Origin of the sequence: Cytobacillus sp. T106 (assembly GCF_040492155.1) — a bacterium.
GTDB classification, from domain to species: Bacteria; Bacillota; Bacilli; order Bacillales; family Cytobacillaceae; genus Bacillus_AB; species Bacillus_AB infantis.
Genome location: NZ_JBEUMK010000006.1, coordinates 114,917 through 171,654 on the forward strand (window position 1 = coordinate 114,917; position 56,738 = coordinate 171,654).

The 56,738-nt window shown below is 44.8% G+C and carries 62 protein-coding genes and 1 pseudogene (2 of these 63 running past the window's edge); 44 read left to right on the forward strand and 19 right to left on the reverse strand.

Features of this window, described 5'->3' with window-relative positions; genetic code table 11:
- From ABU165_RS13150 to ABU165_RS13170, 5 genes are all read left to right on the forward strand, one after another.
- A protein-coding gene (locus ABU165_RS13150) for a DMT family transporter (protein WP_318060377.1) crosses the window boundary here: on the forward strand, positions 1-217 show its 3' portion. It extends 155 nt beyond the left edge of the window; 217 of the gene's 372 nt are visible here — the last part of the coding sequence; the start codon falls outside the window, past its left edge; its stop codon occupies positions 215-217.
- Between the two features lie 283 nt (positions 218-500).
- Positions 501-1,028 (forward strand): competence protein ComK, encoded by a 528-nt coding sequence (locus ABU165_RS13155; protein ID WP_318060376.1) that lies wholly within the window; start codon positions 501-503, stop codon positions 1,026-1,028.
- A 90-nt stretch (positions 1,029-1,118) separates the two neighbouring features.
- Positions 1,119-2,012, forward strand: coding sequence for an SAM hydrolase/SAM-dependent halogenase family protein (locus tag ABU165_RS13160; protein ID WP_396349977.1), 894 nt, complete (start codon positions 1,119-1,121; stop codon positions 2,010-2,012).
- Between the two features lie 1,153 nt (positions 2,013-3,165).
- Complete coding sequence (locus ABU165_RS13165; RefSeq protein WP_318060374.1) at positions 3,166-4,467, forward strand: coiled-coil domain-containing protein; 1,302 nt, start codon at positions 3,166-3,168, stop codon at positions 4,465-4,467.
- 576 nt (positions 4,468-5,043) lie between these two features.
- The gene (locus ABU165_RS13170) at positions 5,044-6,741 is read left to right on the forward strand and encodes a methyl-accepting chemotaxis protein (protein WP_318060373.1); all 1,698 of its coding nucleotides are present in this window, start codon (positions 5,044-5,046) and stop codon (positions 6,739-6,741) included.
- 133 nt (positions 6,742-6,874) lie between these two features.
- On the opposite strand, the gene ABU165_RS13175 is transcribed toward ABU165_RS13170, so the two are convergent.
- Positions 6,875-7,192: a hypothetical protein gene (locus ABU165_RS13175; protein ID WP_009793185.1), complete on the reverse strand. Its 318-nt coding sequence runs from the start codon at positions 7,190-7,192 to the stop codon at positions 6,875-6,877.
- Between the two features lie 160 nt (positions 7,193-7,352).
- Here ABU165_RS13175 and ABU165_RS13180 point away from each other — a divergent pair, with 160 nt between their 5' ends.
- From ABU165_RS13180 to ABU165_RS13215, 8 genes are all read left to right on the forward strand, one after another.
- Complete coding sequence (locus tag ABU165_RS13180; protein ID WP_101548313.1) at positions 7,353-8,588, forward strand: hemolysin family protein; 1,236 nt, start codon at positions 7,353-7,355, stop codon at positions 8,586-8,588.
- A 168-nt stretch (positions 8,589-8,756) separates the two neighbouring features.
- Positions 8,757-9,539: a helix-turn-helix domain-containing protein gene (locus ABU165_RS13185; RefSeq protein WP_094768911.1), complete on the forward strand. Its 783-nt coding sequence runs from the start codon at positions 8,757-8,759 to the stop codon at positions 9,537-9,539.
- A 54-nt stretch (positions 9,540-9,593) separates the two neighbouring features.
- Complete coding sequence (locus ABU165_RS13190) at positions 9,594-10,055, forward strand: SRPBCC family protein (RefSeq protein ID WP_009793188.1); 462 nt, start codon at positions 9,594-9,596, stop codon at positions 10,053-10,055.
- A gap of 16 nt (positions 10,056-10,071) precedes the next feature.
- Positions 10,072-10,431 carry a VOC family protein gene (locus ABU165_RS13195; RefSeq protein WP_318060372.1) on the forward strand — a complete coding sequence of 120 codons (360 nt, stop codon included), beginning with the start codon at positions 10,072-10,074 and terminating at the stop codon, positions 10,429-10,431.
- Between the two features lie 83 nt (positions 10,432-10,514).
- A complete protein-coding gene (locus ABU165_RS13200; RefSeq protein ID WP_318060371.1) occupies positions 10,515-11,978 on the forward strand; it encodes an esterase/lipase family protein in 1,464 nt (487 codons plus the stop codon).
- 178 nt (positions 11,979-12,156) lie between these two features.
- Positions 12,157-13,206, forward strand: a complete 1,050-nt coding sequence (locus ABU165_RS13205; protein ID WP_318060370.1) for an ArsR/SmtB family transcription factor — start codon at positions 12,157-12,159, stop codon at positions 13,204-13,206.
- Entirely contained in the window at positions 13,203-14,426 is a 1,224-nt protein-coding gene (locus tag ABU165_RS13210) for an MFS transporter (RefSeq protein ID WP_318060369.1), read from the forward strand. Before ABU165_RS13205 ends, ABU165_RS13210 begins: the two co-directional genes overlap by 4 nt.
- 149 nt (positions 14,427-14,575) lie before the next feature.
- Positions 14,576-15,151 (forward strand): ribonuclease FAU-1 family protein, encoded by a 576-nt coding sequence (locus ABU165_RS13215; RefSeq protein ID WP_148949259.1) that lies wholly within the window; start codon positions 14,576-14,578, stop codon positions 15,149-15,151.
- A 9-nt stretch (positions 15,152-15,160) separates the two neighbouring features.
- Here ABU165_RS13215 and ABU165_RS13220 read toward each other — a convergent pair whose 3' ends face one another.
- Together ABU165_RS13220 and ABU165_RS13225 are read right to left on the reverse strand one after the other, a co-directional pair.
- Complete coding sequence (locus tag ABU165_RS13220; protein WP_318060368.1) at positions 15,161-15,832, reverse strand: hypothetical protein; 672 nt, start codon at positions 15,830-15,832, stop codon at positions 15,161-15,163.
- A 29-nt stretch (positions 15,833-15,861) separates the two neighbouring features.
- Entirely contained in the window at positions 15,862-16,341 is a 480-nt protein-coding gene (locus ABU165_RS13225; RefSeq protein ID WP_009793195.1) for an Hsp20/alpha crystallin family protein, read from the reverse strand.
- A gap of 187 nt (positions 16,342-16,528) precedes the next feature.
- Between ABU165_RS13225 and ABU165_RS13230 the strand changes: the two genes are divergently transcribed.
- Both ABU165_RS13230 and ABU165_RS13235 read left to right on the forward strand, forming a co-directional pair.
- Entirely contained in the window at positions 16,529-17,029 is a 501-nt protein-coding gene (locus tag ABU165_RS13230; RefSeq protein ID WP_148949260.1) for a GNAT family N-acetyltransferase, read from the forward strand.
- 113 nt (positions 17,030-17,142) lie between these two features.
- Entirely contained in the window at positions 17,143-18,210 is a 1,068-nt protein-coding gene (locus tag ABU165_RS13235) for a hypothetical protein (protein WP_318060367.1), read from the forward strand.
- Positions 18,211-18,237: 27 nt separating this feature from the next.
- Here ABU165_RS13235 and ABU165_RS13240 read toward each other — a convergent pair whose 3' ends face one another.
- On the reverse strand, positions 18,238-18,471 hold the full coding sequence (locus tag ABU165_RS13240) for a hypothetical protein (RefSeq protein ID WP_022544026.1): 234 nt from the start codon (positions 18,469-18,471) through the stop codon (positions 18,238-18,240).
- A 12-nt stretch (positions 18,472-18,483) separates the two neighbouring features.
- Positions 18,484-18,735: a hypothetical protein gene (locus tag ABU165_RS13245; RefSeq protein ID WP_009793199.1), complete on the reverse strand. Its 252-nt coding sequence runs from the start codon at positions 18,733-18,735 to the stop codon at positions 18,484-18,486.
- Between the two features lie 88 nt (positions 18,736-18,823).
- On the opposite strand from ABU165_RS13245, the gene ABU165_RS13250 reads away from it, so the two are divergent.
- The 6 genes from ABU165_RS13250 (at position 18,824) to sigH (ending at position 24,118) form a co-directional block, all read left to right on the forward strand.
- The gene (locus ABU165_RS13250) at positions 18,824-19,054 is read left to right on the forward strand and encodes a hypothetical protein (RefSeq protein ID WP_318060366.1); all 231 of its coding nucleotides are present in this window, start codon (positions 18,824-18,826) and stop codon (positions 19,052-19,054) included.
- Between the two features lie 195 nt (positions 19,055-19,249).
- Positions 19,250-19,735 (forward strand): nitroreductase family protein, encoded by a 486-nt coding sequence (locus ABU165_RS13255; protein WP_311225739.1) that lies wholly within the window; start codon positions 19,250-19,252, stop codon positions 19,733-19,735.
- 208 nt (positions 19,736-19,943) lie between these two features.
- Entirely contained in the window at positions 19,944-20,600 is a 657-nt protein-coding gene (gene modB, locus ABU165_RS13260; protein ID WP_224950730.1) for a molybdate ABC transporter permease subunit, read from the forward strand.
- A gap of 96 nt (positions 20,601-20,696) precedes the next feature.
- Positions 20,697-22,286 carry a M2 family metallopeptidase gene (locus ABU165_RS13265; RefSeq protein ID WP_318060365.1) on the forward strand — a complete coding sequence of 530 codons (1,590 nt, stop codon included), beginning with the start codon at positions 20,697-20,699 and terminating at the stop codon, positions 22,284-22,286.
- Positions 22,287-22,350: 64 nt separating this feature from the next.
- A complete protein-coding gene (locus ABU165_RS13270) occupies positions 22,351-23,217 on the forward strand; it encodes a PhzF family phenazine biosynthesis protein (protein WP_318060364.1) in 867 nt (288 codons plus the stop codon).
- Positions 23,218-23,467: 250 nt separating this feature from the next.
- Positions 23,468-24,118, forward strand: a complete 651-nt coding sequence (gene sigH, locus ABU165_RS13275) for an RNA polymerase sporulation sigma factor SigH (RefSeq protein WP_009793205.1) — start codon at positions 23,468-23,470, stop codon at positions 24,116-24,118.
- A gap of 120 nt (positions 24,119-24,238) precedes the next feature.
- On the opposite strand, the gene ABU165_RS13280 is transcribed toward sigH, so the two are convergent.
- Positions 24,239-24,694 carry a general stress protein gene (locus ABU165_RS13280; protein WP_318060363.1) on the reverse strand — a complete coding sequence of 152 codons (456 nt, stop codon included), beginning with the start codon at positions 24,692-24,694 and terminating at the stop codon, positions 24,239-24,241.
- 232 nt (positions 24,695-24,926) lie between these two features.
- Here ABU165_RS13280 and ABU165_RS13285 point away from each other — a divergent pair, with 232 nt between their 5' ends.
- Positions 24,927-25,748 carry an STAS domain-containing protein gene (locus ABU165_RS13285; protein WP_318060362.1) on the forward strand — a complete coding sequence of 274 codons (822 nt, stop codon included), beginning with the start codon at positions 24,927-24,929 and terminating at the stop codon, positions 25,746-25,748.
- Positions 25,749-25,795: 47 nt separating this feature from the next.
- On the opposite strand, the gene ABU165_RS13290 is transcribed toward ABU165_RS13285, so the two are convergent.
- Entirely contained in the window at positions 25,796-26,374 is a 579-nt protein-coding gene (locus ABU165_RS13290) for a helix-turn-helix domain-containing protein (protein WP_101548290.1), read from the reverse strand.
- Between the two features lie 205 nt (positions 26,375-26,579).
- Between ABU165_RS13290 and ABU165_RS13295 the strand changes: the two genes are divergently transcribed.
- The 3 genes from ABU165_RS13295 (at position 26,580) to ABU165_RS13305 (ending at position 28,899) form a co-directional block, all read left to right on the forward strand.
- The gene (locus ABU165_RS13295) at positions 26,580-27,689 is read left to right on the forward strand and encodes an AI-2E family transporter (RefSeq protein WP_009793210.1); all 1,110 of its coding nucleotides are present in this window, start codon (positions 26,580-26,582) and stop codon (positions 27,687-27,689) included.
- 64 nt (positions 27,690-27,753) lie between these two features.
- Complete coding sequence (locus ABU165_RS13300; protein WP_022544023.1) at positions 27,754-27,915, forward strand: hypothetical protein; 162 nt, start codon at positions 27,754-27,756, stop codon at positions 27,913-27,915.
- A gap of 108 nt (positions 27,916-28,023) precedes the next feature.
- Positions 28,024-28,899 (forward strand): DUF2785 domain-containing protein, encoded by an 876-nt coding sequence (locus ABU165_RS13305; protein ID WP_318060361.1) that lies wholly within the window; start codon positions 28,024-28,026, stop codon positions 28,897-28,899.
- Between the two features lie 39 nt (positions 28,900-28,938).
- Here the strand turns inward: ABU165_RS13305 and ABU165_RS13310 are convergent, their stop codons facing one another.
- Positions 28,939-30,072, reverse strand: coding sequence for a sensor histidine kinase (locus ABU165_RS13310; RefSeq protein ID WP_101548465.1), 1,134 nt, complete (start codon positions 30,070-30,072; stop codon positions 28,939-28,941).
- Between the two features lie 415 nt (positions 30,073-30,487).
- On the opposite strand from ABU165_RS13310, the gene ABU165_RS13315 reads away from it, so the two are divergent.
- The 7 genes from ABU165_RS13315 to ABU165_RS13345 all read left to right on the forward strand — a co-directional run bounded on the left by ABU165_RS13315 (position 30,488) and on the right by ABU165_RS13345 (position 37,992).
- Positions 30,488-31,414 carry an ABC transporter ATP-binding protein gene (locus ABU165_RS13315; RefSeq protein ID WP_374703142.1) on the forward strand — a complete coding sequence of 309 codons (927 nt, stop codon included), beginning with the start codon at positions 30,488-30,490 and terminating at the stop codon, positions 31,412-31,414.
- The gene (locus tag ABU165_RS13320; RefSeq protein ID WP_318060360.1) at positions 31,407-32,360 is read left to right on the forward strand and encodes an ABC transporter permease; all 954 of its coding nucleotides are present in this window, start codon (positions 31,407-31,409) and stop codon (positions 32,358-32,360) included. Before ABU165_RS13315 ends, ABU165_RS13320 begins: the two co-directional genes overlap by 8 nt.
- 765 nt (positions 32,361-33,125) lie before the next feature.
- Positions 33,126-33,578, forward strand: a complete 453-nt coding sequence (locus tag ABU165_RS13325; RefSeq protein WP_318060359.1) for an HIT family protein — start codon at positions 33,126-33,128, stop codon at positions 33,576-33,578.
- Positions 33,571-34,380: a PP2C family serine/threonine-protein phosphatase gene (locus tag ABU165_RS13330; RefSeq protein WP_318060358.1), complete on the forward strand. Its 810-nt coding sequence runs from the start codon at positions 33,571-33,573 to the stop codon at positions 34,378-34,380. Before ABU165_RS13325 ends, ABU165_RS13330 begins: the two co-directional genes overlap by 8 nt.
- Positions 34,381-34,420: 40 nt before the next feature.
- Positions 34,421-34,828 (forward strand): hypothetical protein, encoded by a 408-nt coding sequence (locus tag ABU165_RS13335; RefSeq protein WP_009793219.1) that lies wholly within the window; start codon positions 34,421-34,423, stop codon positions 34,826-34,828.
- Between the two features lie 148 nt (positions 34,829-34,976).
- On the forward strand, positions 34,977-37,157 hold the full coding sequence (locus ABU165_RS13340) for a malate synthase G (protein ID WP_306009249.1): 2,181 nt from the start codon (positions 34,977-34,979) through the stop codon (positions 37,155-37,157).
- A 217-nt stretch (positions 37,158-37,374) separates the two neighbouring features.
- On the forward strand, positions 37,375-37,992 hold the full coding sequence (locus ABU165_RS13345) for a hypothetical protein (protein ID WP_318060357.1): 618 nt from the start codon (positions 37,375-37,377) through the stop codon (positions 37,990-37,992).
- Between the two features lie 42 nt (positions 37,993-38,034).
- On the opposite strand, the gene ABU165_RS13350 is transcribed toward ABU165_RS13345, so the two are convergent.
- The gene (locus tag ABU165_RS13350; RefSeq protein ID WP_009793222.1) at positions 38,035-38,409 is read right to left on the reverse strand and encodes a nucleotide excision repair endonuclease; all 375 of its coding nucleotides are present in this window, start codon (positions 38,407-38,409) and stop codon (positions 38,035-38,037) included.
- A 187-nt stretch (positions 38,410-38,596) separates the two neighbouring features.
- On the opposite strand from ABU165_RS13350, the gene ABU165_RS13355 reads away from it, so the two are divergent.
- Entirely contained in the window at positions 38,597-39,130 is a 534-nt protein-coding gene (locus ABU165_RS13355) for an RNA polymerase sigma factor (protein WP_318060356.1), read from the forward strand.
- Entirely contained in the window at positions 39,114-40,025 is a 912-nt protein-coding gene (locus ABU165_RS13360; RefSeq protein ID WP_318060355.1) for a hypothetical protein, read from the forward strand. The genes ABU165_RS13355 and ABU165_RS13360 overlap by 17 nt, the downstream gene beginning before the upstream one ends.
- 409 nt (positions 40,026-40,434) lie before the next feature.
- Here the strand turns inward: ABU165_RS13360 and ABU165_RS13365 are convergent, their stop codons facing one another.
- Both ABU165_RS13365 and ABU165_RS13370 read right to left on the reverse strand, forming a co-directional pair.
- Positions 40,435-40,926 carry a GNAT family N-acetyltransferase gene (locus ABU165_RS13365; protein ID WP_009793226.1) on the reverse strand — a complete coding sequence of 164 codons (492 nt, stop codon included), beginning with the start codon at positions 40,924-40,926 and terminating at the stop codon, positions 40,435-40,437.
- Between the two features lie 155 nt (positions 40,927-41,081).
- Positions 41,082-41,255: pseudogene (locus tag ABU165_RS13370) on the reverse strand (YozQ family protein); the annotation flags it as partial.
- Between the two features lie 112 nt (positions 41,256-41,367).
- Here ABU165_RS13370 and ABU165_RS13375 point away from each other — a divergent pair.
- Positions 41,368-41,508, forward strand: coding sequence for a hypothetical protein (locus tag ABU165_RS13375; protein ID WP_022544018.1), 141 nt, complete (start codon positions 41,368-41,370; stop codon positions 41,506-41,508).
- 501 nt (positions 41,509-42,009) lie between these two features.
- Here the strand turns inward: ABU165_RS13375 and ABU165_RS13380 are convergent.
- The 4 genes from ABU165_RS13380 to ABU165_RS13395 form a co-directional block, all read right to left on the reverse strand.
- Positions 42,010-42,120 carry a hypothetical protein gene (locus tag ABU165_RS13380; protein WP_022544017.1) on the reverse strand — a complete coding sequence of 37 codons (111 nt, stop codon included), beginning with the start codon at positions 42,118-42,120 and terminating at the stop codon, positions 42,010-42,012.
- A gap of 57 nt (positions 42,121-42,177) precedes the next feature.
- Entirely contained in the window at positions 42,178-43,062 is an 885-nt protein-coding gene (locus ABU165_RS13385; protein ID WP_318060354.1) for a PIG-L deacetylase family protein, read from the reverse strand.
- 149 nt (positions 43,063-43,211) lie between these two features.
- Positions 43,212-43,391, reverse strand: a complete 180-nt coding sequence (locus ABU165_RS13390; protein ID WP_094767750.1) for a DUF8096 family protein — start codon at positions 43,389-43,391, stop codon at positions 43,212-43,214.
- Between the two features lie 122 nt (positions 43,392-43,513).
- On the reverse strand, positions 43,514-43,888 hold the full coding sequence (locus tag ABU165_RS13395) for a hypothetical protein (protein ID WP_101548274.1): 375 nt from the start codon (positions 43,886-43,888) through the stop codon (positions 43,514-43,516).
- A 146-nt stretch (positions 43,889-44,034) separates the two neighbouring features.
- On the opposite strand from ABU165_RS13395, the gene ABU165_RS13400 reads away from it, so the two are divergent.
- Positions 44,035-44,850: a metallophosphoesterase gene (locus ABU165_RS13400; protein WP_094767748.1), complete on the forward strand. Its 816-nt coding sequence runs from the start codon at positions 44,035-44,037 to the stop codon at positions 44,848-44,850.
- 719 nt (positions 44,851-45,569) lie between these two features.
- On the opposite strand, the gene ABU165_RS13405 is transcribed toward ABU165_RS13400, so the two are convergent.
- The gene (locus tag ABU165_RS13405) at positions 45,570-46,385 is read right to left on the reverse strand and encodes a helix-turn-helix domain-containing protein (RefSeq protein ID WP_022544016.1); all 816 of its coding nucleotides are present in this window, start codon (positions 46,383-46,385) and stop codon (positions 45,570-45,572) included.
- Between the two features lie 135 nt (positions 46,386-46,520).
- Here ABU165_RS13405 and ABU165_RS13410 point away from each other — a divergent pair, with 135 nt between their 5' ends.
- From ABU165_RS13410 to ABU165_RS13425, 4 genes are all read left to right on the forward strand, one after another.
- A complete protein-coding gene (locus ABU165_RS13410) occupies positions 46,521-47,288 on the forward strand; it encodes a sugar phosphate isomerase/epimerase family protein (protein ID WP_318060353.1) in 768 nt (255 codons plus the stop codon).
- A 5-nt stretch (positions 47,289-47,293) separates the two neighbouring features.
- Positions 47,294-48,337 (forward strand): Gfo/Idh/MocA family protein, encoded by a 1,044-nt coding sequence (locus ABU165_RS13415; protein ID WP_022544015.1) that lies wholly within the window; start codon positions 47,294-47,296, stop codon positions 48,335-48,337.
- Positions 48,334-49,302, forward strand: a complete 969-nt coding sequence (locus tag ABU165_RS13420; protein ID WP_129612608.1) for a sugar phosphate isomerase/epimerase family protein — start codon at positions 48,334-48,336, stop codon at positions 49,300-49,302. The genes ABU165_RS13415 and ABU165_RS13420 overlap by 4 nt, the downstream gene beginning before the upstream one ends.
- A 442-nt stretch (positions 49,303-49,744) precedes the next feature.
- Complete coding sequence (locus ABU165_RS13425) at positions 49,745-49,978, forward strand: hypothetical protein (RefSeq protein WP_318060352.1); 234 nt, start codon at positions 49,745-49,747, stop codon at positions 49,976-49,978.
- 23 nt (positions 49,979-50,001) lie between these two features.
- Here ABU165_RS13425 and ABU165_RS13430 read toward each other — a convergent pair whose 3' ends face one another.
- Positions 50,002-50,178 (reverse strand): hypothetical protein, encoded by a 177-nt coding sequence (locus ABU165_RS13430; RefSeq protein WP_224950839.1) that lies wholly within the window; start codon positions 50,176-50,178, stop codon positions 50,002-50,004.
- Here ABU165_RS13430 and ABU165_RS13435 point away from each other — a divergent pair.
- Positions 50,158-50,397, forward strand: a complete 240-nt coding sequence (locus tag ABU165_RS13435; protein WP_224950833.1) for a BlaI/MecI/CopY family transcriptional regulator — start codon at positions 50,158-50,160, stop codon at positions 50,395-50,397. The genes ABU165_RS13430 and ABU165_RS13435 overlap by 21 nt on opposite strands.
- Positions 50,398-50,864: 467 nt before the next feature.
- Positions 50,865-51,770 (forward strand): ROK family protein, encoded by a 906-nt coding sequence (locus ABU165_RS13440; RefSeq protein WP_318060351.1) that lies wholly within the window; start codon positions 50,865-50,867, stop codon positions 51,768-51,770.
- Between the two features lie 500 nt (positions 51,771-52,270).
- Here the strand turns inward: ABU165_RS13440 and ABU165_RS13445 are convergent, their stop codons facing one another.
- Both ABU165_RS13445 and ABU165_RS13450 read right to left on the reverse strand, forming a co-directional pair.
- On the reverse strand, positions 52,271-52,486 hold the full coding sequence (locus tag ABU165_RS13445) for a hypothetical protein (protein ID WP_022544013.1): 216 nt from the start codon (positions 52,484-52,486) through the stop codon (positions 52,271-52,273).
- A 157-nt stretch (positions 52,487-52,643) separates the two neighbouring features.
- Entirely contained in the window at positions 52,644-54,344 is a 1,701-nt protein-coding gene (locus tag ABU165_RS13450; RefSeq protein ID WP_224950690.1) for a transglutaminase domain-containing protein, read from the reverse strand.
- A 231-nt stretch (positions 54,345-54,575) separates the two neighbouring features.
- On the opposite strand from ABU165_RS13450, the gene ABU165_RS13455 reads away from it, so the two are divergent.
- Positions 54,576-56,042: an aldehyde dehydrogenase family protein gene (locus tag ABU165_RS13455; protein ID WP_224950689.1), complete on the forward strand. Its 1,467-nt coding sequence runs from the start codon at positions 54,576-54,578 to the stop codon at positions 56,040-56,042.
- 108 nt (positions 56,043-56,150) lie between these two features.
- Positions 56,151-56,738, forward strand: the 5' end (the start) of a protein-coding gene (locus ABU165_RS13460) for an MFS transporter (protein ID WP_318060414.1). 600 nt of this gene lie beyond the right edge of the window; the window shows 588 of its 1,188 coding nt (coding positions 1-588); its start codon is at positions 56,151-56,153; its stop codon lies beyond the right edge, outside the window.

The following is a 56,738-nucleotide window of genomic DNA, read 5'->3' on the forward strand; positions in this document are numbered from 1 at the left end:
AACAATCCCATTGAGCATCGCATATGCTATCTGGTCCGGAATCGGCACTGCTGCAACTGCAGTAATCGGCATATTGATTTGGAAAGAAAAGCTGAACATGCTCAGCGCTGCAGGAATCATCCTTATTATTCTTGGCGTTGTTCTCCTTAATATGGCTTCTCCATCGAGTCATGCCGGCGGGGAAGAGGCTTATACAGAAACAGTAAAAGGAAATTAATTTACAAAATATTCTATTAATTGTATAATTATCCTGATAGATAGATTGAAAGGCTTCTGGCAGCTAAACTGGAAGCCATTTTCTTCTGATAAAACTCCGCATTTTTCTCTTCTTCGAACCCATCACATAAACAAACACTTACACATATATTCCATAAACCTATTCCATTCTGGAGGTGTTTCTTATGTGAATTCACCACTGACATTATTATGAAAAAATCCAATATTATAGAAGAATTTGCACAAGCTTTTTTATTATGGATTAAACCAGGGGAGGGGAAACTTTGGATCAGCTATATATAGAAAAATTCCTTATAAGGAGAGAAACGCTTTGCATCATGCCATTCAGTAATCTGTTTGGGGAGCGGCATGCTGAAATTGTAGGTCTGGAAGATGAATCTGCTTTGGTTAAAGGCCCCCCGCATGAGGTGATGAATGATTCCCTTCAGCAGCTGGGAAGCAATTTAAAGGGCGCTATGAAGGGCACTAAGAAAGTTTTAGGCAAAGTCAGCATGCCGCCGGTACGGCTCTGCGGCCTGCAGGATATGTTTTGGTTTCCTCACAAAGCTCCCTTTCATGAAGACACCGTATGGTTTTCGCTTCACGGGATAGAAGATGTGGCAGCCATTGGGGTGAATAAATGTGCTGTCCTGCTTATAAACGGAAAAACAGTACATCTTGATATTTCGGAAAAACTTTTCAAAAATAGGATGGCCAGGGCTGAGAGCTATAAATACCGGATTGAAAAGGCAACAGGCAGAACACTGACATATCTTTATAACCCGCCGGCTGGCTTCAAAATAAGTGAGTGAGCCAAACATATTCATGCAGAGAAAAAAATGAGAATCTTTGAGTCTTTCCCGGCATAACTCTTTTTATACACAAATTTTGAAAGGGTGAAAGTGATGGGAAAAGCTTTAGTATTTCAATCGGATTTCGGATTAGCAGATGGGGCGGTCAGTGCGATGCACGGTGTTGCTTTTTCCGTCAGCCCTGCCATTCCAATTTTCAACTTGACGCATAACATCCCTGCTTTTTCCGTATGGGAGGCATCCTGCAGGCTTAATCAGACTCTTCCATATTGGCCTGAGGGGACAGTCTTTGTTTCTGTGGTCGATCCTGGTGTCGGTTCTGAGAGGAGGAGCCTCGCAGTCAAAACAGCAACAGGACAGGTGGTCATCACGCCGGATAACGGCACATTGACACATGTCAGCATGAATGCAGGGATTGCTGAAGCAAGGTTCATTAATGAGACGATGAACAGGCTTCCAGGATCCCTGGAATCTCACACATTCCACGGCAGGGATATTTACGCGTATACAGGAGCCAGGCTGGCCAGCGGCGCAGTCAGCTTTGAAGAACTGGGGGAACATGTAGATCCCGGCGTTATTTGTGTTTTGCAGGCTCCATGCGCTTCACTCAATAACGGCAAATCTGCAGGGTGTATTGAAATCATGGATGTCCGCTTCGGGAATCTGTGGACGAATATTGGGAGAACTCTGCTGATAGAGATGGGAGTGGCACACGGAGACAGACTGATAGCGGAAATTAGGGCAGGCCAATCACTTGCCTTTAGAGGGCTGGTCACTTTTGGTAAATCTTTTGCAGATGTACCTGGGGGAGAACCTGTTGCCTATATAAACTCACTTGGGAATCTCGGGCTGGCTGTGAACCAAGGTTCTTTTGCCGAAATATTTTCGATAGGGGCAGGGCAAGATTGGACCATATCAGTTGAAAAGTCAGAATTCCGGGAGATGCTGCAGAAAAACCTTGCAAGTGGGATTGCTGCTACATGAGAGAGGATAAGGGAGTGCGGGAAAGCAGCTTGCTCTTTTTGACGGCCTTTGGCACGCCAAGGTGATAACAGCCAATTCCATAAGCAATGAGAAAGACCTGGAAGGGTCTTTTTTCTTTTGGGCAGGTTTTATTTGAAAACCGAATGAATAGGAGAAACCTTTGGAGGAGAAGAGGCAGCCAGGAAGGTTAACGCTGGTCTGAGTGCTTGAAGCGGAATGAGGTACTCAAAAGTTTGATGCGCCGATCAGAATTCCCCATGCAGGACAAATGAGGTACTCAAGAGAGTGGATGCACCGACCGGAGTACCTCATACAGCACATATGAGGTACTCAAGAAAGCAGATATGCCGATCAGAGTGCCCCATACAGGACAAGTGAGGTACTCAAGAGAGTGGATGCACCGATCTGAGTTCCTCAAGCGGGCAAAGGGGCAGATGGCTTACTGGAGAAAGGGGCAACATTGTTCTGACTCCCCTATACGAGCACAATCTGCACGCCCATGCTGATGTTAACATGTATATATAGGACTAAAAAATATCATATTCACTTTATATCTCCGTTCAATCCCACAAACGTGAAATCAGCCTTCCTAACCATAATAACGGGTTTAATAATTGGCTGAGTCCCTCTGATAGAATTTCCTTCAAAATCGAGTCTTTTTGTTTTCCGGCCGCCTGCTTGCCTTTTTTCCTTCTTTTTCTATTCGCCATAGTTTCACCAGCCTTAGTGTGGTTGTCGCAAATTGGAATAATGAGTTACTGTAACCAATATTATACAAAAGAAAACTTCCTGCTTACTATATGCTATTTTACCCGGATGAATGTATGGAGAAAAAAATGTCTAAATGGCACGTTTAGATAGATTTTCGCTGTTTTTCTGTAAAATAAAGGTATATAAAGCATAAAAACTAGGAGAAAAGTGGTTTAATGTCATGATTGAAATATAACTGTAATATAATTATTACCTGTTTGAAAGATTTGGGTGTTATACTTCTAATTGTGAAAAAAAGGTTTAAATTGGTTAATTTAATAGAATTTTGTCACAGAACAATCGAATTTAAAATTTAAAATACATATAGTTTGCCGTTGGCTTTTGCAATTAGATAAAGAGAGAGTCTTATAGCTTGGCAAAGGGAAGCAGGGGGAAGAGAGCGATGAAAAAGAAATTAGTAGTGCTGAACACGACAATTATGCTTGGCCTGGGAAGTGCATTTTCCATCCCGGCAGTTAATGCGGATACATTACACAGCAAAAAAGCTCAAATCCAGGAACAGCGTTCTGGAATCCAGGCCAATATTTCAAAGGCAGCTCAAGAGATTGCAAAAGCTCAGAATGAATTGGAAAAATTGAATGCACAAATTGCACGCGTCAATCAGGCAATCAAGGATAATAACAGCAAGATTGCGACAACAAAAGAACAAATTGCTGCTACAAATGCTGAGATTGAAGAACTGAAGAAAGAAGTAGCTGTCATTCAGGAACGCATTGAGAAGAGGAACGAAGTCCTGAAGGAAAGGGCCAAGTCATTCCAGGAAAGCGGTGCTTCAGTAGGCTATCTTGAAGTGCTGATGGGTTCCACAAGCTTCAGTGATTTCATTGACCGCGTAGGAGCGGTAGCTAAGATCGTCGAGGCTGACAGAGGTTTGATGGAAGAGCATGAAGCGGATAAGAAGGAGCTCGAAGAAAAGAAGGCTTCTGTTGAGCAAAAACTGGCAGGCCTCAATGAAATGAAGACAGAACTTGAAGGCATGCAGGCTCAGATTCTTGAACAGAAGGCCCAGATTGATGTACTGAAGGCTGAGGTCCAGCAAAAGGAAAGGCAGGCTACTGCCCTGAAAGCGGACTTGCTTCAAAAAGATGCTTCACTGGCATCGGAACTGACTTCAATTGACAACGCGATTGCGCAGGAAAGAAAGCGCCAGGCTGCCGAAGCTGCAAAAGCAGTGCAAAGGAGCTACAGCTCTAATACAGCAGCATCTTCTAATAGCGGATCAAGCAGCAATAGTGGAACAAGCAATAATGGCGGAAGCAGCAGTACTCAGTCGTTCGCGCCTGCTCCGAAGGCAAACGGCAATATCAATACTGCCATCACCGCAGGTTATAAATATATCGGAAACTCTGTCTATGTTTTCGGTGGAGGAAGAACTGCATCTGATGTTGCCAACGGCCGTTTTGACTGCTCAGGCTTCGTACACTGGGCTTTCGCACAGGCTGGCATTAGTGTCGGTTCAAGCACTGATTCTCTTAAAAACTCAGGCACCCGCGTTTCCACAAGCGAAATGCAGCCAGGAGACCTTGTATTCTTCAACACTTATAAAACAGATGGACATGTTGGAATATATATTGGCGGCGGTAAATTCATCGGATCACAAAGCTCGACAGGCGTAGCAATTGCCAATATGTCAAGCGGCTATTGGGCACAGAAATTCAACGGGCGTGTAGTAAGGGTCCGTTAATAAAATATTCTTGAAAAAAGGAGAGGGCATTCAAGCCCTCTCCTTTTTTGTTGTTCAGGATATTATAAATTGTATGTCTTGTGGATTATTTTCGATTTTTGATCAACTTTCAGCAGCTGCGCCGAGATCACAAGTCTAACCTCCCAATAAGGCAAAGAACGCCTTTCTGGGAGGTTCGTCTTAAGGTCCCCAGGATGTGGGTCTCAAGACGTTTCCGCAGGATGTGTGTTCTTAGTCTGCGTTCCTTAAGGTGCAAGGTGCTTGCGCTATGTTCAGTTAAGATTTTTTTTGAGATTTTGGTTACCGGCCAGCAGCTGCTCTCAGAGGCCATAAATCACGTATAAACTTTCAGGCGGCTTTTTTTGCATAGTATATAGATGCATTAGTGGGCAGAGTTGGTTTAATGGCAGCTTCTAACTGGTAAACTGGTAAACTACCTTGTTACCCCCTGCTCTCCATATGATAGTTCTATTTACCTATTATTATTTTTGAAAAATGAATATTTTCTGTTTATTCTATTGAATATCTTTTATTCTCTGCCGATAATAGTAAAAAAGGATGATTCAGGGGGCTATAATGATTACTATTTTAAGAAATTGGAATTTGGGAAAGAAATACATAGCTGTCTTCGCTGTTACTATTTGCTTTTTCATTTTATCAGCAGCAGTCGTTTTCAATCAGTTTTCTTTGATTAAGAGTGATGTTGCTTCCATTGATGAGAACAGCATGCGCGCTGTTCAGCTGACAGAGATGGGCTCCATTTACCGCTCAAAGACGATCATGGTGCTGGATTATGTTCAGGTACGCTCACAGAGAATCGTTGAAAACTATGATAAGCAGTCGGGCGAATTCCTTCAGCTGCATGAGGCATTGAAAGAAAGCATGAGAACGAAGGAGGAGCAGGAGCTCTATGCTAAGTTCATTGAAAGCGATGAGAGGCTTAATGAACAGTTTAAAAAACAGCTTATACCAAATATCGAAAGCAATGCCAAGGTTTTGACCGTCCTGAATGATATCCGCACCAAGAGGGATACTGTTATCGCACGCTTGAATGAATTAAGAGAAAGTGTGGAGGCCGGGAAAAACCAGTCAATTGCCAGTACTGAAGAAAGGCTTCAGGCAAGCATCATCATTTTAATTGCTTCTATCCTTGTTTCTTCTGCTTCTGGTTTTGCATTCATCATTCTAATTAACAGGACAGTCAAGAAAAATCTCAGGGCAGTAGTGGATAGTGCCAGGCGGGTGTCATCAGGTAATCTTTCAGGAACCCCGCTCGCTTGGAAGGGTAAAGATGAAATCGGTATCCTGGCGAGTGCCATGGACAATATGAAAGAAAATCTCCTCCAGATGGTAGGCTCCATTCAGGAAGCTGCAGGTTCGGTACAGACCCAAAGCAGTATCCTGACAAAGTCTGCCAACGAGGTAGCCGCAGGAGGCCGGCAAATATCGGCAACAATGGAGGAACTGGCTTCCGGGACTGACCAGCAGGCACTGGCCGCATCTGATCTTTCTGAAACAATGGCCAGATTCTCACAGAGCATCAAGGCTGCACATAATTTTGGAATATCTATGTCGGATACTGCCGGGAATGTATTAAAGGAAGCTTCCATTGGCATGGAGAGAATGGAGCAGGCGGGAAAGGATATGACACAGATTCATGACACCGTCGAGGCCTCTGTTTCCAAAGTTGGCGATCTTGAAAAGCAGTCAGGGGAGATTGCTTCCCTTGTTGAAGTGATCCAGGGTATTGCAGACCAGACGAATCTGCTGGCGCTGAACGCTGCAATTGAGGCGGCGAGAGCAGGAGACAGCGGAAAAGGGTTTGCCGTCGTTGCCAGGGAAGTGAAAGTACTTGCCCAGCAGGTAACCTCATCACTGGTTCATATTACAGATATCGTAGCCAGCATTCAGAGAGAATCAAAGCAAATTGCCGTTGCTTTGAAGAACAGCTACTTACAGGTTCAGCGGGGCACCGGAAGCCTGAAGGATACTGAAGAGACTTTCAGCACCCTGAAAGGATCCATCCTTTCTCTGGGAGAGACAATTTCCAAAATGAGCAGCACCCTTGAGGAGGCTAATACGAATACATCTGCCATCAGCCAGTCGGTTGAAACGATAGCATCGGTGTCCGAAGAAGCTGCAGCAGGTGTAGAAGAAACAGCTGCAACCATCATCCAATCCAATTCAGTGATGACCGATGTTGAACTAAATGCCAACAGTCTGGCAGACTTGGCAAAGCAGCTCAATCAGCTTGTCAGCCGATTTAAAATATAAGAAATGGCCCGCGGATCCAGCGGGCCATTTCTTAAATTTGCTCTGCAGCAGCGGCGGGGAAGCACCTGTCACATGTGCTCTGTTGCCGGATGAAAATCTTTTGCAGGCACACCTTGAACGGGCAAAGCTCCTTTTATGCTTTATTAGCTAATGAACGGAATATCTGTGTTCTAATGCTTCCCTGTACAATGTTTTGGATGAAAAAATCGCCTATCAGCTTAACATAGTCTTCATCGTCAAAAAGCCTTTTATTCTGAAGCTCCATTTCTGCCAGGCCTTCATAGGTGCACAGAAATGCATATGTATGGTCCGGCCCTGTGACAGGAGTCAGGATTTCTACTTTGTGATCGTACATTTCATTTCTGTGCTGCTGGATTGCTTTTATATTTTCAATAGCTTCTTCAAACTTGTCCTGCTTAAGTTCAAAGGTTTGGTAGACAAAGACAGACATTTCAAACACTCCTTATGCATTAAGGATGACAGCAATTATAGCTTTCACGGAAAAAGAATTTTTATACGGTGAAAAGGGAGAATAATGTTGAATAGGTTTATGCTTTGTATATTCTTCTAATATTGGGTATGATGGAAGAAAAAACTCTTGGAGGCAAACTGTGTTTATTGCAATAATTTTCTTTTTGTTTATGTCCTTTTTCTTGTCGGGGAGTGAAACGGCGCTGACTGCCGTTAATAAAATGAAGCTGAAGACAAGAGCTGAAAATGCTGATCATAAAGCCCAAAAGCTTCTTGATACTGTAGCAAAGCCGGATGAACTGATCACCGCTATCCTCATTGGCAATAATATAGCAAATATCATGCTTCCTACATTGGTCACCATCGTGGCAATCAATTATGGAATTAATGTAGGGATTGCGACCGGTATATTGACAGTCGTCCTGATCATTTTCGCAGAAGTGCTTCCTAAATCCATTGCTGCAACTTTTGCAGATAAAATTGCTTTCATCGTGTTCCCGGTTATCCGTTTTCTGATGATGATTCTGAAGCCATTAACATTTTTGCTGTCAAGATTTACAAGGGGAGTCATCCGTCTGCTTTCGAAGGACAGCGAAGCAGAAGTCAGCTTTTCCAAGGAAGAACTGATCACAATGGTGGATATTGCTACAACAGAAGGGACATTTAATAATGAAGAAACAACGAGGATCAAAGGAGTCATTGATTTCTTTGAACTTGATGTGCGAGATGCCCTGAAAACACCGCGGACTGAGATCATCGGCATTCCTGCTGACTCTTCATATGAAGAGGCGAGGGATATCGTATTGCACAGCCATTATACACGGTATCCTGTGTACAAAGAGAATATGGACAATATTGTCGGGGTTTTTCACAGCAAACAGCTCCTGTCCTGGTCCCTCGACCTTTCAAATGCACTGGATGAATATACAGATAATGACCCTTTATTCATATACGAATTCCATTCAATAGAAAGGGTCTTTAAGCTTATGATGAAAGAGCGCAAGCATATTGCTATCGTCCTTGATGAATACGGAGGTACACGCGGGATCATTACGCATGAAGACATCATTGAGGCAATGATCGGACAGGAAATCAATGACGAAACCGATGATGAAGAAGTGCTGATAGAGGAACTTACCGACTCTCATATTGTCTGCAGCGGAAAGCTGTCCCTCCATCGCCTTAACGAGGCCTTCAAAACGAAGATACCGGAAGAAGAGGATGTTTTGTCCGGTTTCCTGCTGAAGGAATTAGGCTATTTTCCTGAAGAAGGAGAAACTTATGACTACCATCATCTGCGCTTTACAGTAAAGGAAATAGAAGACAATAAAGTCAAGCAGATCGAGATAACAAAACAGGCTGGTACAGTTGAATAGATAAACGATCAGATTCTGCCGGGAAAATGGCAGAATCTTTTTTATTGGGAGCTGGAAAGCACACATTGTGATTTTGATAAAAAATCTCATTACTTTTTTCTCTGATAAAAAGGGTTTTGCAGGACAGAGAGCAAATAGAAACTAGAGCCAAAAGAAAAAGGTGAAAATATGAACCCAGAACAGATGAAGGCTGCAGATAAGGCGATTGATTATATGAAGCAGCATCTTGAGGAAGAGATCACCACAAAAGAGCTTGCCGAATTAACAGGCTACAGCCTTTTTCATTTCACGAGGATCTTTAAAAAGGCGACAGGAATCTCTCCGAGGCATTTCCTTAGTGCGTTGAGAATCGAGATGGGGAAGGAAGAACTGGCAAGGAAATCTTCACTGACTAAGGCAATGATTGCTTCAGGGTATCTTAGCCCGGGTACGTTTCAAACCCGCTTTAAAAATCATGTGGGAATCAGCCCTAAACGATACGAAGCCAGTATGGAAATGCTGCAGAAAATGATGGATGAGACGAAAACGCTGCTCCCTGAGAGAATGGAATCAGAGGCACCGGGAAGCCGGGCAAAAGTAAGCTGTCTTATCCAGGTTCCCCCGGGATTCAGGGGAATTATTTTTGCAGGACTGTTTCCTGAGCCGATTCCCGATCAGAGGCCTGTCAAAGGGACTGCTTTCAGCCATAACAGCCCTCAATGCATTTTCACAGACATCCCGGAAGGAACTTATTATCTGCTGGCAGCAGGGCTGGAGTGGAGCATGAATCCCCTCAGGTATTTTCAGCCGGAAACATTCCTTAGGGGGAAATGGGAAGGAACGGTGGAAATCAAGAAAAACACGGACTGCAAGGCCACCGTTCAGCTGAGGGAGCCGCTGCCCCATGATCCGCCAATCTTAATCAATCTTCCTCTCTTGCTGTTTGAAAAAATAACCAACAAAGCAAACTAGAAGAATTTTTAGGAAAAGTAAGGCAGTATAATCAGGAAAAAGGAGGAGAATGCCGTGCCTATTAAAACTGATATCATCATTCAGGCTGACAAAAGCTTAGTTTGGAGAGCGTGGACCGAATCAGATAGAATAACCGAGTGGTTTGCCCCGGAAGCAGTGATCGAACCGGCAGCAGGAGGGCGGTTCGAATTATATTTCAATCCCTCAGATAAGAGCAGCATGAATACGAAAGGATGCAAAATCCTCAGTATCTTAGAAGAAGAGAAGCTTATGTTTGAATGGAAAGGGCCTGATGCTTTTGCCGGTCTAATGAATAGTGATCATAATCTGACTAAAGTAACCGTAATTCTGGAGGATATTCCGGAAGGTGTACAAATCTCGCTGCAGCATGATGGCTGGGGAGAGAGCGGGCAGTGGGATCAGGCAAAACAATGGCATATAGCGGCCTGGGACCAAATGCTGGCGAGCCTGAAGCAGAGTATTGAATCCGGCAAAGGATTACTTTGCTGCCAATAAGGAAGGGGTAACAGTAATGGCTCAATTATGTGCAATAGGGATTTATGTACCAGACTTAACAAAAGCACTCCGGTTTTATACAGAAGTACTCGATTTCGAAGTAAACAAACAGTATGGCCCGAAAATAGTGTCGCTTGCACACGGGGAACTGCCAATTATCCTGGAAGAAAATGAAGGTGCTGATTATATAGATAGAAAGGCAGCGACAGGGCCGGTGCTAGTGCTTCAAACGGAAAACATTGAAAATGAAGTCAATCGCCTGAAATCCAAAGGTGCTGATTTACTGATGGAAGAGCCGGCAGCTTGTCCGCCGGGGAAATATATAAGTTTCAGAGATCCGTTCGGCAATATATTAGAATATTTGCAGTTTGATTGAGGAGAATCCAACTTTCTCCTCTTTTTTTGTTTGCCTGGAAAACTTACACTGGAGCTGAAAAATTTGAAAGGAGGAGGGGTTTTATGAAATCGCTTCCAGTAATGCTGTTGCTCTTTTTCTTTACTGCTCCGCTGGTATCATCTGCCGGAGGGGGCGGAGGAAGCGGGGGGAGCCCGGGGCGATGGTATCCCGGAGAAAGTCCCAATATAGTAGATCCAGCTCTTCCGCCGCTCGTGTTTATCCACGGCTACAGCAATTCTGCGAATGTCTGGCTGGAGGAAAATGATATGCCTGAAATAGCAAGGGAATATGGATATCAGACCGCATATGCCGATCTTTATCCGGATCGGGATATGTGGGAAAACGGAATGATGCTGGCAAGCATGCTTGAAGAAATCTATTATCATTTCGGGCAGAAAAAACTGGCAGTCGTCGCCTACAGCAAGGGCGGTGTGGATAGTCAGACAGCCCTCGTCCATAATGAAGCATATCCTTATGTCTCCCGAGTAATCACCCTATCTACTCCCCACAGCGGCACACAGCTCGCAGACCTTGCCAATAGCAGTGCTGCCGGCTGGCTTTCCGAACTCCTCGGCACCCGCAATGATGCAACTGCCTCACTTCAGACAGGATATATGAGCTATTACCGCAGTTTGACAGACTCCCATTCGAACGCACAGCGGATTCCCTTTTACACAATCGGTGGGACCGGCTGGGGGAGCTTTGGATCGGCAACATATTGGGGAGGCTTGTATTTGAGCCAGTATGGCAGGAATGATGGCGTCGTCCCCCTAATCAGTTCGAGGCTTTCAGGCTCCCCTGTCATAGCTGAGCATTCCTGGAATCATTCAAGCATAAAGCAAGGGTCTGTCATATTTCCAGAGCTGAATCCCTTTTTAACTGCTACTTCTTTCCAAAAAGATCATTATTCCCCCTTGTTAACTGATACGGATTTTTCCCAGGCTGACAGCATGATCATCCACGGTGGAATGGGAGATGAGATGCTTGAAGATTCCTTTCTTATTGAAAATGAAGTAAAGGCAGCCTCAGTGTCTGTGTTGAGCAGCAAACGCCTTCCTGACCTGGTGATAGTGGATGAGCAGGGCAACAGTTATACAGCCGGCAGAACTTATAAAGATGCTTCAGGATTTTTTTCAGGGGCATATGTTACTGAATTTACTATAAAAAATCCTGTACCAGGCAGATGGACTGTGAGCAGCAAAACGGGACGCACCGGATTTCTGTATACGGTCAGCCTCGAGAGAGATAGTAGCATTCCAGGGATTAGCAAAGAGCTGAACAGCTGGAAAAGTGCGCAGGCAGGCAGGAAGTACAAAACAGAATGGATTCATACCAAAGGCAAGGGAGACGGCTATTCAACCTTCCGCGGCCTAAAAGCGGGGCTTCCTGATGCTTCAGATTTCAAAGAGGAAGGCATATACAGCCTCACCATCCAAATTACCGGCAAAACCGGCCAGGGTAAAGCATTTGAAAGGAGTATGGTTAAATCCATCTATGTAGATGGAACAGGCAAAATTTATAAGTAGGATAAAGTATCATAGCCTTCTTATTAAAAGATATGATTCAAGGCATCGGCATACGCTGGTGCCTTGATTTTTAACTATTCGATATTTTTGAAACTATCGGTTCTAAATATATTGAATAAAAGTTTCGGATAATTTAAAATATTTAATAATACGCCGTATCTTTGTAAGGGAGATGTCTATGGAACATATTAATCTATCCGGAAGAAAGAGAGAGAGCTACAAGCTGGAGTTCAGCCATTCCCTTTTATGGGAGTGCGCCCTTGGCATAGCAGCAGTGACCAACGGGGCGCTGATTGACACGCTTGAGCATTCAGCAAAACTTTCAGGAATCAGGTCGGGGGCCTCTCGCGGCCTTAAGGATCAGCTGGATCATATTGAAAAGAATAATACATGGAAGTCGCTGCTTCAGCTTCTGCATCATGTGGAAGCCCGCACCCTGCAGGAATTTATTTCAGCTGTAGAGAAAATGGATGGAAAAGAGCTGAAGCAGATCTGTCTGCCTTTTCTGGGCCAGGAAAAAGAAGAAGCGAGGAAGCGTGCAGCCTCCGGGCATGCTGAATCCCTTGAAGAATTAATCCGTCATGTGGAAGGGCATAAATTTTTCCCGGCATATACCGCCTATATCTTTAAGGAATCGCCAGGGAAACTGAAGAAGCATTTTATTGCCAGTATGGAAGGCTGGTACCTGGCAGCCATTGAACCGGATAAACACAGGCTTTCAGCAATACTGGAAAAAGATGTTCATGACAAAAAACTGCTGGCTGCCAGGACGTCCCCTGAAGACCTTGCTGAACAGGCAACAGGGGGAATTGCCTACCTTCCTGAGCCTGGTGTTTTTACTGTCAGGCTGATTCCGCAATATGTTTACCGTCCTTGGACCATTGAAGCAGATCTGGAAGGCACAAAGGTATTTTATTATCCGGTTTCAAACAGCAGCCTGCCGGCTGATGTGCCGGACAGTCCGGATTATTTCCTGGTTCAAAAGCAAAAGGCGCTCGGTGATGAATTCAGGCTACGAATTGTCAAGCTCCTTTTCAAGGAGGACCTGCCATTGCAGGATATTACCGAGGAGCTGAATATCGGGAAATCGACTGTACACCATCATCTTAAGATTCTCAGGGCAGCCAAGCTTGCAGAAGTGCACAATCATAAATACAGGCTGAAAAAAGAAGCGGTCCTTTCTTTGGGAAGAGAGCTCGAGAGGTATCTGAAGGGTGGATGTGAATGATCTGGAAACTGAAGCCGTTCCGTTATTTATGGGCAGGTGCAGCCGCTTCAGAAGCAGGGGGAGCACTCGGAACCTTCTGTAATTCGATCATGGTATATGAATTGACAGGATCAAAGCTGGCTCTTGGCAGCATGTGGCTGCTGTATTATCTGCCCTCCCTCATCCTTCAGCTTATTTCAGGGCCATTTATCGACAAATGGAGCCGCAAGTGGATCATGGTAGTCTCACAATGGACAAGAAGTCTTTTTTTTCTTCTTCCTTTTGTGATGATCAGTACCAGCCAGCTTGAAGTTTGGCATATTTACGGTGCCCAGATCGCTGTAGGGCTGGTGTCTCCATTTTATGTCCCGGCAAGCCAGGCCTTACTTCCTTCGCTGATAAAAGGAGATAGTCTGCAGTCTGCCAACGCTGTACTCGACGGTACAGTCAGACTGCTGTCCATGATCATCCCGATGACAGGCGGGGTTGTTATTGAGAGAGCAGGGACAGAGGTGAGTCTGCTGCTCGTGACAATTTTTCTGCTGATAAGCGGCAGCTTTCTTTTATTTATTGCAGAACCAGAAGAAGAAAGGACCATCAGAAAAACATGGCTTGAAGAATTCAAGGAGGGAATCTTCTATTATATTAGGAACCCTCTGCTGCTGTGGCTTGGGATTTTCCTTGCTTTCGTCCAGTTTGGGGTAGGAGCCGCCATGGTTCTTAATCTTCCGTACATAACTGACGAACTTTCAGAGAGCTACGGCAGCTACGGCCTCTTTATGGCGGGCTTTCCGGTGGGCTATCTTGCCGGCACGCTTCTTGTCGGGAAGGTGCGAATAAGCAATCGCCGCACTTCTATGCTTGGCGCGCTAATGGCAGGAGGATCGACTTATATCCTGCTGGCGTTTAACGCCAGTCTTGCAGCCGCGGTAGTGATTGAAGCAGCTGCCGGAATTTTTATGGCATTTTTCAATATACAAAGTACAGTCATCTATCAGCAGACGGTACCAGACTATTTGAGAGGAAAAGTTTTCTCGGCCAAGCTGTTCATCATCAGGGGGGCGATGCCCTTGGGAGTGCTTGCAGGAACCCTTTTGGGAAGCCTTTGGGGAGTCAGGCCCATGTTCCTCCTTATTGGGATATTGATCATCACAGCATCTGCAATAGGACTCTTTCATCCTTATTTTGCATTTCTAAATAATCAGACCGGTCATCAGGTACAACGAACTGAAACGGAATAACCTGGGTAGAGGGACGTATGTGCCTCCATAAGGATACTAGCTTTATGCTGAAAAGGGGAATGGATTGCTGGTCAAAAGAATAAAAAAAGTGAATATATTTATATAAAAATAGACTTAGTTTTTGCTGTATTTACAAGGAGGAAATTTTTATGCTTAAACGGGTAGACGGAAGGAGAGGCGCATGGAAGCGTGTAACCGACAGAGCTTATTCACAATGCTGGCTCGATGCTAAAGAATTCACGGGCCACTTAGCTCTCATTGAGTTGATCAAAGTTACGGAAAAACTGACAGTCAAATACGAAGAAAAAGAGATATGCATTGCTGCCGATGGCTACAGCTGGCTTCAGCATTTTCCGGAGGGAAAATTTTATACGGTAACGACCATGATGGATGAGAACGGAGAAATTCTCCAATGGTATATCGATATCTGTCATGAGATTGGACTCGAAGAAAATATTCCCTGGATGGATGATCTGTTCCTGGATATCGTTGTACTGCCAGCAGGAAATGTATATCTGCTGGATGAAGAAGAACTGGAGGATGCCCATAATACCGGCATAATAACTAGAGAAATGTATAATCTTGCAAGGAATCAGGCTAGTGAACTGATGGGTGCAATCCAGGCCGGCAGCTTCCCGCTATTAAATTTGGCAAAAGAGCATGCTGAAATCGTGAAAAGAGAAGGTTTTTCAGAGCCTGTTAGACCAGATAGCAAAAGACGGTGAACAGAACACTCACTCTGGAGAATGTTCTTCACCGCCTTCTTTTTCCTTTAATGAGTCAGAGCTTTCTTCTTCGCTGCCGGAAAAGTCCTGTGGACTGATGCCGCCTCCGTAGGTTGCGCCGATATTCATCTGGCCGCTGAGTTCCTTTACTCCCAGCTGATTGATATTATTGGTCAATTCGTATTTATCGACTATGAACCTGTCAATATGGAATTCCTGAAAAATGACAGGCGGAGAGCTATTGGGGTCAGTCTGGGCAGAAGGTATGTCCACATGGGGATTTTCTTTTGTGACAGCGTATAAAGCAGAGATTTCCCGCCTCAGTTCTGAATTCTCTTTCTCCAGGCGGGAAAGGGCATTTTCAGTATTCCGGAGACGCTGCTCCAGGTTTCCTATCTGTTGGAGACAGCGGCCGAGTGCTGCATCAATCATTTTTTCAACCTGATTATTTTCTAGAGCAGGACCGGGGGTTTGTTTTATGCCAGCGGCAGGTGTCCGGGCTGTGAATTTCTTTTTCAGGGCGACCAGGCTGCCCAATTCTTTCTCGATGGTTAGGAAACGCCTGATATGGACATCGCATGTCCTGATTTTTTTAGACTCTTCTTCAAGAGATTCAATCCTAGATTCAAGCCCGGCCAGACGGTCACCGTGATCCTTGCCAAGTAAATGTTTAAACGCCATATCTCACCACACCATTAAGTCCTTGTTTTTCATTCAATCGGTATCTGTTCCTCTGGCTGGGAGATCTTCCCGTAGCTGATCTCCAGGAGGCCGTTGATAAATTTTGCTGAAAGTTTATTATCATTGGGAATGGCAGGAAGTTTTACAGCTCTTTCAAAATTCCCATGGAATCTTTCTTTTTGAATATTCTTTATACCGCTGTATGGTACGTAAATAGTTCCCCTGATGATCAGCCTGTCACCCTGGAGGAACAGCTGGACATCCTCCCTTTGGATGCCTGGCAGACCTGCCAGCAGGATGATTTGTGTTTCTGTTTCGTATATATCCACTAGCGGAAATTCGGCTGACTTCCGGTAGCCGGCTTCCCCCGGCTCGCCGGCAAAGCTGTTGAAAGCCGCAGATTCCCCGAATTGGCCTCCTGGCCCCTGTTCAAATACCTGGTTCCAAAAATCCCCGCCCTGCACCTTCTGGGCAAGCTCCATCCATTGCTTCATTTTTTCGAGGTCCATCCTATCACCTGCTTTATAAGTTTCCAGGGATCATTGTTTATTATTTATCTTATTTTCAGATATGCTATTCATGCCAAAATGATTGGAAGTTTAGCTGTTTCAAAGAAAATCAGACACATTTTTTTAATAGCTATTGGTATTCTTCTTCCTGTGCCATAATTGAATCAGTTAAAGAGGAGGAGTAAATATGATAATCAGGAAGCTGCTGGCAGAAGACGCAGGAGAATACAAAAAGCTGCGGCTTGAAGCACTGCAAAATAAACCGGAAGCATTTGCTTCCAGTTATGAAGAAGAATGCGGAAACCCTGCCGATTTCTACGCCAAGCGTTTTGCCTCAGGTCTCTCTGCAGAGTTTGGCATATTTGAGAAAGGAGCTTTGGGCGGAACGGCAGCTTTGATCAAGGAGACTAAATTAAAGCTTAAGCATCGGGCCATAATTGCAGCCGTGTACGTAAAGCCTGAATATAGGGGCAGGGGAGCTGCAAGGAAGCTGATTGAAGCTGCTCTTTCTGAAGCCTCTGGTGACCATAATATAGAACAGGTCACCCTCTCAGTTGAAAGTGGGAATGAGCCTGCCAAAAGGCTGTATGCGTCATTTGGATTTACTGTATATGGTGTTGAAAAAAGGGCATTGAAAATTGGTGAAAACTATTATGACGAAGACCATATGATTCTTTATCTGAGTTGAGGAGGCGAGAGCCTTCTTATTTTGTTTTCGTAGTAATTATAATTACCTTTAAAAGTAAGTTTGTGTTGCTTTATAAAGTAATTTATATTACTCTTAAGAAGGAGGTGGAATATTTGGAAAATTTAAGCCTGAATGTTGCCTTGCTTCGGAGAAAAGTCCCGAATTTAACTGCAGCCGCCAAGTCAGTCGGACTTCGTCCGGCTACAGTCTCCAATTTATGCACCGGCAAGATCCCTGTAGGAAGGGCAGAGGTCAGGACAATTGCTGCGCTTGCTGAACTGGCAGAATGCAGCCTGGATGATTTGATCATTAGAGGGGAGAAGGCAGAGATGATTGAAACGAAGATCAAGGCGCTCGATCTGTTTGCACCACTGGCTAAAGGAGGGACAGCCGGTCTTGTCGCAAGGCCGGGAATGGGGCAGCTTGTCCTCCTGACAGAGATATTTTTCCGGCTGAAGAAGGAAGGCTACAAGACAATCCTGCTCATTCCGGAAGGGGAGTATCCAGAACTCCAGGATATTCTGATCAACACCGATTTTTCTGCCGCAACCATTGAGGACGCATACCAACTTCTCACTGACCATTCAAAAAATCAAGATGTTCTGTTTGCTGCTGACAGAGCACATGTGGTAAACGGAACCATACATGATTTGCAGGGCAGGCTGGATGCTGGCGGTCCGGGATCAGTAACGACCTTCCTCCTCGATTTAAAAGGGGAGGCAGTAGATGAAGAATTTCCTTACGGGCCGCTGGAAACCTTATGGCAGTTTGATGCCGACCTTGCTGCCAGGCATTTATATCCTGCCGTGAATCCTATTTATTCTGCCTCATCTGTCCTTGAGGGGGCATATCTGGATCAGGCCCATCTGACCATCCAGCAGAAGGCGCAAAAGCTCCTTCGCCGATATAAGGAGTTAAAGGCGCTTGTCCAAGCCGGGGGAATAAAGAGGCTTCCATCTTCTGAAACACTGGGGTATCAGCGCGGGGCATTGCTGGAAGCCTATCTGACCCAGCCTTTTTATACAGCAGAAGCATTTACAGGCCAAAAAGGGCAATCGGTGTCTCTTCAGGAAAACCTGTCTGACGTCCGAAAAATCCTGGATGGCGGTGCAGATGCTTATTCGGCAGATGAGCTGGCCTATATTGGAAGCCTGGACAGCCATCAGGAGAAAGAATCATAAGAAAAAGCCCGCTCCAGCGGGCTTTTTCTATATCACACTGTTTTTCACTGAGTTGGAATCATTCAGGTCAGGATCGGCAATCCAGGATATAGGGATATTCACAGGTGAGACGTCTCCATTTTGTTCGCCAAATCCCTGGTTTCTCTTATACGAGATGAACTGGTCGATAAATTGGTTCGGCCCCATATTCACAATAGAAGCATGGTCAAGCACATTGACCTTTAAGGCGAGAAGATTTACCACCATGGGGGCAAATATCACTGGCATCACTCCCTACAGATTTGGAATTCTCGCAGAATCGAAGGTCGAATTGGAGTCAAGCTGATCACGGTCATCAACGATTCCCTTTGTACCGATAAATCCGCTTGCATCCCCAAAATTCTGTCCGTAGCCCTGATTCTTTTTATCCGAATTATGCCACTCGGCAAGAAGGTTCTGGCCGATATTGACAGCGGAAGCGTTCTCGAAAGAATTGATCTTGATTGCGCAGATGTTGATATTGATAAATGGCGCAGGAGCCGGCAATTATATCTCCCCCTTTGTTTGCTTCTAAGTATATTCAGCTCAGCATAATTTATGATAAACGGGCGTTGAGAAGAAAAGGGGGAAAAGCATGTTCTATCCTGCGCGTGTAACCATAGGCAAGACATCAATAAGAAGTTCTGATCATGGTAATGGCATGGTATTTGGCCAGAATATTACGGTGAACAAAGCCGTGAATGGAAAGAAAAATCAGGGATTTGGACAGCAGTCTGCTGACGGGGTTTTTCTGGCGATGCCGGCAGGTGTAGTGTGGGATGGTGAGCAGGATGACAGCAGAAGTGTGAAAAATAACAACATCTAGCTAGGCCACAAAGGTCCGCAGAATTTTAGAATAACTGTCCAAGTCGCTGCATACCTATAAAGTATATACCTCCGAAAGCAAAAGCCCTGCTGCTAAAAGTACGGGGCTTTTGCTTTATGGTTCTAATCAGAGGAATTATTTGCTATAATAAACTTGACGAAAATGATTATCATTATTGATGAGGTGCTTGCTGTAATGAATATTGAACAATTGGTTACCACTAGAAGAACAATTAAAAAGTTTAAAGCAGATCCAGTGGATGAGGCGCTGTTCATGAAGTGGCTTCAAGCGGCCAGCCTTGCTCCCAACCATAAAATGACTGAGCCTTGGGATATTATTTTTGCCGGCCCGGAGACACGCGGAAAGCTGAAGCATAAAACAGATTTTGGCGGAGCGCCGGAAGTGATGGCCGTCACAGTCAAGCATGGAAAAACTGATCTGGAGACAGTTGAAAATACAGCTGCCGTTGCATGCTTTATCCAGAATTTCATGCTGCAGGCATGGGATGAGGGAGTTGGGACTTTCTGGTGTTCTCTTGGTGCTTCAAAGGCTGCGAGGGAAGTGCTCGGAGTTGAGGAAGGGAGCGAAGTAGTCGGCATCATCGCTTTTGGCTACCCTGAAGAAATCCCGGCTATCAAAGAGCGCATCAGCATTGAAGATAAGATTAAAAAGCTTCCATAAATAATGGATAGAAGGACAAGGCAATTGCCTGTCCTTTTTTATTTTGGCAAATTCGGCTAAAAACTATAAAAAGAATACCTCTAAATCTTAAGAGACAGAAAGCAAAATCCCTTTATCGCCTTCATTTTTCGGCTATAATGAATCTAGCAGAAAATACAGGGGGCATTAAAATAATGAAACTAGTTGAATATAGCCGGAGAAGGGTAGGATGACGGAAGATTTCTGGTCGCCCGTCCGGCTGTCGATTTCTGTGGCTGCCATTTCATTGGCCATTGTTTTTGCTGCAGGCATTCTTCTGGCAAGATTGCTTGCATTTAAAAAATTTAAAGGAAAGCCGCTTATAGAAACCATCCTCCTCCTGCCTCTCGTACTCCCCCCATCAGTGGTCGGATTCCTGCTGATCATCGTGTTTGGAAAGCAGTCATTCTTTGGGAGAGCGATAGAAATCTTTATTGGGCAGCCGGTTATATTTACATGGCTGGCAGCCGTAACCGCGTCCAGTGTTGTCGCCTTTCCTCTGATGTACCAGTCTGCAAAGACAGGCTTTGAAACGATCGAGAAGGAAATAGAGGATGCTTCAAGAGTTGATGGAGCTTCAGAGGTGAAGGTTTTTCTCTATATAGCACTGCCGCTGTCGGCCAAAGCCCTGGCAGCCGGAGCCATACTCAGCTTTGCCAGAGCACTTGGGGAGTTTGGGGCAACACTGATGTTTGCCGGCAATATTCCCGGCAAAACACAAACGATTCCGACGGCCATTTATTTTGCCATTGACTCGGGCAATATGGAGATGGCTTGGCTTTGGACGGCAGTCATGATCGGCATTTCCTTTATCATGCTTGCAGCAGTCAATGCTTTCAGCAAATAAAAATTTCGGTATACGAAATTTTTACGCAAAGAAACAGGGTTTTTGCTGTCATGCCAAGAATATATAATAAGTCCGAAAACCAGAGGAGGAAAAAGCATGACAGCAGAACAGTTTTTACAAAAGCAAAACGAAGCCTTGCAAAAGCTCCAGAAAAAGCGCGCTGAAGCTTCATGGAAAGCTTCTACAACTGGAGAAGATGAATGGAACAGGAAGACAGCTGAGGCACAGACGGATGTCAGCCTCTACTTATCAGATTCTGAAAGATTTCAAGAGGTAAAGGAATTCCTCGAAAGCGGGGAACTAAACCAGCTTGAACAAAGGCAGCTGCAGCTGCTGAAGAACAGCATGGTAAAAAATCAGCTTGACGCAGATGTACTTAAGGAACTTTCTGAAAGAAGCTCAGAGTTAGTAGGTGTCTTCAATACATACAGAGCCGTTCTGGATGGAAGGGAAGTGTCGGAAAATGAAATCAGGAAAATCCTTACAGATAGCAAGGATAACGAGCTGCGTGAGAGGGCCTGGCATGCAAGCAAGACAATTGGCAGCAAAGTCGAAAATAAGCTAATTGACCTTGTGAAATTAAGGAACGAAACAGCCATGAAGCTTGGCTACAGAAATTTTCATGAAATGAGCTTTGAACTCCAGGAGCTGGACAGGGACGTTATTTTTGCTATCTTCGATGAGCTGAAGAAAATTTCGGATGAACCATTCCATCAGCTGAAGCGGGAAATGGATGAGGAAATTGCAGAACGCCTTTCCATATCAATAGATGAAATCAGGCCTTGGCATTATGCGGATCCATTCTTTCAGGAAGCGCCTCCTTCTAAAGCACTGAACTTGGATTCTTACTATGAAGGGAAGAATCTGGAGGAGCTGACAGCTGCTACATTTGCTTCCATGGGAATGGAGATAGGGGATATGCTGGAAAACAGCGATCTTTATCCGCGGGAAAAGAAAAATCAGCATGCATTTTGTACAGACATCGACAGGGAAGGGGACGTAAGGGTCCTGTGCAACAACAGCAGCAGCGATTACTGGTCGACCACCATGCTGCATGAGTTCGGGCATGCCGTATATTTCAAATATATTGACCGGGATCTTCCTTTCCTTCTCAGAGCACCGGCACATACATTGACGACTGAAGCGATTGCGATGCTTTACGGACGGATGGGCCGGAATCCGGAGTGGCTGGGGAAATTCCTCGGCATTAATGAGCAGGAATTAAAAGAACTGGCTGGCGAGCTGAAATTGGCGCTCAGAAGGCAGATGCTCATTTCAGCCCGCTGGTTCATCACTTTTTCGCTGTTTGAAAAAGAACTATATGAAAATCCGGACCAGGATCTGAACCGTCTCTGGTGGAAAATCGTCAAAGAGGTCCAATTCCTGAATCCGCCGGAAAATCAGGATATCCCGCACTGGGCAGCTAAGATCCACTTTACCCTTGTGCCTGTATACTATCAAAATTATCTGTTGGGGGAACTTACAACCTCACAGCTGGAACAGCATATCAAGAAAAATCTGAAGGGTGATATTCTTTCTAAAGAAGCAGGAAGCTATCTGCTTGAAGAATTTTTCAAGCCGGGAGCGGCCCTCCACTGGAATGAAAAGATAGAAAAAGCAACCGGCGAAAAACTCAACCCGCAGCATTTCATAGACCAATTCGTAGGGGATCTGCAGCAGGCATAACAGAAAAAAGGCCGCTTTCTTCACAGGAAGCGGCTTTTATAATGGAAAGGAAGGAAACTTTTATATGAAAATAAACGTCTATATAGTACATGCATTCTGCAGGGACAATAAGGGAGGAAACCCGGCAGGAGTGGTTCTCGACACAGATGGCCTGAGCACCGTCCAGATGCAGAAAGTTGCCTCAATGGCGGGATTTTCTGAAACGGCATTTATCAGCCGTTCAAGAGCAGGTGAAATATCCTTGAGGTACTTTACACCGGAGAACGAAGTCGACCTTTGCGGACACGCTACTGTCGCCTCCTTCCATCTGCTTGTCAAGGAAGGCAGGATTCCCCCTGGAGAGCACACATTTGAATGTCATGCAGGCCTTCTTAAAGCAAGAGCGAGTGACACGGGAGAGATCTTCCTTGAACAGCCTCTTCCGAAAATGGGAACAGCTCTTCCTCCAGAAGAGGCTGCAGTTTCCTTGGGAATCAGCCTTGATGATCTTGCTGAAGGTCTTCCGGTCCAGATTGTTTCTGCCGGACTTCCGGACATTATGGTCCCTATCCGTTCCCGTGATGTTCTGGAATCGATCCGGCCTGATTTCGTGCGGGTGGCTGAGATCAGCAGAAAGTATCAGGCAATAGGGTATCATCTGTTTGCTTTCAATGAAAAAGGCAGTCCTGCGGCAGTCTGCCGCAATCTTGCTCCTGCAGCCGGCATACCAGAGGAAAGTGCGACAGGAACTGCCAGCGGCGCTCTATGCCGCTATCTTTATCATCATCAAAAAATTGCAGCCGGCCCGCATTTTTTTCACCAGGGAGAAACAATGGGGCTGCCCTCTATCATAAAGGCAAATCTATCAGCCGCAGATGATTCAGGGGAAATTGAAAGACTGGAAATTGGCGGTGCGGCGAAAGTGAAAGACAAGATGGTGATGCACATTTAATGCTGTATACATAAAAATTTTCGACAGCATCCCATGCAGCCAGCTTAAATCCACAGCAATAGACGTCCAATCTTCTGCCTGTGCTTCACTGAGTGTCATAGTTTGTAAAGAAAGCTCGCTATTTGTTCATATCTTTTAGGCGGAAAATGGTTTAAGATAGAAATAAGTTAATAGACGGACTTTTTAGAAAAAACAATAATGGTATTGTCAGTCAAACTTCAGACTCAGAATGATAGATGGAGGGATATGAGTGAGTGCAAGCATCGCAGTAAAACTGATAGAAGACTATTCAAACTATGAAGACGAAACACTGGTGGTCCTTTTTCAAAATGGGGATGGTATGGCATCTGAATATCTTATGAAAAAATACAGGCACTTTGTCAGGGCGAAGGCGAGCAAATTCTTTTTGATCGGCGGAGACAAAGATGATCTTTTTCAGGAAGGCATGATCGGGCTATATAAAGCCATCCGTGATTTCAAGGAGGACAAGCTTGCTTCATTCAAAGTGTTTGCTGAGCTGTGCATTACAAGGCAGATCATCACCGCTGTAAAAACGGCCACCCGCCAGAAGCAAATGCCGCTTAATTCCTATATTTCACTGGACAAGCCGATATATGAAGATGAATCCAAGCACACACTCATGGATATCCTCCCGGGAACCATGGTTACAGATCCGGCCATTCTGATTGTGAACCAGGAGAACACTGCAGACATCGAAGAGAAAATAGCCGAGAAGCTGAGCGATCTGGAACGGAAGGTTCTCGATCTATACGTTGCCGGCCACTCTTATATTGAGATCTCTGAGGAACTGGATACTCACGTCAAATCAATCGACAACGCCCTCCAGCGCGTTAAACGAAAACTTGACCGCTATCTTGAAAGACGTGAGCTGGTCATTTAAGGAACGGGGAGCTCCCTTTGGAAACAGGGGGCTTTTTTCTTTGGAAGCAGAGTTGTGATTTGTCCTATCGTACGGGGATCCAATAAAAAATGAAATCCCGGCAAACGCCGGGATTTCCGATCAATATCCTTCCCTTCTGGCAGATGGTTCATCTCCTGGAGTATCTCCAAGCTGGTTCCCTTCATGGGAAGGGCGAAGCAGTTCATCTTCTTCAATGGTGTTATCAACAAACAGGACATATTGCCCGTCAAATACCCTCTGCGAAAACTCTTCTGCATCTTTATCAGCTGCACCATAGCTCGCGTACTCATCGTTTGAGTGGATACCTGAGCTGGTTCCCGGATCTGCACCTAAAAACAAGGCTTTAGCGGACTCCAGAAAGCGCTGGTTTCCGAGTTCCTGTGAGCCGATGATTTTGGCAATGGCCCCGTATGTTTCAGCAAGTGCTTCAATATTGGATCCGTCCTTTGAAACGATTACCAGCTTTCTGCTGTTATAGCCGTTGTCCTTAGCTGAAGAGAGTGCTTCCGTAAGCTCCTCGATCGAATCATAGCCGCCAATCAATTGATTATTCATGAATATTCTCCTCCAGTAGATTAATAGAATTACTTCTATCATTCCCTGGTTTTCCTGGGAAGAAACGTTGGGAAGCTTTTCCCGCAATACAGGGGATTTTTTGAAAAACCTGTTGTTAAAGCTTATTGGGATACATTTCTGCAGGTCCTGCATTAACTAATTATCTCTGAATGATGTCCCATGCTTTATAATGCGATATAATAGAGACATCGTAACTAGGAGGAATCGACACATGAAGCCATTTGACAAAATTTCTTCATATTTTAAGACCTATGCACAATCACTGGCAGATGAATTGGTGGATAGCATTGTTCAGGAATTTGACTTTGAGGTGCCAAAGGAAGAAATTCAGAATGCCAAAAAGACTTATGAATCTTTTATGAAGTTTATTGGGGAGTCCATTGTGTCCGAAACTGAGAAGATGCCTGACGGATTGCTGGATTGGAGCAAGAAGAATGGGGAGCGGCAGGCAAAAAACGGCGGCCGCATTTCGGACATCTTAATGCGTTATCCTGATTCCAGGCAAGTGTTTATCGACAAAGTGACCAGGATAGGAAAAGAATTTGATTTAGGCATGGACGAAGTTGTACTGCTGATAAAAAAGGTGAATTTGATTCTGGATATCAGCATCAATGAAACTGTATTTGCTTTTGAACGATTTTCCGGATTACTTTTGGAAAAAGCACGGGATGAGGTCAATGAACTGACTGCACCTGTTGTTCCGATACAAGATGGCATTGCAGTTCTTCCGCTGATTGGCTCAATTGATTATGACCGGGCCAAGCTGATTATGGAAAAAGTGGTGCCGGAAATTAAAAAACTGCAGATAGAATGCCTGATCATGGACTTTTCCGGCATTGTCAATATAGACGCCCAAATCGCAAAGTATGTATTTAATATCCGGAGTGTGCTCCGTCTAGTAGGAGTGAATACAATCGCTTCAGGGGTCCGGCCGGATCTTGCGCAGCAGGCTGTTACAGAAGGAATCGATCTTACCTCTGTACCGACCTTTGCAAATGTAAAGCAGGCCATTGAGAGCCTTGAGGAAGAATGATTAGAAAAGGGTGAACCGTCCTGGTTCGCCCTTTTTGTGTACAGAAATTATCCGGATGGTGCATCAATGTCTTCTGTCAGTGTTATTTTGGACAGCTCTGTTAGTATGGTGGCAGCACCTATGATTTGTTTTGTGCTGTCAAAGAGTGGGTGGGCAAAGATCATATATGTATAAAGATAATTGTCCGGAAGTGAAAAGGAGACTGTTTTTCGGATCGAAATCTGTTTTTCTATGACAGTTCTTTTCATTTGTGCATACATTTGTCCCCCTATCCCAAGGCCCAGCTCATCGTCCCGTTTCCCTATGAGAGATTCAGGCGGGAATAAGGGATGGTAATTGAAAATCCATGTATATTTTAAATCCATGTCACAATGAGCGATGATCATGGGTGCAGCCTCCAGTGCATAACGGAAAGGACTTTCATCATCCGCATTAAAGGCAGAAGAGTGGAAGTTCAGGATCTGGGCAATCTTTTGCCTGATTTCCTCACTGGGATTCCTCACCCCGCTCTCAATTTGTGCATAATAAGCCCTGTCGATGAACGCCTTAGTAGCCACGGTCTCCTGGGTCAGCTTTCTGGCTTTTCTTATTTTAATTAACCAATCTCGTTTATGTTGTTTATACATGGCTCTAGGTTATCATGTATCACTGATAATGGGCGTGGCTTTTGAGACACAGGCTGCATATTTGATGGAGAAAAGGGTAGATGTATAAATTACTTAAAAGAATCTGGCTTTATTTAATGAAAGGTCAGAAGTTAGAGTACGGATGAATGATGAAATGAAAGAGAGGGTATAAGTCTTTTATACATAATGAAAGTGATGTGATACTTTGCCAAGCTCTAAATGGTTTAAAATCGGCTATGGAATTATTATTGTGATGGTTATTATCTTCCTCGCAACGAAAATCGATTTTATTTTTACACCGATTGAAATATTCTTTGAAACTCTATTTATGCCTTTTCTGATATCGGGGGTTATTTATTATCTGCTGCGCCCCATCGTTTATTTCCTTAACAGGAAAAAGGTTCCAAAGGTTGTTTCCATCCTCTTGATCTACCTTATCGTCATTGGAGGGACAGCCGCACTTGTGTACTTTGTGGGGCCCGAGCTGCAGCGCCAGTTCAAAGATCTGATGGACAATTACCCGCAATATATAGAGGGGCTTAGAAACAAAGCGGATGAGCTTCAGAACAGCGCATGGTTTTCCCGTTTCCAGGAAAACGATTATATTACCTTCGACTATATTACAGAACAGATGAGTTCATATTTCAAATCAAACTTCTCGGATTTAAGCTCCCGCCTGACGGGCGTGTTCAGCATCGTCACGAGTGTTGTAACCGTGATTGTAACAGTGCCCTTCATTGTCTTTTATCTCCTGAAGGACAGCGAAGGGGCTTCAAAGGGCATGGTCAGATATTTGCCGTATTTCCAGGCTGCAGAGACAAGGAAAATACTAAAGGATATGGATGAAGCCCTCAGCTCCTATATACAGGGCCAGGCAATCGTCAGCTTCATTGTGGGTGTCATGATGTATATCGGCTATCTGATTATTGGAATCAATTATTCTCTTATTCTGGCTATTGTGGCCATGTTAACAAATGTCATTCCCTTCCTGGGGCCATTTCTTGCCCTAGTCCCGGCAGTCATCGTAGGGTTTACTATGTCGCCTTTTATGGCGCTGAAAGTCATTCTCGTGGTGATAGTGGTCCAGCAAATAGACGGAAATGTATCTTCTCCGCTCATCATGGGGAGAAAGCTGGATGTCCATCCGCTTACCATTATCCTGATCCTGTTGGTTGCGGGCAATCTTGCTGGTCTGATCGGGATGATCGTCGCTGTTCCTGCCTATGCAATCATCAAGGTCATCATCAGCCATGCCTACAGGCTTTATACATTGAAGAAGGCTGACCGTGACCAGATTATCCAGGTTGAAGATTGATGGTTTCAATCATGCAGAAAAACGGGAACAGAATAGTACAACCCATACAACAGGAGGAAGCTGCATGAACCGATATAAAATTGTATATAAAAACCGTGAGGACCAATTCATCAGCACTGAATTTTATGCAGACTGCATCACTGACCTGATTCCGCAGCTTACAAATCTTGAGAGGAAATTCAAAATTGTAGAAGTAAAGAATATGATGTACGCACAAAGAAAATGAAAAGAAAGCAGCGCTGAATGCCGGCGCTGCTTTTTCATGCTTAACAGCAGGAAGCGGAAGGCCTGGAGTCGAATCTTTACTGTTATGAAAAATTGAGGAGGAAGAAGTATGGCTTTCAAAGAAAGTGCGCCGGAGAAATCGTATAAGCTTAAGGAGAGATTAGAAGAATTATATGATGCTGCACTAACAGAATCGGAACTAATGAATTTGGCAAAAGCTATGCTTGAAGAAATTGGATCAGCTGATCCATATCTGCGGGATCATCTGATTTACACCAGTTTTGCCCGGCTTATTGGAGAAGGCAGCTTTTCACATATAATGCTTGAAAAAATCCTTGCCGTCTGCCAGGATGACAGTCATTTATTTTACCATCTCGGGGCAGAGGGAGATGACAGCGTGTTTACCCGCAGTTTTTCTTCCCTGGTGCTGGCATTGGTTATTCAAAAAGATGCAGCAGAGAGATTTCTTTCCGATCAAACAGTTCAGTATACATATGGAAAAACATTGGAATATATGAAGAAAGAAAAAGACCTTCGGGGGTATGTGCAAGAAAAGGGCTGGGCACACAGCATGGCTCATGCAGCAGACCTCTTAAATGAGCTCGTCCGCCACCCGGTTATCTCCTGCAGCGAGCAGCTGCTCTTACAGGGGATGGATGTGATTTTTCATTGTGTATCAAGGAACGACGGCGTTTATACTGATGATGAACCCGAACGGCTCATTTTCCCGCTCACGGCTATCTTTGAAAATTCAAATGAAAACACCTTGGCCAATAAATTGAATGAGCTGTCTCTATACGAGGAGGACACCAGAAAAAGCAAAAGTGATGGAAACGCCTATTATCATCTCAGGACCAATTTGATGATGTTTTATAAATCATTGTATTTCAGACTGAAATGGATTGATATATTTCCTGCTGGAAGGGATCTTCTTGAAGCGCATATCCGGAGACTCCATATTGAAGTCTATGGGGAGAAATTCTAAGAAGGGAATACAAAAGGAGGAGAAGAATCTGCTTCTCCTCTAAAATCTTTCATTTTTGGCAGAAGGGCTGAAAACAGGGAAAGAAAAGTAAAAGGTGGTGCCTGCCCCGACTTTGCTTTCGACTTTGATTGTTCCCTTCATAGCTTTGACGATGCTGAATACAACCATCATCCCCAAGCCGGTCCCTTTTGAGCCTTTCGTAGAATAATAAGGCTCGCCGAGCTTCTGCAGCTGTTCAGGAGTCATACCGACGCCGGTATCCTTGACCGATATTGAAATATGGCTTTTCGTATAATTGGTCTCGACAAGGAGGTCGCCGCCTTTAGGCATCGCTTCAATGGCATTTTTCAGGACATTGAGAATCGACTGGTGGAATTTCTGCCGGTCTCCTTCAATGGAACCAAGGATGGCAAAATTGGCTGTAATCCTGACAGAATTCTGATTAGCGAGTGGTGTCAGAATGTTGATTACCTGCGTGATTTCTTTTTTTACGTTAATTTCCTCTATATAGTCGAGGGAAGGTTTTGTGAAAGTTAAATAATCTTTTATAACCCTTTCTGCTGATTCAAGCTCGCCTTTAACGATATGCAGATACTCCCTTCTTTTTTCAAGGGGCTGAGGGTGCTCGATCAATAGCTGTACAAAGCCTGCCGCAGCTGTCAAAGGGTTGCGGATTTCATGTGAAATCGCGGCACCCATCTGCTCAACAGCTTCCAGCTTTTCAGTTTTTATCAGTTTCTTCTTGAGCTCAAGATCCTTTCTGACATATTCAATGATATAGGATATCATTGCGACCCCGACAGTCGGAACCGCCAGATGAGCGGCCCAGGCATCAAGCCTGCTTTCAGGTGAAGACCATATCTCCATAGCGATGACTGTCACTACACTTAAAATAACAGTCAAGAGGACCGAAAAGGCAATCCTTTTTGGCGGAGGCTGTATTTTGAATTTAGGATAAATGCGCCACAGTAAAAATCCGAGCGGCACATACAAAAGAACATTGAGCCAGAAACCGGTACCAAGTCCAAAGAACGAGCGGAAGACAATGGCAATCACGCTGAGCCAAAGGCCAAGACCGGCATACAAGCCGCCGATCAAAACCGGGATGAGCCTCAGGTCAAACTGGAAGTCGGACGAGGATTTAAAAGAAAACTGCAGGCTCATCCAAAGCATCAGTGATAGCCATATAAGGGACGACACGCGGGAAAAAGAGATTCTTTGCCTTCTCTCTGACCAAACCAATGAGAAAAAAAGAAGAATGATAATCAACGCCAAATTGAAAAACAAGTGCCTGGTTATTTCCATTTATTTCACCGCATTTTTGTATGTATATTAAAAATATTATAATTTTTTGTCAAAAGAAACAATACAATTAGCTTAATTTGACGAATATATTAACAGTTTCCCTAAAATAGTCATATAAAGACTGGGGCAGCTTTTAAGCCAGCAAGCATTGAATGCCTGTCTAGGAAAGACAGTTTGCTTAGTCTATCAAACAATCCAAATGGTGAAAAAGAGAGGAAATATTAAAAACTGCTAAAAAAATGAACCTTTTTCCAGCCTCTTCCGTATTATGGTTAGAACGAGAATGATAGGAGGCACAGTTTTGGATCCCATTTTGAAGCTGGACAATGTAAAAAAAGTGATCAAAGGAAAAGAAATCATCAAAGGACTCAGTTTTTCTGTAAACGAAGGAGAGGTATTCGGCTTTCTCGGCCCCAATGGCGCCGGTAAAACGACGACGATCAGGATGATTGTCGGCCTGATCGGGATTACAGAGGGTGACGTGGTTGTCTGCGGGAAAAGCATCCGCAAGGACTTTGCCGGTGCCGTTAGCCACATTGGTGCAATTGTGGAGAACCCGGAAATGTACAAGTTTCTGACTGGCTACCAGAACCTTATGCAATATGCACGGATGCAAAAAGATATCTCTAAAAAGAAGATTGACGAAGTAGTTGGGCTGGTCGGTCTGCAGGATAGGATCCATGACAAGGTGCGCACCTATTCGCTCGGTATGCGGCAGCGGCTCGGACTGGCGCAATGCCTGCTTCATGATCCGAAACTCCTGATCCTGGATGAGCCGACGAACGGCCTGGATCCTGCCGGGATAAGGGAAATCAGGGACCATCTGAAAATGCTCACCAGGGAAAAAGGCATGAGTGTTATCGTATCGAGCCACTTGCTATCAGAAATGGAAATGATGTGCGACCGGATTGCCATCATCCAGGATGGCCGGCTGGCAGAAGTGCAGCAGGTAAATGATTTTGTGCAGACCGGGTCGGTTTACGCTTTTGAAACAGGCGATCTCAGCCAGGCATTGTCTCTTTTAGAAGACAAATTCGGCATTGTCCGCACAGCAGATGGTTTTACAGCGGGCTGCACAAGAGACGAAGTGCCTGTTATCGTCGAAAGCCTTGTTGAACGCGGAATAGCGGTCTACGGGGTGAGAGCGGCCTCGCAAACATTGGAAGACAGATTCCTTGAAGTGACGGCTGGGGGTGTCAAGCATGGGTAGTTTAATCAAGAATGAATGGATAAAAATTTTCCGCAGAACAGGTACGCTTGTTATGGTCGGGCTTGTTATACTCTTTACAATGGTCTATGCCGGATTTGAGAAATATGACCAAGTAAAGAATGGCGGAGAGGAGCCGCAGGCTGACTGGAAGCAGACTATGGAACAAAGCATCCAGACTGACAAAACTGAGATGGAAGAAAATTTCAACGCCAATCTGGATATGTTCTATAAACGGCAAATTGCCATCAAGGGATACCAGATTGAGAATGATATCCCTCCCCAAACCGGATATTCGGTATGGTCTTTCGTAGAGAAAGCCCAGGCATTGATATCCTTTGCAGGCCTCTTTACCATCATCGTAGCTGCAGGCATCGTCGCCTCTGAATTTTCATGGGGAACAATCAAGCTCCTGCTGATCCGGCCAATCAGCAGATCGAAAATCCTGCTGTCCAAATACATAACCGTCTTTTTGTTCGGGCTTTTCATGCTGGCTTTGATATACGGGCTGGCCACATTGCTCGGTGTGATTCTGTTCGGTCTTCCATCTGAACAAATTCCTCATCTTGCCTATTCGGGTGGAGAAGTGGTTGAAAGGGGCATAGCGGGACATCTCGCAGTTTCCTATCTGCTCGCAAGTATTGATGTGCTGCTTGTCGCAACGATGGCATTCATGATATCAGCGGTTTTTCGCAACAGTTCACTTGCCATCGGCCTTTCCCTGTTTCTGCTTTTCACTGGAGGGACGGCAACATTTATTCTGGCAGGTCTTTTCGATTGGGCAAAATATATTCTTTTTGCCAACACGGATCTGACTGTTTATTTCGACGGAGTACCACCTGTGGAAGGAATGACGCTCACCTTTTCGGTCATCGTCCTGCTTGTGTATTTCACCATTTTCCATGCGCTTGCCTTCTGGCTGTTCAATAAAAGGGATGTATCAGCATAAAAGAAGAAGCCGGACATTTTCTGTCCGGCTTATTTAGTTAGCAGAAGAATGAGTTAAGATTTTAATGGCCAAAGCCTGAGGGTGCTAGTCAGGGGAACTAAGACCGTCTAAATTGAAAAAAGGGAATCAGAGGGTGTTAGTCAGGGGAACTAGGACCGTCTAAATTGGAAAAAGAAAGTCAGAGGGTGTTAGTCGGGGGAACTAGGACCGTCTAAATTGGAAAAAGAGAACCAGAGGGTGTTAGTCGGGGGAACTAAGACCGTCTAAATTGAAAAAAGAGAATCAGAGGGTGTTAGTCAGGGGAACTAAGACCGTCTAAATTGGAAAAAGAGAATCAGAGGGTGTTAGTCGGGGGAACTAGGACCGTCTAAATTGGAAAAAGAGAATCAGAGGGTGTTAGTCAGGGGAAGCAGTACCGTCTAAATTGAAAAAAGAGAATCAGAGGGTGTTAGTCAGGGGAACTATGACCGTCTAAATTGGAAAAAGAGAATCAGAGGGTGTTAGTCCAAGAAACTACAGCCCTCTAAACTGAAAAAGAGTAATAGAGGGTGTTAGTCCAAGAAACTAGAGCCCTCTAAACCGAAAAAGAGTAATAGACGGTGCTTCTGAAAAGAACTTCTGCCCACTAAGCCCAAAAAAGAAGGGGATGATGCCAGCTCGAAAGCCAGAATCCACTCCTTCAATCAAAAAAACTATAATATCAGAAAATATAGACAACAATCAGCGGAAGTTATATTATACCAATTATCAAAGGAGGGAAATCGTATGGGTGATTGCTTTATTTGCAATAAGCACCAGGGGAAAATCAACACTTCAGGAAGTGTAATCTATGAGGATGAGTTTGTTTATGTTGGACATATTGACGGAGGCGGAAAGCCCGTTTATCTTGGACATTTGATGATTGACTTGAAAAGGCATGCACCGATACTGGCGGATTTAACGATGGGGGAAGCTTCGGCTTTTGGGAAATCTATGGCGAGGATTAGCCGGGCCTTAAAGGAAAGCGAGGGAGCAGAGCATATTTATTCTCTTGTATCAGGTAACGCCGTTCCTCATCTGCATATGCATTTGGTGCCGCGCTACCCGGGCACACCGGAAAAACACTGGGGGCCAATGAGTGTGTATGACTGGGAGCAGGCTCCGATGGGAGATGAAGAGGAGGTCAGTGAAATTTGCCGCAGGATCAAGTCTTACCTCGAGGAGCAAAAACATGATTGATATTTGCTGGACCGGGAAGGATGCCCCTTACCTGGATGATCCAGATGTCAGGCAGGAATCCCACATCACGATAGGGCGGTTTGGCGGAAATACAGAGGCCGGCCAGTATAAAAATGAGGATGGCTGCCTTGTCTGGGCTGATGGAAATCGGGAATGGGAGTTTGCCATAATACTGGATGCCCATGAATCAGCAGAAAGTGCAGAGCTGGTTCTGCAGCATATTCAGTCAAAAAAGGCAGACATATTAGAAATACTGATGCTTCCAGCTGATGCTGCAATACCTGGTGTGGAAAAGTTTATATTGGCCCTTCTGGCTTCTGAAGCGTTCAGGTTGGAATGCAGCAAGGTACAAGGAGAAACGGCCTGCCTGTTTGCTTTTCGGAAAGGTCAGTATCTTTGGTGGCTGTCTATCGGTGATTGTGTGCTATTCCTCTTTCACCCCGAACTGGCGGCTATGGGGCAGCATCAGCTGAACCAGCGGCAATTTTTTGAATGGACAGGAAGGGCCAATGCTTTTGATTTGTCTGTTCCCTGTTATACAACAGGAAGGAGGGAGCTCAGAGCAGGCATAAATACCATCTTCCTTACGACCGATGGCCTCCTTGAATGCCCTGGATTGCCGTATGAAAACCCGGAAAAGATCATGTCGGCATTGAAGTATGCTTCAGATGGGCAGGGTGTGAAAGAAATGCTAGATGTAATTAAGGCACATCAAGTCCGGGACAGTACTACGATCATCTCCTGGGAGGCGAGTTCTTCCAGCAGGCCATTAATGCCGGGAAACCTTTCAAGCAAGGGATAATATTCCGCAGGATGGGCAACATACAGGCGGAGGGCTGCCGATGGCCAAGTTAAAGCATATACAGCAGGATACCAATATTGAAAGCTACTATATAACTTTATGTGATGTTTATTTTTATCATCTCCCCGGAGAATCGGAAAAGGAAGAGCAGCGGCTGGAGGCTGCTGTTGAAACTTTATCGAGCTTGATTTATCATGCCATCAGCATAGACGGGACAACAATCAGGGAAATGGACAACAGCCGGTATGAGAAGGAGTACAAGCGGTTCTATACAGATATTATGAGGGCGATCAGAGAATGTTCGCAGAACGAAGTGGACTTTGGCGAATTTCTCGAAATATTGGACGAAATTATCAGCGCCGCCATTCTTCTTGCCAATGCATTCGAAAAAATTGATAAGGTAAAAGAAGAAGCCGCACAAGAAGATGAAGAAGAGGAAGAAGAATGACCGGTTCCGGATAGGGCCGGTCTTATTTCTGTTCATTAAAGTTTTAATTTTAAAAAAATAATTGTAAAGACTTCTTTTTTTATGCTATTCTGTACTATAACAGATTAGAGAAACAGCGTTGTGTAATATAAATCAAAGGAGGATAAGGATGGCAAACTATCGGAAAATCGGAAACTTGCAGGTGGATGAGGCTCTGCATCAATTTTTACAGAAGGAGGCGCTTCCCGGGACCGGCCTGGAAGAAAAAGCATTCTGGAATGGTTTTGAACAGCTGATTGAAGTGCTTACACCAGAGAACAAAAGACTGCTGGCCAAAAGGGAGGAGCTGCAAAGGGAGCTTGACCGCTACCATTCTGAAAAACGCGATGACTTCAGCTTTGAGGCGTATAAACAGTTCCTGCTCGATCTCGGTTACCTGCTCCCGGAGCCGGGAGAATTCAAGATCCGCACGGAAAATGTGGATGACGAGATTGCTCTGCAGGCAGGTCCGCAGCTGGTTGTGCCGGTCAATAACAGCAGATACAGCATCAATGCGGCCAATGCACGCTGGGGGAGCTTGTATGACGCCTTATATGGGACAGATGCGATCAGTGAAGAAGGCGGAGCAGAAAGGTCAATCGAGTATAATCGTGTGCGCGGAAATAAAGTAATTGAATTCGCAAAGGGATTTCTTGATCAGGCTGCCGCTCTTGACGGTGCCTCCCATAAGGAAGCTGTCAGGTATTCAGCGAAGGAAGGCAGTTTGGTCATTACTTTGAAGGATGGGTCATCCTCAAAATTAAAAGATCAGGAAGCTTTTGCCGGTTACAGGGGAGATAAGGATCATCCCGAGGCTGTATTGCTGAAGCATCATGGACTTCATTTTGAGATCCAGATTGACCGTGCATCTGATATTGGAAAAAGTGATCCGGCAGGCATAAAAGATATTCTTTTGGAAGCAGCTGTTACAGTGATCATGGATTGCGAGGACTCAGTTGCGGCTGTTGATGCGGAGGACAAGGTGCTCGTATACAGGAATTGGCTAGGGTTGATGAAAGGGGAGCTCAGCGCAGATTTCTCAAAGGGCGGTAAGATCATATCTAGGAAACTGAACGGTGTCAGGCACTATCGGGATCCTGAAGGCAATCTTTTTTCCCTGCCAGGCAGATCGCTTCTGTTTGTCCGCAATGTCGGCCATCTGATGACCAATCCGGCAGTTCTGGATAAGGAAGGAAATGAAGTGCACGAAGGAATCCTTGATGCTGTCTTTACGAGTCTGGCAGGGATGCATTCTCTTTTAAACACAGAGGAACCGGCTAACTCCAGGAAAGGGTCTATTTATATCGTTAAGCCTAAAATGCATGGGCCGGAGGAAGTTGCGTATGCAGGGGAGCTTTTTGATAAAACAGAGGATTTGCTCGGGCTTGATAGGAATACCTTGAAGATCGGCCTGATGGATGAAGAGCGCAGAACCTCACTGAATTTAAAGAGTTGTATAAAAGAAGTCAAAGACCGCATCGTGTTCATCAATACAGGCTTCCTTGACCGGACAGGGGACGAAATCCATTCAAGCATGGAAGCGGGCCCGATGGTGCGTAAAGGAGAAATGAAAAAGTCCAATTGGCTGCAGGCATACGAAACATCCAATGTTTCAACAGGACTGTCAGCCGGTTTTTCAGGCAAGGCTCAAATAGGCAAAGGCATGTGGGCTATGCCTGACAAAATGAAAGAGATGCTCGAGCAGAAGGGTGCCCAGCTCAAGACCGGGGCTAATACTGCCTGGGTGCCGTCACCGTCAGCGGCCGTCCTTCATGCATTGCATTACCATCAGATTAATGTAAAAGGTATCCAGGAAAAAGAGTGTCAAAACCCGTCCCTGTATAGAGATGAAATGCTGTCAATACCGGTGGAAACCTGCGGATCCTGGTCATCTGAAGAAATCCAGGTGGAAATCGAAAATAATGCCCAGGGTATTCTTGGATATGTGGTCCGCTGGGTGGAACAGGGCATTGGCTGCTCAAAAGTGCCGGATATTCATGATGTCGGCCTGATGGAGGACCGTGCCACTTTGAGGATATCAAGCCAGCATGTGGCCAACTGGATCCACCATAAAATTGTTTCTAGAGAGCAGGTCATGAATGCACTAAAGAAAATGGCGAAGATAGTTGATGCACAAAATGAGAATGAGCCGGGCTATAAGAGGATGTCTGATGATTTCAGCACTTCAGTGGCATTTCAGGCGGCCTGTGAGCTGATCTTTGAGGGGAGAAATCAGCCTAATGGCTATACAGAGCCTATTTTGCATAAAAGGAGACTGGAGGCAAAGTCGAAAATGGCTGTCCGGCAGTAAGGTAGAACGGATTTAAAAACCAATATAGTAAGTCAGCAGGCAGCGCCGCAATTTTCATCCGGCTCGTCAGTGTGACATGGAGTGATTCCTTGTGCAGCCGCACTCAGCTGCTGATTGCTTCTGCGGGATGGTCTTGGCAAGCGCTTGAAGAAAATTGACCGTTTCGGATTCTCTCAGGTAAAATTTAGCTATTCTTACAGAAATTGAGGGGATCTTATTGAAGCATATGAAACTGGTATTAGTATTGACTGGCCTGATCATGATGAGCGCTGCCTGTTCCGGAGCAGCGGAAAGCGAGCCAGCTTCAGATAAAATGACAGCAGCTCCTGTAAAAAATGCAATAGAGGAAGTGGATGCTGCAGGGGAGGAAAAGGATGCTGAAGAGGCGGCAGAGAAGGAAAGCTTTATCGCCAACGGAAAGGAATGGCAGCTCGGATTTACCGATTCTCAAAACGGGCTGCTCAAAGAATATGTCCTTGCGGGAGAAACGGTCGACAACTGGTCTGAGCTGATCACAGTCCAGCGCTTCAGCAATCCGAATGGGGCTCGTGTACAGGATTATGCTGCTCAATTTAAAGCTGCTCTTGAGAAGTCTGTAGCCGGAAATCTCCGTTTTCAGATCTTAACGGAAGATGCTAAGAATCTGTTTTACGAATTCGAGGTGACAGACGATGCAGTCCATCCTGACCAGTATGAAACAGGCAGGATTGAAAGCGAGGGAGGGGAAATTTGGTTCCTGCACTATGCCATTAAGGTCCCTGAAATAGATAAGAGTGAAAAAGACGCCTGGCTGAATATTATGTCAACAGATGATCTGAAGAACTGGGGAAAATAAGAAAAAAACGAAGCAGCGATGCTTCGTTTTTTCGTTCATAGGTTATTTATAAAAAACCTTATCTGTATTATATTTGGCCTGGAGAGTATTGATGATATAGGTCTCATAAATTTCTCTCTCCATTGGGTCTTCTACATAAATCAAGGCAATTTTGTATACATCATGGCGGACATCCTTGATCGGTGAAACAGTGTCTTCAAAATGCTTCTTCACACGCTGCCTCAGTTTACGGGCTTTTCCTACAAACATCAGGTCCTCATTTGAATCAAGGAACAGGATCAATCCTCCTTTATCACGGGGGATTCGGTGGTAATCCGTAAAGCCGTAAAGATTGCTCAGTACGGAGGAGGTCTGTTCATCGGCATGCTTGTTTTTAGTCAGAGTCAAATCCGGATTTGGAATTTCAATTTTTATCATCTTCAGTCACTTCCTTTTCTTTAACTTGTAAATGGTATCATACCGGAAGCCTGATATCCACTATATCCTGATTATTTTACCCTTATATCAAGGATAAAAAAGGTTTTTCAATTTTTCTCTTCTTAAAGTGTCACAGTTTTGTCTTAAAGGCGACTAAGTATATAGAATATGAAAAGCAGGTGAGTGTGTGGGGAATCACAAGGAAAGGCTGATCCTTGAATGGTATGAGCAATACGGCACAGAACTGTTCCGGTTTGTTTGGATTATGCTCGGAACAAAAGAGGGATGTGATGATATTGTACACGATACTTTTCTGAAAGCCTGGTCGGCCATAGATAGATTCGAGGAGAAATCGTCTGTGAAAACCTGGCTGTTTGCCATCGCCAAGCATAAGGTGCTCGATGAAATCCGCCGGCAGAAAAGGAGGAGGATTTTTCTCAGGAGATTAGCGGAAAGCTATATTCCATCTGGTTTGGATGTACAGAAGATTGTGGAGCTGAAGGAGGAAGCAAAAGAACTGATGAAACAGATCCAGGAGCTGAAGCCCGACTACAGGATTGTCATTATTTTAAGCAAGGTAGAGGAATGTACTTCGAAGGAAATCGCTGAAATCCTGGGCTGGTCGGAAGCGAAGGTACGCAAAACTCTTTCGCGCGCCATACAAATGCTGAGGAAGGAAAAGCTGATGAAAGGAGGCGATGGAATTGAAAGGTCAATATGATGATCACGAGTGGAATGCTCTTCGTGAGCTTGTGCCTGGCAGAGATGAAAGCGAGCAATTGAAAAGGAGAATCATGCATTCTGCAAGGAAGGGCAGTCACATAGGGCCAAATTTTTTCAAGGCAGGCTCAATTACGGCGGCATGCCTGCTTTTCATTGTTTGCGGAGCTCTGCTTTTGCTTTCCCTGCAGGAGTCAAAACTGCCAAAAGATGCTTCTTTTATTATGCTGGGTGGCCACCCCTATACTTGGGACGTGCCGGGGATTAAAGTGAAAACATCGCAAGGTGAAGTTGAGTTTTTAAGGGGAGCGGAGGGGACGGAAACCAAGGCGGGCTTTGGCAAAAACATATCAGACCAGGACATGGACAGCATCGTATCTTCCCGCCCAATGTACGTCAGGCAAGAACTGGAGCATTTCCCTTATAAAACTATAATGTACATTGAGCATGTCAAGATGATGGATACGGCTCTCCGCTATCATTTTTTCATCCAGCCCGATGGCGAAGACTGGGTTTACTTCTCCTTTGATTATCCTAAATTTGAGTATGCAGAAATATTTCATGCTATTGCCAGCTTGCGGTTCAAAGACGTCGACCCTTACATTCATCCGGAGCCCCTTTATGTCACCCATGGATATGGAGAGATATTGTATCCGGTTGGCCTGACGCCGGTCACTGTCAGCTCCGGGTATGAAGAATACCGGTGGGAGGAGGCTTCGAGCCGCAACCTTTCGGATTATTTAAAAGCTTTAGAGAACAGCCCGGCAGGATGGGAGAAACAGGAATCAGTCGGCAGTTCCGCTAATTATATATCCCATTCCGGACTTGTGGAAGTAGCCATCCGCCTGGAAGGCAATATACTCACATACACGATTCACTATAGCAAACAGGAATAATTGCAGGCTGTTCAGTCACAGCATTTTTTATCAATTATAATGAAAGCCCCGGCATGACTGGTGTTGGGGCTTTTTGTAGGTGGTCTATAACTGGTATAGGTGCCTGTCACCTAAAAAATGACATATTTTGTTGTTTTCATTTTTGTAAAAAGGGTAAAGAGTAGTAAATAATTCAAATTGTAAGAGGGCGATTATGAACAGCATAGAATACTACATTTTTTTAGAGGAAATCCAACGGATGAAAAAAGAATATAACAGATGTAAAGACAAAGCCTTAAAGTCAGAAATTGTTAAGGATATCGAGCTATTGCAGACTGCGATCAACTGCGTAAGATAAAATGAAATCGTCTAAACCATGAGTTAGGCGATTTTTTGTTTTTTTATAAAGCCGGCATTCTGCCGGCCTTTGTCATTTATTGAAGAAATACTGATAAAAAAGGACATCCTGCCATTCCCCGAATTTAAAGCCGACTTCCTTAAATATGCCGATATAGTGAAATCCGAGCCTTTCGTGGAGCCTGACGCTTGCCTCATTTCCGGCAGTGAGGCCGCTGATGATGGTATGGTAGTCCAGGCTGGCTGCGCGGGAGAGCATATCCTCTACCAGACCCTTCCCGATCCCTTTCCCTCTGAAGCGGGATGATATGTATACAGAAAGCTCTGCTGTTTTCTCATAGGCCTGTTTATCGCGGAATGGTCCAATGGAGCAGTAGCCTGCAATTTGGCCATCTTCCTCTGCAACCGTCAGGGGATATCTGCCGCCGTATTTTTCGAACCAGGCCGTCCGATGTTCCAGGCTTTGTTCTTCGAGGTCAAAAGTTGCTGTCAGTGTGCGGATTGCTTCATTATAAATATCAAGAATGTCCGGCAAATCTTCTTTTACTGCTTCACGGATTATCATTTCATTATCCCTCCTGGTACTTATTTTAAAAGAGCAGAAGAAGGAGGGGAAGTTAATTGTCTTATTTCCTGACGACGAAAGGTCTCGGAATTATCAGCTTTAGAAAGCCGGTATTACGGAATAAAGCTGCTTGCGCAGGCAAGCAGCTTCATTGCCTATTCCTTCAGCTGATCCACAGTTCCCTCATTATAATCATCCCCGACTTGTTCATGGGTTTCAGCGAGACCCTGCTCCAGCTGGGAGTTCCCTTCATAATCGGATGCATTGAAGTATCTGGCGGCAATCTGTGTTGTATCAGGTTGGTTTTTCTTATTATTTTTCAATCGTTCCGCCTCCTTTCATCCATAGTATAAGTAAATTCAAGACAGATTATTTGGCTAGCGGGAATGTACATAATTGGAATCAGGAAAGGGGGAAATTACAGTGGAGGAGGTGAGCCTCATGGCTAAAAATCAAAAGGGTGAAGACCGTACAAACGATCTTGGAAGATTTGCCGGAATATCCAAGGAATATGACTTTGAAACAGGAGCGCTTGATACAGCGGTACCGCAAAGTCAAAGGAAGAGTGATCAGAAGAAATAGCACTATACAGGGTATTTCTTTAAGATAGAAAGCGGACTGGGAACTTTTTCAGAAATAGCGCTTCGAGCAGAGCTGGCTGGGACCGCTATTTTTGGTTTTTGCTGAAATAGTGGTTGCAGCGAGGCTGGCTAGGACCACTATTTTTGATCTTAGGTGAGATAGTGGTTCAAGCGGTGCTGGCTAAGACCACTATTTTTGGTTTTTGCTGAAATAGTGGTTGCAGCGAGGCTGGCTAGGACCGCTATTTTTGATCTTAGGTGAGATAGTGGTTCCAGCGGTGCTGGCTAGGACCACTATTTGGGATCTCTTAGGTGAAATAGTGGTTGCAGCGAGGCTGGCTAGGACCGCTATTTTTGATCTTGGGTGAAATAGTGGTTCCAGCGGTGCTGGCTAGGACCGCTATTTGCTGAAATAGTGGTTCCAGCAGAGCCTGCTGGAACCACTATTACGAATCATAGCTGAGCTTTATTTCCTGCCATTCTATTGAACCTATAACTTAAATCATTTCCGCCCCTGATTCTTTTTGGCGTCGTTCTTCTGGAAAGCAGACTCCGTTTCATGGTCTTTTTGGATTTGTTCAATGCTTGAATTTTGGATGCCCTTTTTTGCCACTGCTATCACCGCCTCTCGATATTGATCCTTATATAGGTTGGCATTTCACTATGATTTTCATTCCCGATCAGCTGATTCAGCCAGGTGAAAATACTCCCGGTCAAAAATGCGGTAATAGATGGATGCAGGAATTTTATCATAATACGGCTGCACACTTGAAATCACTTCTTTTTGGGTCCGGTGGGCGAGGAGGACTTTTTTTCGTGAAGCAGCTTCAGTTGCCATCGGGAAAGCGATATCGGGCTCTGGAAGACCCTTGCTGGTATCCTTGGGATACTTCTCCTTGAAAGTTGGAGAGAGCTTAAGGGCCACTTCAATCATCGGCTTCGGCAGAGTAACCATATAATGCCTTTTAACAGAAGAATTCCCCTTGGAAAGCTCTTCCTTTGCCACTTCCCGCACCAGCTGGCCTGTAACCACATGGTCTGGATGGCCGTATAAGCCAATTTCATCATCATAAGAAATCAATGCTGTCGGCTTAATATCTGTAATCAAGTCTCTGATAACCTGTTTAATCTCCTCACCATTCACTTCTTCTAAGCCTCCATCTGGAAAGTCAAAAATCTCCAGACGGTCCACGCCAATAATTTCAGCAGATTTCTTCACTTCCTTTGTGCGTTCAGCCCCAAGCTTATCCCTTGGGACAACCCCTCCGTCAGGACCTGCTTCGCCCCTGGTGAATACCGCGAGTGCAGTAAATGCATCCTTCTGTTTCCCCAGCTTAGAAAAGGTTCCGCTGACCATAATTTCATCGTCAGGGTGTGCAAACAGAGCAAGCACTCTTTTCGGCTCATTCTCCGGGAAAAGCTCCTGTGACACAGTCACTTCGCCGTCATTGACATAATAGTTGGCATAAATGATGGCAGAAACAGAGCCGACCAGTAGAAAGATGAAGAGGATCCCCAACAAAACCACCAGCCTTTTTAGTGTTTTTATTTTCATATCAGACGTTCACTCCTTAAAGGTTGTGCTAGTCCAGTATATGAGTCGGGGATCAAAGAGATGTAAACAATAATAAACAGGTAAATAGAGCGTTTTTTCTTTCATCGAAAAATAAAAGAGACGCAAAATTTGCGCCTCCTACAACAGCTTTATATACTTTTCTTCATTCCGCATTTCCGGCATTCACGGAGAAAAATAAAATCCTTCACCGAGCTTTTGAACAAGGTATTATCGCAATTATCGCATCGCCCGCTTTTTTCGTCAGGATAATCCTTGTAGTCATACACAATACTTGTGTCAAATCCTTTTAGTTCGTTTGTTTCCGTCATGTAATTCACCCGCAAGTTAATTTTTATCTTTTTATCTTAGCAAACTTGGTGCTTTTTCGGTAGGGGAATATAAGGATGGCTGTTTAGGACAAGACCGAGTATAACTAATGAGCAAGGCCTTTTTAAGCTTCCCTAACACCCATCCGTTCTCGCTTAATCCCATACCAAACCAAAAAAGATCCCCCAATAACAAACAGCGGTTCCAGCCAGTTGGCTTCAGGCCCGTTGGTGATCCGGTGGAGCTGGAAGATCCAGTGGAATACGGCGATGTCGAAGCTCAGGAACAAACCTGTTGCCGCTGTGAATCCATTGAAAAAGGCAGCAGTAAACAGGCGGTGGAAGATGAGCATCAGTATGCCCAGTACACAGACGCCAAAAAATACAGCCCCAATCCGTTCCATGCTGGTTTCGGCCTTTAGGCCATAAGCAAAGGCGTCAATCAGATGGAACAGGTTATCAGCAGCGATGATTCCAATTATAATGCCAAGCAATCTCATAGAAACACTCCTTCTCATTTACCAGAAAGTATATTGTACTATCTTTTTTGTAAAAGAGTCATAGTTTTTTTGAAGACTTCCTTCAACTCCCACTAGGACTTAGGGAATGAGACACTTATACTGGTTAAGTAGGAGGAGATGTGCGAATGTCATTATATTTTTTCTTGATTATTTCTGTCTACCTTGTCTATTCACTGTTTAAAGCAAATAAAAATACAAGTAAAATAGCTGTCAGGACAGTATCAGTCGAACGGCCAGATATTGTGCTTGCCGGCAATAAGATAAAGATTCTTCATTTGTCTGATCTGCATTTGGAGAATATCTCAATCAGCCCAAAGGAACTTTATGAGAGAATAGCCGGAAAGGATATCGACCTTATTGCCCTGACGGGGGATTTCATGGACCGAAAAAGGAGTTTGCCGAAACTGGCCCCTTACCTGCAAATGCTTAATAAACTCGAACCGCGATATGGCATGTACGCTGTTTTTGGCAATCATGATTATGTCCTGAAGGGAAAGAATTTTGCAGCCTTAAAAAAGATCCTTGAGGAAAACGGGTGCAGGACACTGCAGAATGAGCATTCGGTCATTGATATTAATGGAGAAAAGTTAAATATAATTGGAATTGATAATTACAGTACCAAGCATCATGATGTGGCTAAATCATATTTAGGAGTGTCTGATGGGTATAATCTGGTGCTTACGCATGATCCAAATGTTGTCCTTGAGATGAAGGACTATAAATATGATTATCTTTTATCCGGCCACTTCCACGGCGGCCAGATTCACTGGCCCAAACCGTATCACCTGGCTAAGATGGGAAAGCTGGTGCGCATGAATATGGTCAAAGGCTTGCACTATCATAACGGCATGCCTTTCTATATCAGCGAGGGGCTGGGGCAGACAGGGGTTAATATCCGCATCGGCAGCCGGCCTGAAATTACTTTTCATGAGATTGCATAATTTGTAGAAGGGCGCATGAAGAGCATGCGCCTTTTTGGTGTGTCGAGGGATAGTAAATTTGTCTTTCTGAGGAAATGATAAACTTTTGGACCACCTGTTCAGGTGTGTGCTTTATATTGCGGCATGAGTCACTTTAAGTCGGGAATTTTAGGTGCAGAGTGCTTCATATCAGTCACATGAGTCACTCTAAGTCTGGATGTATAGTGCAGAGTGCTTCATATCAGCGGCATGAGTCACTCTAATCTGGAAGTATAGTGGTAGAGTGCTTCATATCAGCGGCATGAGTCACTCTAAGTCTTGATGTATAGTGCAGAGTGCTTCATATCAGCGGCATGAGTCACTGTAAGTCTGGAAGTATAGGTGCAGAGTGCTTCATATCAGCGGCATGAGTCACTGTAAGTCTGGAAGTATAGGTGCAGAGTGCTTCATATCAGTCACATGAGTCACTCTAAGTCTGGATGTATAGTGCAGAGTGCTTCATATCAGCGGCATGAGTCACTCTAATCTGGAAGTATAGTGCAGAGTGCTTCATATCAGTGCATGAGTCACTGTAAGTTTGGAAGTATAGGTGCAGAGTGCTTCATATCAGTCACATGAGTCACTCTAAGTCTGGAATTATAGGTGCAGAGTTCTTCATATCAGCGACAAGAGGCACTCTACACCACTAGAGCCCCTGCTGAGTGCCTCATACCACCAACAATACCTCCCATCCAGAACCCTCAGCTCTTCACGCTCCCCATCCCTCCATATTCCATCCGCCGGTAAACCCCCGGTGCCCTGCCATGCATTTTGCTGAACACCCGGTGAAAATAGGGGTAGGTGCCAAACCCGCACTCTTCCGCAATCTGCTCCAGTGTCATGGTGGTATATTTCATCCTTTCCTCAGCAGCCGCGAGCCTGATTTCCATTGCATATTCCATGATCGTTTTCCCTGTGCTTTCCTTGAAGAGATGCACAGCACGCGAAACGCTCAATCCGGCATGGGCAGCTGCTTCTTCTACTTTAAAAGATGAAAGCGCATGCTCCTCAATGAACCTGAGCATCCTTGTGACTGCATATGGCCTGTGGGCAGAAAGAGACGATTCCTTCAGTGATCTTTCAAGCAAGATGCAGAGTGAGCGGAGAAGGTAGTCGGACAGTTCATTAAACTCTTCCTTCGAAGGCCGCCTTAATTCAATGATCAGATGTCTCCAGAGGGAAAGCAGCCGCTCATCTGCATCAATCCGTGCCACATCCGGTTTATTAGATCTCTTCCACCAATCTTCAATCCATTTACCCTCACAGATAAGATGATAGTCGCCGCTCAAAATAGCCTTATCAGGAAGAAGACTGTCGACCATCAGTTCATAATGATCCCCAGGCTTGATGAGAAGCAAGTCGCCTTTTTCCAATTTCCTGCGATTGCCTCTGACGATCGCTTCGCATGCTCCTTCTGTCTGCAGACGGATCAGGTAGGAAGGGTAGCCGGACTTGTGATGAGAATAAAAGGGCTGTGTATGGTATGAATAGCCGCAAAATAATGTATCCGTTTTCAAAAAATGACCCCCGTCACTCAAAATAGCAAAATAGTGCATGTTTTAATCATATCATGAATGTTCAAATATTTGATGGTCACTTATGATGGAATCAAATAGTTTAGTTTAAAAATTTGAGGAAGCGAGGGGATCAAGATGTCGGGAATACCAATTGCAGTACAGCTCTATACACTCCGTGAAGAAACGGAGAAAGATTTTGCGGGAACCCTGAAGAAAGTGGCAGAACTCGGTTTTGACGGGGTGGAATTTGCAGGTTTTGGAGGACTGAGTGCAGAAAAAGTGAAGGAATTGACTGACGATCTTAATCTTGCGCCGGTATCAGCCCACATCCCGCTGGCCGATCTTAAGGACAACCTGGACAACGTGATTTCTGATCTTAAAACGGTTGGGATTCAATATGCAGTTTGTCCATTTCTGATGCCCGATCAGCGGACAGAGGAAAACTATCAATCACTCATTCCCCTGCTGAACGAAGCAGGCCGGAAGCTGAAGGATGCAGGAATCACCTTATGCTACCATAACCATGATTTCGAGCTTGAAAGATTGAGTGACGGGAGGATGGCGCTTGAGGCCATTTTTGATGACAGCGACCCTGGCCTTCTGCAGACAGAATTGGACGTCTACTGGCTGGCAAAAGCAAAGGAAGATCCAGCAGCCTGGATCAAAAGGTATAAAGGCAGGTCACCGCTTGTGCATCTGAAGGATATGACAAAAGATGAAGAACAGTTCTTCGCGGAGCTTGGGACGGGAAGCATCGACCTGGAGGAAATCCTCAGTCTTGGGGATGAAGCAGGAGTAAAGTGGTGGGTAGTAGAACAGGATGCAACCCGCTTAACTCCATTTGAAAGCATTGAAATCAGCATTAATTACCTAAAAAAACAATTATCCATTAAAGGAGTTTGATCCTTATGACTACATTAAAAGCTGCTGTTATCGGCTGCGGAAGCATTGCCCAATATCGCCACCTGCCGGAATATGCCGCAAATCCATTGGTAGAAATCGCTGCTGTATGCGACAGCAACCTGGAAAGAGCAGAAGAGACAGCTGCAAAATATGGGGCCAGGGCATTCACCGATTATAAAGAAGCGATTGAAATGGAAGGAATCGATCTGGTCAGTGTTTGCCTGCCGAATTTCCTCCATGCAGAAGTTACGCTGGCAGCCCTGAATGCAGGCCGCCATGTATTGTGTGAAAAGCCTATGGCTGCATCAAGGGAAGAAGCAGAAGCAATGAATGAGGCTGCAAGGGCAAACGGAAAAAAACTCATGATTGCCCACAACCAGCGCTTCACTGCTGCGCATCAGAAAGCAAAGGAACTTATTGAGAGCGGCAAGCTGGGCAGGATTTTCAGCTTCAGAACAACTTTCGGGCATGCCGGCCCAGAAGGATGGAGTGCGGATGGCGCTGACAGCTGGTTCTTTAATAAAAAAGAAGCTTTTATCGGTGCCATGGGCGATCTTGGCGTACATAAAGCCGATTTATTGCGCTATCTGCTCGGGGAGTTCACAGAAGTCGGTGCGCTGATTGCGACTAACGCGAAGGAAAATACAGAAGTGGACGATAATGCGGTCTGTGTTCTCCGATCAGAGTCAGGAGCAGTCGGCACACTGGCAGCAAGCTGGTCATATATGGGCGGAAGCGACAACTCCACTGTCATCTACGGGGAAAAAGGGACCCTCCATCTTGAAGCAGATCCGGAATACTCCCTGATAGAGGTTTACCGTGACGGCAGTTCGGTTCAGCATAAGCTGGACAAAATCCAGACAAATGAGGAAGGCGGACAGACAACTTCCCATGTGATCAATCATTTTGTTAAAAGTGTAGCAGAAGACAAGGAGCCGCTGATCAGCGGAGAAGAAGGTTTAAAGAGCCTTGAAATCATCCTTGCAGCAATCGAATCACAGAAAACTAAGCAGATTGTTCCTCTTAAGAAAGGGGTCCTGGCAGAATGAAGCTCGGTGTTTTTGCAGTCTTATTTTCACAAAAATCTTTCGAAGAAATGCTCGATCATGTAAAAGGAGCAGGTCTTGACGCTGTTGAAATCGGCACAGGCTGCTATCCTGGAAATGCACATTGCCCATTGGACGAATTGCTTGAGGATGAGGCAAAAAGAAAAGCTTACCTGGAAGCAGTAACATCAAGAGGGCTGACAATCAGCGCATTCAGCTGCCACGGGAATCCGATTTCCCCTGATAAAGCTTTTGCTGAAGAATCTGATGAGGTACTCCGTAAAACCATCAAGCTTGCTTCACTCCTCGGTGTACCAGTCGTCAATGCCTTTTCCGGCACAGCAGGCGACAGTGAAGAAGCAAAACAGCCAAACTGGCCAGTTGTACCTTGGCCGGCTGAATATGGGGATGTCCTGAAATGGCAATGGGAAAACAAGCTAATACCATATTGGAAGGAAATCGGCACTTTAGCAGAAGAGCATAATGTTAAAATTGGACTGGAGCTGCATGGCGGCTTCCTTGTCCACACACCTTACACCATGCTGAAGCTTCGCGAGGAAACAAGCCCGGCCATCGGGGCGAATCTTGATCCAAGCCACTTGTGGTGGCAGGGAATCGATCCGGTCGCAGCGATTAAGATTCTCGGGAAAGCCGGTGCCATTCATCATTTCCATGCCAAGGACACCTATATTGATCAGGATAATGTCAATATGTATGGACTGACAGACATGCAGCCATATGGGGAAGTTCAGACACGCGCCTGGACGTTCCGCAGCGTCGGATGCGGCCACAGCATCCAGGAATGGAGCGATATGATGAGCGCCCTGAGGCTGTATGGCTATGACTATGTTGTCAGCATCGAGCATGAAGATCCGCTGATGTCGATTGATGAAGGGTTTGCACGCGCAGTGAAGAACCTGAATGAAGTTCTGATCCGGGAAACACCTGGGGATATGTGGTGGGCGTAATGATGTTCAGTAGCAAGTAGCTAAGTTTATGAGCAGGGTATCCAGGATGGATGCCCCGCTTTTTTTGTTTTGTGCCTTCTCAAGATGAATTGGAGCCTATAATAAGTAGGTGAGGTTTTAACCCAAATCTCTCTTAAGGTTAGGAGATGTTAGATAAGAATTATTGTCGAATGGCATAAGTTGATTGACAATTGTTAGAAATCTAATACACTAAAATTAGTTTATCCAAGGGTTATCATCGAAATATTCTTTTATCATTGCTGCTCCACAATTCTGTTTGCCTGTTTCCAATCCTCTTTTTTTCACTACATTTACCACTCATTATTTTCCAAAGTCATTCAAAAATCGTCCTATTAAAACAAATGAATCAAGAATGGATATGATTCATTGGAAGCTATTAAAGCCTATGCTGTTCATTTTCTTATTGATAGGAGAGGGATATATGGGATTTGAAGAAGAATATCAGGCATTTTTACATTCACACTTACAGTCAAGAACCGGTGAGCGGCTGCGGCGCCTGGAAGAAGGTCACAAACATGCTGAAATGCTGTTTTTGAAGCAAGTGTGGTGGCCAGTATTTTACCAGTTTAATTATCTTCACCCTGAATATGAAATTGATAATTACAATGATGGGAAAAGGTTGCTTATATCCGCCCCGGCATCAAGGTTTGTTTAGAGGTCGACGGGTATGGCCCTCACCTAAAGAACATCAGCAGATGGCAATTTTCCGACAGCCTGGAACGTCAAAACCAGCTGGTGATTGATAGATGGACCGTCATCCGCTTTTCTTTTGATCAAGTAAAAGAGAATCCCCGCAGATGCCAACAGGTTGTTCAGCAAGTGATAGGCAGATGGATGGGTGATGAGCTGGACCAAACTTCTTTGTCCTTTCTTGAAAAGGAAGTGCTTCGGCTAGTAATTCGAAAAGGAGAAGACATATCTCCAAAAGAAGTGGAGAAGTATCTAAAACTAAGTGCCAAGACAGTAAAAAAGGTACTTTCCCAACTGGTCGAAAAAAAGATGCTGATCCCCGCATCTGGCACTCAGAGGATTCGATCTTATCGGGTAGGGTATCAGGTCAAGAACCCAGTCTAATTAATAGACGGAAGAATTCCTCTTAAATAGAAATTTCTATAAAAAACAGCTCAAAAATAGACGGAGAAATTCCGCTTATTGGCTCCAAAAACGTAATAATGTGGTATTTTATTTTGCATAACCGGAAAATCTCCGCTTATTTTTTTCTATTTGATAGGTAAGAGAATTGAGGACCCATTTGTAATGCTGTTCTAAAAATTAAGAGTCAATCTTTCTGCTTCCACTAAAGTTGCAGTATTAGTGCAATCCATATTATATTTGCACCTGGATACTGTGAATGAGAAAATTAGTTTCAGATTGACAGGAGCAAAGAAAAATAGAAGATTGGTGGACATCAAAGGATATATACTCAAATGGAGTTTCGTTCCTGCCTGTCAGCATGGAATCAGGTCTTAACTGTTTTTATTGAACGATTCCTCAAAAATAAATAATAAACATAGAGTTGCTGGGTAAGGAGCTATGTCTAAATGAATGAATACGTAATTGGTGTAGATATAGGCGCTACAAATATTCGAGTTGGACTTATCGGAAAAGAGCTGTCGGTGATCCGTATGGAGACGGCAGTAACCAGGAGTTTTAAAACGGCAGATGACATGTTTAGTGAAATCTTCCGGATGGCTGAAAGGGTCGATCCTCAGAAAAATGCTAAGAAAATTGGAATTGCCCTGCCTGTCCCATGGAATGAACAGACACAAGTAATAAAAGATGCGGACAACATTCCTGTTCTTGACGGAATAAGAATTGAGTACATACAATCCTGCTTTCCTGGGCTTGAGGTTTACTTTGACAATGATGTCAACGCAGCAGGGTTGCTGGAAGCCGAACAGGGTGCTGCTGCAGGAAAAAGCTATTCTATCTACATGACAGTGAGCACTGGCATTGGGATGAGTGTTTACTATAACGGTCAAATGATCAGGGGGGACAATGGATATGCAGGCGAAGCGGGCAGAATGATCATCGGCCAGGCAAGCGAAGAAAAGGGGACCAAGGAAATGACACTGGAATCTCTTTGCAGCGGCAGGGCTCTTGATGCCAGGAGTAAGCTAATATATGGTGAAAGTGCGGACGCAGAATATCTGTTTGAAAAATTTAAAGATAAGGAAAAGATGGCTGTTAAAGTGATCTATGATTGGATTGAGCATTTTTCCAGTGCTGTCGCCTCCATCATTCAGCTCATGGACCCAGGAGCATTTGTCCTTGGCGGAGCTGTAATCTGCTGCAATCCCTGGCTGATAGATGAGATTAACCATAAAATGAAGGAAAAATTATATGCCAATCTAAGAGGCAAAATAAAGCTTGGCATCTGTGAGTTTGGGGGAGAAGCAGGGGTGATCGGTGCTGGCTATATGGCGTTAAACCAAGCAAAAGAATAAATTTGAATTCTGTCCTTCCTTTACCCGCTGTACAAAAAACTGATTCATAAGTCATGTCAACAAGACAGCTAAATGGATAACTGTCTTGTTTGTACAGCATTTTTAAGGTGGGCCAGCAGTTCAGCGGAAACAATACTTGGCTGATCAATCATTGAAATAATAGCTTGCAGTGGGTATCAGCCTGAAAACTGAATGTGGAGCATGCTGATGCTGAAGCAGCCCCCAATAGGGAACCGGGTACCGGTCATGCTGCCCCAAACAAAAGGGTTGCCGGACATTCTATTTTAGGAAAATAGGGAACCAGATCCTCAGTTTGGTGATAGTTTAATGCAAAAGAAGCCTGCTGCAGCTCTTCAGGACCTGTTTGAGTAGAAAGGCAAAGTGAATTTCCTGTTCAGCTCCGGCTTCAGCATAGATGGATAATAGACTCCTTCCCGCAGCATTCTTTCAATGAAAAGAGGGGAAGGAACAAATTCCTCTGCAACAGGATAACAGATGTGTTACTTTACCTCCAAAGGCCCCTCCAGCTTCATCTTCTCCAATTCAATCCTCATCTTCTGCGTTTCTATCAAATAATTCTCATGTTTCAATTTTTCCAGTTCCAGCTCTTTTTCAATGATTTTTACTTTTGTTTTGGCAAGTGATTGATAATGGCTTGTGACGATGGCGACAAGCGGGATGGAAAAAATCATTACTACAGTGACCAAACCTGTCAATTGCAACTCCCCCTTTTTAAAGATTTGACATTTGGTTTTTCGGAATTTTCACTTCTGTCTAGTTTCATACTACCATATTATGGTCTTTCGCCCTATATGAAAATGACCCTTTTAAAAAGAAGAGACAGTACGCCAAGGTTCTGTCTCTCCAAATATTTTAGTAGGTGACCCCTTTTCTTGTATGGGTCTTTTCAAATTCGGCCGGATTGGGCTCAAAGTATTGATCGGTATATTTGGCAACGAATTGATCGTCTTGAATATATCCGGCTCCCCAGGTCGGGTCCATGACGATCCAGCTGCCGTTCGCTTTTGCTTCGACCCAGGCATGGTTGGAAGGCCAGAAGCCGCCGCGCGCGGTACCCTCAATGATTCTTGCTTCAATCCCGCTGGCACGCAATAGTGCGGTGGAGAGGTAGGCATAATCCTGGCAGACGCCGGTTTTCGTTTTCAGCGTTTTCAGGGCGCTGTCATCCCAGCTGAATGTACTATTTTCATATTTGTCGACATCATAGGAAACATTTTTGGCGACATATTCATAGATGGCTTTGATTTTTTCCTTCTCAGTGCTTTTTCCCTCTGTCAGTTTGCCGGCAAGAGTCTTGATTTCTGGTGCTTCTGACTCGACGCCCCTTGATGGCAGAAGGTCGCGCTTATCTTCGCTTTCTGCTTCCACTTCAAAAGAAGCAAAGCCGTAATAGCGGAAACTGTCACTGTTTTCTTCCTTGATTTCCGGTACACTCAGCGTTACTTCATAAGTGCCCGGCCCGAAGCGGAGGTAGAAGGAGCCGTCGAATTCAAATTTTTCTACAGGAATGACATCAAGTGCTTCATCCTCGCCTTTTTTAGTAGAAACATAGATGTGCGTGGTTTCAGGTCCGAAATCAGCCTCAGGATCTATTTTTCCTTTTACCGTATATTCACCATTGGACTCTTCTCCTCCAAACTGCGGAGACTTCAGTGTGACACCACGTTCCCTGTAAGCTTCATAAAACTCGATCGGCTTCATGGTCCTGTCTGACTGATTGTCGATCAGAAGCGTTGTGGCAGTCTGGTAATAGTTCTCCCGTTCTTTGTCAGGCACAAGCACTTCCAGCTCGTGGAGACCTTTTCCGTATAGAAGGGGAACATCGTAGGTGAACTTGCCCTGTTCAACCGGCAGGACATGTGTCCAGGTATCAGCATCCTTATTCAGTTTAATCATGATTGTATCATTGTCGCTAAGCCTGCCGGCGCTTCCCTCAAGCTTAAAGATCTCATTATCCTCAACATAGCTGGACTTAAGATCCAGGCTGATTTCATCCTCCTGTCCGAAAGGGGTATATGTGACATCGCGGACGATCTGCGGATTCACATTATGGACCGTGAAAGATGCAGTATCATAATAATAGTTTTCCTGATCCATACTCGGAATCTGCACCTTTACCTGATACTCTCCCTCACCGTTGAAGAAGTGAAGCTCCTGCTTAAATTTTCCGTCCTCAATTTTTGTGTAATATTCGTGGTCAGTGCCTGCCGGACCCTCTTCAGCTGCATGGACTTTGATCCAGACAAAGTCAGATTTCAGGCTGGCTGATTTTTCGATCGTCCCCTCGATAACCGCCTTCTCATTGACGGTAAATTCCTTGTAAGCCGGTTCCTTCAGTTTCAGCCCAACCTCTTCGCTGTAGGAAGTCAATTCAATCGGCTCCAGCTCTGACTCCTTATTCTGATCCTTTGCGAGTTTTTCGTATTTATCTTCCTCCTGCTGGGCAGCCTGTGTTTTTTCTTTATCAGCTTCCGTAGGGCTGCAGGCAGAGATGATCAGAAAGCTGCTCAATATACTTGATAATAATAAATACCTTCGTTTGCGTCCCTTCATGCTTTCCTCCTCAGACATTTGTTTCGGTATAGCTTATTTACGGACGGTGTCCTCCTTAAGTTTCTGGGTATAAACTCCTGTTTTAAAAAGGTTAGCCAGCTAAGCACATAAGTTGTTATAGCAACTTTATATGTGTTAAGATTCTAGTGCTGCTGATGACGTGACCCTAAATGTTGCTATAGCAACCTAGGAATCTTCTTTGCAGTAAGTTTCAGGGAGAGGGAGAGATTTATGGTCAATTTTAAGGATTACACCAAACAATATATTAACGGTAAATGGCTGGAGGGAAGCGGCGCCAATACAATCGATGTATTGAATCCATATGACGATTCCAGGCTTTATACTGTAAAAACTGTAAATGAGGCTGACATTGATCAGGCTATGCTTACAGCTGAAAAAGCACAAAAGAAATGGGCAAAGACAACCCCCGGGGAACGCAAAGAAGTTTTAAGGAAAGTAATTGCCTATCTTGAAGAACATAAAGAAGAAATTATAGATATTTATACTTCAGAAACAGGCGGAACCATTCTTGCGGCCAATATTGCCCTGCAGATCACATTTGAGGAGCTGGAGGAAGCAATCAAATTTGCTGATGAAGTAAATGTCGTGAACCAGGTTCCGGCAACCATTGAAGGGAAGGAAAACCACGTGTACCGCGTGCCGGTGGGTGTCATCACCTCCATTTCGCCATTCAACTTCCCGCTTAACCTGTCAGTAAGGACCATAGCGCCAGCCATTGCCCTTGGTAATGCAGTTGTGCATAAGCCGGATGTGGCAACAGGCATCACTGGCGGCGTCATCCTGACAAAAGCTTTTGAAGAAGCCGGCCTGCCGGCAGGGGTCCTGAACCTTCTGCTCACAGATCCGAAAACAGATGGGACAGGCGACTATCTGCTTGAACACCCAATTCCACGCTTCATTTCATTCACTGGCTCAACCGCTGTCGGAAGACATGTCGGGGAAATTGCCGGAAGGAACCTGAAAAAAGTGGCATTGGAGCTTGGCGGAAACAATCCATTCATCGTCCTTTCAGATGCAGATGTTGACCGTGCTGTTGATGCTGCTATCTTCGGAAAATTCGTCCACCAGGGCCAGATCTGCATGATCACAAACAGGATCATTGTCCATAAGGATATTGCTGAAGAATTTACAAATAAATTCGTCGACAGAGCAAAAGCACTTCCTTATGGCAATCCAAAGGATCCTGCAACTGTCGTTGGACCGCTGATCAACGATAGGCAGCTGCAGAAGGCTCAGGCAGTCATCGAAGCCGCCATTGCAAACGGCGAGAAAATTGCGCTTGAAGGACAAAGAGTTGGCAACATCTTGACTCCGTACGTTTTCAAAGATGTGAAAAATGATTCTGCCCTTGCTCAGACTGAAGTCTTTTCGCCAATCGCAACCATCATTCCGGTTGAAAGTGATGAAGAAGCGATCAGGATTGCCTCTGAAACAGAGTATGGACTGTCATCATCCATCTTTACGCAGGATCTTGAAAAAGCGCAGCAATATGCACTGCAGATTGACAGCGGTGTGACTCATATCAACGATCAGACTGTTAATGCGCAGCCGGATATTCCATTCGGCGGCAATAAAGCTTCAGGCGTCGGCCGTTTCGGCAATCCTTGGCTCATTGAAGAATTTACAACAACCAAATGGGTATCTGTCCAAAAAACTTATCGTGAGTTCCCATTCTAATAAAAGACAGGAAAATATCCTATAATATAGGGAAAAGCTCCTCAGATCACTTGGGGAGCTTTTCCCGCGTTAAATATATCCATATATCAGGAGAAAGATGTGAAACAGTTGGAAAAACCTCAGCTTTGGACAAAGGATTTCATCAATATTTCCTTTGCCAGTTTTTTTGTATTTGTAATTTTTTATATGCTGACCGTTACACTGCCGGTTTATGTAGCAGATGAACTGCAGGGCGGAGGGCAGGCCATCGGGCTCGTTATTACGGTATTTGTTCTGTCGGCGATAGTTTTCAGGCCGTTTTCTGGAAAATGGCTTGATACCATTGGCCCGAAGAAAATTTTGATCATCGGAGCCTCTATTTTCCTGGCTGGATCTATCCTTTACCTTTTTGTTAAATCACCGTTTGTGCTGCTGATTATCCGGGTCATCCACGGTGCGGGCTTTGGTATGGCAACCACCGCAACAGGAGCTATTGCTGCAGCCATTATTCCGGCTGCGCGCCGCGGGGAAGGGATGGGCTATTATGCCACTTTCATGAACCTTGCCATGGTCATCGGACCATTCGCCGGGCTGACCATTATAGGAGCAGCCAGTTACACCGTACTGTTCGCGGTTTGCATTGCCTGCTCCTTGCTTGCTCTTACCTGCGGATTGATGATGGAGCTGAAAGAACAGCAAGACAGGCAGACCCGGCAG

Excerpts from the sequence above, each read along its gene's own strand:
- ABU165_RS13280 (WP_318060363.1), bottom strand. The coding sequence starts at position 24,694 with ATGAATAATCAATTGATTGGCGGCTATGATTCGATCGAGGAGCTTACG.
- ABU165_RS13200 (WP_318060371.1), top strand. The coding sequence starts at position 10,515 with ATGAAATCGCTTCCAGTAATGCTGTTGCTCTTTTTCTTTACTGCTCCG.
- ABU165_RS13330 (WP_318060358.1), top strand. The coding sequence starts at position 33,571 with ATGATTGATATTTGCTGGACCGGGAAGGATGCCCCTTACCTGGATGAT.
- ABU165_RS13350 (WP_009793222.1), bottom strand. The coding sequence starts at position 38,409 with ATGATAAAAATTGAAATTCCAAATCCGGATTTGACTCTGACTAAAAAC.
- ABU165_RS13265 (WP_318060365.1), top strand. The coding sequence starts at position 20,697 with ATGACAGCAGAACAGTTTTTACAAAAGCAAAACGAAGCCTTGCAAAAG.
- ABU165_RS13255 (WP_311225739.1), top strand. The coding sequence starts at position 19,250 with ATGAATATTGAACAATTGGTTACCACTAGAAGAACAATTAAAAAGTTT.
- ABU165_RS13205 (WP_318060370.1), top strand. The coding sequence starts at position 12,157 with ATGGAACATATTAATCTATCCGGAAGAAAGAGAGAGAGCTACAAGCTG.
- ABU165_RS13425 (WP_318060352.1), top strand. The coding sequence starts at position 49,745 with ATGGGATTTGAAGAAGAATATCAGGCATTTTTACATTCACACTTACAG.
- ABU165_RS13415 (WP_022544015.1), top strand. The coding sequence starts at position 47,294 with ATGACTACATTAAAAGCTGCTGTTATCGGCTGCGGAAGCATTGCCCAA.
- ABU165_RS13195 (WP_318060372.1), top strand. The coding sequence starts at position 10,072 with ATGGCTCAATTATGTGCAATAGGGATTTATGTACCAGACTTAACAAAA.
- ABU165_RS13365 (WP_009793226.1), bottom strand. The coding sequence starts at position 40,926 with ATGATAATCCGTGAAGCAGTAAAAGAAGATTTGCCGGACATTCTTGAT.
- ABU165_RS13215 (WP_148949259.1), top strand. The coding sequence starts at position 14,576 with ATGCTTAAACGGGTAGACGGAAGGAGAGGCGCATGGAAGCGTGTAACC.
- ABU165_RS13165 (WP_318060374.1), top strand. The coding sequence starts at position 3,166 with ATGAAAAAGAAATTAGTAGTGCTGAACACGACAATTATGCTTGGCCTG.
- ABU165_RS13290 (WP_101548290.1), bottom strand. The coding sequence starts at position 26,374 with ATGTATAAACAACATAAACGAGATTGGTTAATTAAAATAAGAAAAGCC.
- ABU165_RS13250 (WP_318060366.1), top strand. The coding sequence starts at position 18,824 with ATGTTCTATCCTGCGCGTGTAACCATAGGCAAGACATCAATAAGAAGT.
- ABU165_RS13220 (WP_318060368.1), bottom strand. The coding sequence starts at position 15,832 with ATGGCGTTTAAACATTTACTTGGCAAGGATCACGGTGACCGTCTGGCC.
- ABU165_RS13285 (WP_318060362.1), top strand. The coding sequence starts at position 24,927 with ATGAAGCCATTTGACAAAATTTCTTCATATTTTAAGACCTATGCACAA.
- ABU165_RS13170 (WP_318060373.1), top strand. The coding sequence starts at position 5,044 with ATGATTACTATTTTAAGAAATTGGAATTTGGGAAAGAAATACATAGCT.
- ABU165_RS13375 (WP_022544018.1), top strand. The coding sequence starts at position 41,368 with ATGGCTAAAAATCAAAAGGGTGAAGACCGTACAAACGATCTTGGAAGA.
- ABU165_RS13315 (WP_374703142.1), top strand. The coding sequence starts at position 30,488 with ATGATAGGAGGCACAGTTTTGGATCCCATTTTGAAGCTGGACAATGTA.
- ABU165_RS13385 (WP_318060354.1), bottom strand. The coding sequence starts at position 43,062 with ATGAAAATAAAAACACTAAAAAGGCTGGTGGTTTTGTTGGGGATCCTC.
- modB (WP_224950730.1), top strand. The coding sequence starts at position 19,944 with ATGACGGAAGATTTCTGGTCGCCCGTCCGGCTGTCGATTTCTGTGGCT.
- ABU165_RS13450 (WP_224950690.1), bottom strand. The coding sequence starts at position 54,344 with ATGAAGGGACGCAAACGAAGGTATTTATTATTATCAAGTATATTGAGC.
- ABU165_RS13230 (WP_148949260.1), top strand. The coding sequence starts at position 16,529 with ATGATAATCAGGAAGCTGCTGGCAGAAGACGCAGGAGAATACAAAAAG.
- ABU165_RS13300 (WP_022544023.1), top strand. The coding sequence starts at position 27,754 with ATGAACCGATATAAAATTGTATATAAAAACCGTGAGGACCAATTCATC.
- ABU165_RS13440 (WP_318060351.1), top strand. The coding sequence starts at position 50,865 with ATGAATGAATACGTAATTGGTGTAGATATAGGCGCTACAAATATTCGA.
- ABU165_RS13175 (WP_009793185.1), bottom strand. The coding sequence starts at position 7,192 with ATGTCTGTCTTTGTCTACCAAACCTTTGAACTTAAGCAGGACAAGTTT.
- ABU165_RS13395 (WP_101548274.1), bottom strand. The coding sequence starts at position 43,888 with ATGAGATTGCTTGGCATTATAATTGGAATCATCGCTGCTGATAACCTG.
- ABU165_RS13270 (WP_318060364.1), top strand. The coding sequence starts at position 22,351 with ATGAAAATAAACGTCTATATAGTACATGCATTCTGCAGGGACAATAAG.
- ABU165_RS13455 (WP_224950689.1), top strand. The coding sequence starts at position 54,576 with ATGGTCAATTTTAAGGATTACACCAAACAATATATTAACGGTAAATGG.
- ABU165_RS13305 (WP_318060361.1), top strand. The coding sequence starts at position 28,024 with ATGGCTTTCAAAGAAAGTGCGCCGGAGAAATCGTATAAGCTTAAGGAG.
- ABU165_RS13390 (WP_094767750.1), bottom strand. The coding sequence starts at position 43,391 with ATGACGGAAACAAACGAACTAAAAGGATTTGACACAAGTATTGTGTAT.
- ABU165_RS13325 (WP_318060359.1), top strand. The coding sequence starts at position 33,126 with ATGGGTGATTGCTTTATTTGCAATAAGCACCAGGGGAAAATCAACACT.
- ABU165_RS13210 (WP_318060369.1), top strand. The coding sequence starts at position 13,203 with ATGATCTGGAAACTGAAGCCGTTCCGTTATTTATGGGCAGGTGCAGCC.
- ABU165_RS13435 (WP_224950833.1), top strand. The coding sequence starts at position 50,158 with ATGGGTGATGAGCTGGACCAAACTTCTTTGTCCTTTCTTGAAAAGGAA.
- ABU165_RS13225 (WP_009793195.1), bottom strand. The coding sequence starts at position 16,341 with ATGGACCTCGAAAAAATGAAGCAATGGATGGAGCTTGCCCAGAAGGTG.
- ABU165_RS13410 (WP_318060353.1), top strand. The coding sequence starts at position 46,521 with ATGTCGGGAATACCAATTGCAGTACAGCTCTATACACTCCGTGAAGAA.
- ABU165_RS13185 (WP_094768911.1), top strand. The coding sequence starts at position 8,757 with ATGAACCCAGAACAGATGAAGGCTGCAGATAAGGCGATTGATTATATG.
- ABU165_RS13400 (WP_094767748.1), top strand. The coding sequence starts at position 44,035 with ATGTCATTATATTTTTTCTTGATTATTTCTGTCTACCTTGTCTATTCA.
- ABU165_RS13320 (WP_318060360.1), top strand. The coding sequence starts at position 31,407 with ATGGGTAGTTTAATCAAGAATGAATGGATAAAAATTTTCCGCAGAACA.
- ABU165_RS13335 (WP_009793219.1), top strand. The coding sequence starts at position 34,421 with ATGGCCAAGTTAAAGCATATACAGCAGGATACCAATATTGAAAGCTAC.
- ABU165_RS13310 (WP_101548465.1), bottom strand. The coding sequence starts at position 30,072 with ATGCTTTGGATGAGCCTGCAGTTTTCTTTTAAATCCTCGTCCGACTTC.
- ABU165_RS13420 (WP_129612608.1), top strand. The coding sequence starts at position 48,334 with ATGAAGCTCGGTGTTTTTGCAGTCTTATTTTCACAAAAATCTTTCGAA.
- ABU165_RS13340 (WP_306009249.1), top strand. The coding sequence starts at position 34,977 with ATGGCAAACTATCGGAAAATCGGAAACTTGCAGGTGGATGAGGCTCTG.